49 protein-coding genes (2 of these 49 running past the window's edge) are annotated in these 57671 nt (G+C 58.6%); 15 read left to right on the top strand and 34 right to left on the bottom strand.

The window, feature by feature from the left end; translation table 11 throughout:
* A protein-coding gene (locus HKX44_RS15990) for an inorganic phosphate transporter (protein WP_276152373.1) crosses the window boundary here: on the bottom strand, nucleotides 1-516 show its 5' end (the start). 969 nt of this gene lie to the left of the window's left edge; only the first 516 of its 1485 coding nucleotides appear in the window; it begins with the start codon at nucleotides 514-516; its stop codon lies off the left edge, out of view.
* Nucleotides 517-933: 417 nt separating this feature from the next.
* Here HKX44_RS15990 and HKX44_RS15985 point away from each other — a divergent pair, with 417 nt between their 5' ends.
* Complete coding sequence (locus tag HKX44_RS15985) at nucleotides 934-2220, top strand: flavin-dependent oxidoreductase (RefSeq protein WP_276152372.1); 1287 nt, start codon at nucleotides 934-936, stop codon at nucleotides 2218-2220.
* Between the two features lie 55 nt (nucleotides 2221-2275).
* On the top strand, nucleotides 2276-2605 hold the full coding sequence (locus HKX44_RS15980) for an ArsC/Spx/MgsR family protein (RefSeq protein WP_276152371.1): 330 nt from the start codon (nucleotides 2276-2278) through the stop codon (nucleotides 2603-2605).
* A gap of 12 nt (nucleotides 2606-2617) precedes the next feature.
* Here HKX44_RS15980 and ugpC read toward each other — a convergent pair whose 3' ends face one another.
* From ugpC to ugpB, 4 genes are all read right to left on the bottom strand, one after another.
* A complete protein-coding gene (gene ugpC, locus HKX44_RS15975) occupies nucleotides 2618-3673 on the bottom strand; it encodes a sn-glycerol-3-phosphate ABC transporter ATP-binding protein UgpC (RefSeq protein WP_276152370.1) in 1056 nt (351 codons plus the stop codon).
* 2 nt (nucleotides 3674-3675) lie between these two features.
* Nucleotides 3676-4512 (bottom strand): sn-glycerol-3-phosphate ABC transporter permease UgpE, encoded by an 837-nt coding sequence (ugpE, locus tag HKX44_RS15970; protein WP_276152464.1) that lies wholly within the window; start codon nucleotides 4510-4512, stop codon nucleotides 3676-3678.
* Nucleotides 4513-4532: 20 nt separating this feature from the next.
* The gene (gene ugpA / locus HKX44_RS15965) at nucleotides 4533-5414 is read right to left on the bottom strand and encodes a sn-glycerol-3-phosphate ABC transporter permease UgpA (RefSeq protein WP_276152369.1); all 882 of its coding nucleotides are present in this window, start codon (nucleotides 5412-5414) and stop codon (nucleotides 4533-4535) included.
* A gap of 64 nt (nucleotides 5415-5478) precedes the next feature.
* A complete protein-coding gene (ugpB, locus tag HKX44_RS15960; RefSeq protein ID WP_276152368.1) occupies nucleotides 5479-6789 on the bottom strand; it encodes a sn-glycerol-3-phosphate ABC transporter substrate-binding protein UgpB in 1311 nt (436 codons plus the stop codon).
* A gap of 338 nt (nucleotides 6790-7127) precedes the next feature.
* Here ugpB and HKX44_RS15955 point away from each other — a divergent pair, with 338 nt between their 5' ends.
* The gene (locus HKX44_RS15955) at nucleotides 7128-7535 is read left to right on the top strand and encodes a DUF1801 domain-containing protein (protein WP_276152367.1); all 408 of its coding nucleotides are present in this window, start codon (nucleotides 7128-7130) and stop codon (nucleotides 7533-7535) included.
* A 2-nt stretch (nucleotides 7536-7537) separates the two neighbouring features.
* Here HKX44_RS15955 and HKX44_RS15950 read toward each other — a convergent pair whose 3' ends face one another.
* From HKX44_RS15950 to HKX44_RS15900, 11 genes are all read right to left on the bottom strand, one after another.
* A complete protein-coding gene (locus HKX44_RS15950; protein ID WP_276152366.1) occupies nucleotides 7538-8965 on the bottom strand; it encodes a DUF6880 family protein in 1428 nt (475 codons plus the stop codon).
* 41 nt (nucleotides 8966-9006) lie between these two features.
* On the bottom strand, nucleotides 9007-9987 hold the full coding sequence (gene rsgA, locus HKX44_RS15945; RefSeq protein ID WP_276152365.1) for a ribosome small subunit-dependent GTPase A: 981 nt from the start codon (nucleotides 9985-9987) through the stop codon (nucleotides 9007-9009).
* A 199-nt stretch (nucleotides 9988-10186) separates the two neighbouring features.
* Entirely contained in the window at nucleotides 10187-11746 is a 1560-nt protein-coding gene (locus tag HKX44_RS15940; RefSeq protein ID WP_276152364.1) for an acetolactate synthase large subunit, read from the bottom strand.
* 11 nt (nucleotides 11747-11757) lie between these two features.
* On the bottom strand, nucleotides 11758-13392 hold the full coding sequence (locus tag HKX44_RS15935) for a class I adenylate-forming enzyme family protein (RefSeq protein ID WP_276152363.1): 1635 nt from the start codon (nucleotides 13390-13392) through the stop codon (nucleotides 11758-11760).
* Nucleotides 13332-15326 (bottom strand): TRAP transporter fused permease subunit, encoded by a 1995-nt coding sequence (locus HKX44_RS15930; RefSeq protein WP_276152362.1) that lies wholly within the window; start codon nucleotides 15324-15326, stop codon nucleotides 13332-13334. The genes HKX44_RS15935 and HKX44_RS15930 overlap by 61 nt, the downstream gene beginning before the upstream one ends.
* 81 nt (nucleotides 15327-15407) lie before the next feature.
* A complete protein-coding gene (locus HKX44_RS15925; protein ID WP_276152361.1) occupies nucleotides 15408-16544 on the bottom strand; it encodes a TAXI family TRAP transporter solute-binding subunit in 1137 nt (378 codons plus the stop codon).
* A gap of 301 nt (nucleotides 16545-16845) precedes the next feature.
* A complete protein-coding gene (locus HKX44_RS15920) occupies nucleotides 16846-18312 on the bottom strand; it encodes an aldehyde dehydrogenase (RefSeq protein WP_276152463.1) in 1467 nt (488 codons plus the stop codon).
* Nucleotides 18313-18321: 9 nt separating this feature from the next.
* A complete protein-coding gene (locus HKX44_RS15915; RefSeq protein WP_276152360.1) occupies nucleotides 18322-19359 on the bottom strand; it encodes an LLM class flavin-dependent oxidoreductase in 1038 nt (345 codons plus the stop codon).
* A 4-nt stretch (nucleotides 19360-19363) separates the two neighbouring features.
* Nucleotides 19364-20281 carry a flavin reductase family protein gene (locus HKX44_RS15910; RefSeq protein WP_276152359.1) on the bottom strand — a complete coding sequence of 306 codons (918 nt, stop codon included), beginning with the start codon at nucleotides 20279-20281 and terminating at the stop codon, nucleotides 19364-19366.
* Complete coding sequence (locus tag HKX44_RS15905; RefSeq protein WP_276152358.1) at nucleotides 20278-21090, bottom strand: alpha/beta hydrolase; 813 nt, start codon at nucleotides 21088-21090, stop codon at nucleotides 20278-20280. The genes HKX44_RS15910 and HKX44_RS15905 overlap by 4 nt, the downstream gene beginning before the upstream one ends.
* Nucleotides 21062-21664 (bottom strand): amino acid synthesis family protein, encoded by a 603-nt coding sequence (locus HKX44_RS15900; RefSeq protein WP_276152357.1) that lies wholly within the window; start codon nucleotides 21662-21664, stop codon nucleotides 21062-21064. Before HKX44_RS15900 ends, HKX44_RS15905 begins: the two co-directional genes overlap by 29 nt.
* Before the next feature lie 106 nt (nucleotides 21665-21770).
* Here HKX44_RS15900 and HKX44_RS15895 point away from each other — a divergent pair, with 106 nt between their 5' ends.
* Both HKX44_RS15895 and HKX44_RS15890 read left to right on the top strand, forming a co-directional pair.
* Complete coding sequence (locus HKX44_RS15895; RefSeq protein ID WP_276152356.1) at nucleotides 21771-22475, top strand: GntR family transcriptional regulator; 705 nt, start codon at nucleotides 21771-21773, stop codon at nucleotides 22473-22475.
* A complete protein-coding gene (locus HKX44_RS15890) occupies nucleotides 22468-22767 on the top strand; it encodes a DUF1330 domain-containing protein (RefSeq protein WP_276152462.1) in 300 nt (99 codons plus the stop codon). The genes HKX44_RS15895 and HKX44_RS15890 overlap by 8 nt, the downstream gene beginning before the upstream one ends.
* A 15-nt stretch (nucleotides 22768-22782) precedes the next feature.
* On the opposite strand, the gene eda is transcribed toward HKX44_RS15890, so the two are convergent.
* The 5 genes from eda to gap form a co-directional block, all read right to left on the bottom strand.
* The gene (gene eda / locus HKX44_RS15885; RefSeq protein WP_276152355.1) at nucleotides 22783-23421 is read right to left on the bottom strand and encodes a bifunctional 4-hydroxy-2-oxoglutarate aldolase/2-dehydro-3-deoxy-phosphogluconate aldolase; all 639 of its coding nucleotides are present in this window, start codon (nucleotides 23419-23421) and stop codon (nucleotides 22783-22785) included.
* Between the two features lie 10 nt (nucleotides 23422-23431).
* A complete protein-coding gene (gene edd, locus HKX44_RS15880; RefSeq protein WP_276152354.1) occupies nucleotides 23432-25240 on the bottom strand; it encodes a phosphogluconate dehydratase in 1809 nt (602 codons plus the stop codon).
* A gap of 69 nt (nucleotides 25241-25309) precedes the next feature.
* Nucleotides 25310-26056, bottom strand: a complete 747-nt coding sequence (locus tag HKX44_RS15875) for an SDR family oxidoreductase (RefSeq protein WP_276152353.1) — start codon at nucleotides 26054-26056, stop codon at nucleotides 25310-25312.
* A 9-nt stretch (nucleotides 26057-26065) separates the two neighbouring features.
* A complete protein-coding gene (locus HKX44_RS15870; RefSeq protein WP_276152352.1) occupies nucleotides 26066-27520 on the bottom strand; it encodes an aldehyde dehydrogenase family protein in 1455 nt (484 codons plus the stop codon).
* Nucleotides 27521-27608: 88 nt separating this feature from the next.
* Nucleotides 27609-28610: a type I glyceraldehyde-3-phosphate dehydrogenase gene (gap, locus tag HKX44_RS15865; protein ID WP_276152351.1), complete on the bottom strand. Its 1002-nt coding sequence runs from the start codon at nucleotides 28608-28610 to the stop codon at nucleotides 27609-27611.
* 251 nt (nucleotides 28611-28861) lie between these two features.
* On the opposite strand from gap, the gene HKX44_RS15860 reads away from it, so the two are divergent.
* Nucleotides 28862-29884 carry an extracellular solute-binding protein gene (locus HKX44_RS15860; RefSeq protein WP_276152350.1) on the top strand — a complete coding sequence of 341 codons (1023 nt, stop codon included), beginning with the start codon at nucleotides 28862-28864 and terminating at the stop codon, nucleotides 29882-29884.
* A gap of 175 nt (nucleotides 29885-30059) precedes the next feature.
* On the opposite strand, the gene HKX44_RS15855 is transcribed toward HKX44_RS15860, so the two are convergent.
* Nucleotides 30060-31010, bottom strand: coding sequence for a D-glycerate dehydrogenase (locus HKX44_RS15855; RefSeq protein ID WP_276152349.1), 951 nt, complete (start codon nucleotides 31008-31010; stop codon nucleotides 30060-30062).
* Between the two features lie 225 nt (nucleotides 31011-31235).
* Here HKX44_RS15855 and HKX44_RS15850 point away from each other — a divergent pair, with 225 nt between their 5' ends.
* Nucleotides 31236-32348, top strand: a complete 1113-nt coding sequence (locus HKX44_RS15850; protein WP_276152348.1) for a cupin domain-containing protein — start codon at nucleotides 31236-31238, stop codon at nucleotides 32346-32348.
* A gap of 48 nt (nucleotides 32349-32396) precedes the next feature.
* Here HKX44_RS15850 and HKX44_RS15845 read toward each other — a convergent pair whose 3' ends face one another.
* A complete protein-coding gene (locus tag HKX44_RS15845) occupies nucleotides 32397-34037 on the bottom strand; it encodes a sulfatase-like hydrolase/transferase (protein ID WP_276152347.1) in 1641 nt (546 codons plus the stop codon).
* Between the two features lie 182 nt (nucleotides 34038-34219).
* Between HKX44_RS15845 and HKX44_RS15840 the strand changes: the two genes are divergently transcribed.
* The gene (locus HKX44_RS15840; RefSeq protein ID WP_276152346.1) at nucleotides 34220-35386 is read left to right on the top strand and encodes a nucleotide sugar dehydrogenase; all 1167 of its coding nucleotides are present in this window, start codon (nucleotides 34220-34222) and stop codon (nucleotides 35384-35386) included.
* 15 nt (nucleotides 35387-35401) lie between these two features.
* Nucleotides 35402-36664 carry a glycerate kinase gene (locus HKX44_RS15835; protein WP_276152345.1) on the top strand — a complete coding sequence of 421 codons (1263 nt, stop codon included), beginning with the start codon at nucleotides 35402-35404 and terminating at the stop codon, nucleotides 36662-36664.
* A gap of 148 nt (nucleotides 36665-36812) precedes the next feature.
* Here HKX44_RS15835 and HKX44_RS15830 read toward each other — a convergent pair whose 3' ends face one another.
* Together HKX44_RS15830 and HKX44_RS15825 are read right to left on the bottom strand one after the other, a co-directional pair.
* Nucleotides 36813-36971, bottom strand: coding sequence for a hypothetical protein (locus HKX44_RS15830; protein WP_276152344.1), 159 nt, complete (start codon nucleotides 36969-36971; stop codon nucleotides 36813-36815).
* Nucleotides 36972-37033: 62 nt separating this feature from the next.
* The gene (locus HKX44_RS15825) at nucleotides 37034-37948 is read right to left on the bottom strand and encodes an aminotransferase class IV (protein WP_276152343.1); all 915 of its coding nucleotides are present in this window, start codon (nucleotides 37946-37948) and stop codon (nucleotides 37034-37036) included.
* A 101-nt stretch (nucleotides 37949-38049) separates the two neighbouring features.
* Between HKX44_RS15825 and HKX44_RS15820 the strand changes: the two genes are divergently transcribed.
* The 3 genes from HKX44_RS15820 (at nucleotide 38050) to rpe (ending at nucleotide 43030) form a co-directional block, all read left to right on the top strand.
* Entirely contained in the window at nucleotides 38050-41253 is a 3204-nt protein-coding gene (locus HKX44_RS15820) for a 4Fe-4S double cluster binding domain-containing protein (protein ID WP_276152342.1), read from the top strand.
* Nucleotides 41250-42251: an NAD-dependent epimerase/dehydratase family protein gene (locus HKX44_RS15815; protein ID WP_276152341.1), complete on the top strand. Its 1002-nt coding sequence runs from the start codon at nucleotides 41250-41252 to the stop codon at nucleotides 42249-42251. Before HKX44_RS15820 ends, HKX44_RS15815 begins: the two co-directional genes overlap by 4 nt.
* A gap of 89 nt (nucleotides 42252-42340) precedes the next feature.
* The gene (rpe, locus tag HKX44_RS15810; RefSeq protein WP_276152340.1) at nucleotides 42341-43030 is read left to right on the top strand and encodes a ribulose-phosphate 3-epimerase; all 690 of its coding nucleotides are present in this window, start codon (nucleotides 42341-42343) and stop codon (nucleotides 43028-43030) included.
* Between the two features lie 31 nt (nucleotides 43031-43061).
* Here the strand turns inward: rpe and HKX44_RS15805 are convergent, their stop codons facing one another.
* The 9 genes from HKX44_RS15805 to HKX44_RS15765 form a co-directional block, all read right to left on the bottom strand.
* On the bottom strand, nucleotides 43062-44555 hold the full coding sequence (locus tag HKX44_RS15805) for a class I adenylate-forming enzyme family protein (RefSeq protein ID WP_276152339.1): 1494 nt from the start codon (nucleotides 44553-44555) through the stop codon (nucleotides 43062-43064).
* Between the two features lie 27 nt (nucleotides 44556-44582).
* On the bottom strand, nucleotides 44583-45350 hold the full coding sequence (locus HKX44_RS15800; RefSeq protein WP_276152338.1) for an enoyl-CoA hydratase family protein: 768 nt from the start codon (nucleotides 45348-45350) through the stop codon (nucleotides 44583-44585).
* Entirely contained in the window at nucleotides 45347-45772 is a 426-nt protein-coding gene (locus HKX44_RS15795; RefSeq protein ID WP_276153727.1) for a PaaI family thioesterase, read from the bottom strand. The genes HKX44_RS15800 and HKX44_RS15795 overlap by 4 nt, the downstream gene beginning before the upstream one ends.
* Before the next feature lie 14 nt (nucleotides 45773-45786).
* A complete protein-coding gene (locus tag HKX44_RS15790; RefSeq protein ID WP_276152336.1) occupies nucleotides 45787-46920 on the bottom strand; it encodes an acyl-CoA dehydrogenase in 1134 nt (377 codons plus the stop codon).
* A 3-nt stretch (nucleotides 46921-46923) separates the two neighbouring features.
* A complete protein-coding gene (locus HKX44_RS15785; protein ID WP_276152335.1) occupies nucleotides 46924-48129 on the bottom strand; it encodes an acyl-CoA dehydrogenase family protein in 1206 nt (401 codons plus the stop codon).
* A gap of 11 nt (nucleotides 48130-48140) precedes the next feature.
* Entirely contained in the window at nucleotides 48141-49316 is a 1176-nt protein-coding gene (locus HKX44_RS15780) for an acetyl-CoA C-acyltransferase (RefSeq protein WP_276152334.1), read from the bottom strand.
* A complete protein-coding gene (locus HKX44_RS15775; RefSeq protein ID WP_276152333.1) occupies nucleotides 49313-51409 on the bottom strand; it encodes an FAD-dependent oxidoreductase in 2097 nt (698 codons plus the stop codon). The genes HKX44_RS15780 and HKX44_RS15775 overlap by 4 nt, the downstream gene beginning before the upstream one ends.
* Nucleotides 51410-51426: 17 nt before the next feature.
* Complete coding sequence (locus tag HKX44_RS15770) at nucleotides 51427-52236, bottom strand: IclR family transcriptional regulator (RefSeq protein ID WP_276152332.1); 810 nt, start codon at nucleotides 52234-52236, stop codon at nucleotides 51427-51429.
* A 253-nt stretch (nucleotides 52237-52489) separates the two neighbouring features.
* Nucleotides 52490-52981: a class I SAM-dependent methyltransferase gene (locus HKX44_RS15765; protein WP_276152331.1), complete on the bottom strand. Its 492-nt coding sequence runs from the start codon at nucleotides 52979-52981 to the stop codon at nucleotides 52490-52492.
* A 184-nt stretch (nucleotides 52982-53165) separates the two neighbouring features.
* On the opposite strand from HKX44_RS15765, the gene HKX44_RS15760 reads away from it, so the two are divergent.
* The 3 genes in view from HKX44_RS15760 to HKX44_RS15750 are tightly spaced (each overlapping or abutting the next) and all read left to right on the top strand, a layout consistent with a single transcriptional unit that may run on beyond the window.
* A complete protein-coding gene (locus HKX44_RS15760; protein ID WP_276152330.1) occupies nucleotides 53166-54935 on the top strand; it encodes an ABC transporter ATP-binding protein in 1770 nt (589 codons plus the stop codon).
* Nucleotides 54928-56835: an ABC transporter substrate-binding protein gene (locus HKX44_RS15755; RefSeq protein ID WP_276152329.1), complete on the top strand. Its 1908-nt coding sequence runs from the start codon at nucleotides 54928-54930 to the stop codon at nucleotides 56833-56835. The genes HKX44_RS15760 and HKX44_RS15755 overlap by 8 nt, the downstream gene beginning before the upstream one ends.
* A protein-coding gene (locus HKX44_RS15750; RefSeq protein WP_276152328.1) for an ABC transporter permease crosses the window boundary here: on the top strand, nucleotides 56832-57671 show its 5' portion. The gene runs 189 nt beyond the window's last position; 840 of the gene's 1029 nt are visible here — the first part of the coding sequence; its start codon is at nucleotides 56832-56834; its stop codon lies off the right edge, out of view. Before HKX44_RS15755 ends, HKX44_RS15750 begins: the two co-directional genes overlap by 4 nt.

Raw genomic sequence — 57671 nt, 5'->3', positions numbered from 1 at the left:
CACAGAATGGGTGGTTGAAACCGGCGCGCCAACCCAAGTGGCCAAGTTGACCCACAGCGCTGCCGACAAAAGCGCGGCCATCATCGCCCAGACAAAGACCGATGCCGTGCCCATGCTTTCTGGCGCAATGATGCCTTTTGCGATGGTCGAAATAACGTCCCCCCCCGCGATCAATGCACCTGCGCTTTCAAACACCACCGCAATCGCAATGGCACCACCCATCGACAGGGCGTTTGCACCCACGGCAGGCCCCACATTATTGGCAACATCATTGGCCCCAATGTTGAGCGCCATATAGGCCCCAAGACAGGCCGCAATGACGACAATCGCCGTATTGGTATCCTGTCCAAAGAACAGCATTGCAGAGAGCCCCGCCAAGACCACAAAAACCAGCGAAATGCCCGGACCGACCAAAGGTCGGGAGGTATAGCTGCTGAGCCGGTCAAGATTGGAGTAACGCTCAAGATCACGGTCCAGTGTCTCAAGATGGCGTGGATCACCCAGGTTCTGCGTCATTCAGGTTACCTCATTGTTTCAGCGAGTCCTCTAGCGCTGAATGGGCTGCAAAAGCAACTGTGCATATGCGCCAGCACCTGGTCAGCCTGTTTCAGCGTGGGTTTCGCACCTGTCTTCAAAAGCGGCAGGCTGATCAACTTTAGCGTTTCGAGTAAAATCTGCCCCCCTTCTTTGCGGCCTCTCCCTTTGGCCTGACGAAAACGGGTTGTATGGTGTTTCAAGTTAAACTCGAAAAGCTTTAAGCGGTTGTCCTGCCCGCAGTTTCTGCAATGGTGTCCCCAAAGGTGCCGATCTTTGGAAACCTGCTGTGATTTGTCCCCGACGTATCTGATACCGTGAACCCAAGGGACAAAGGCATGCGTTCCACCATTGCGCAGCGGCACACAAATCCGACGTTAAACTTAGTGGACTCCCCTCATGACACAAAATTCACCTGTTATCATCGCGGGCGGCGGCATTGGTGGCCTGACACTGGCGCTGACCCTTCACCAGATCGGTGTACCCTGTCTGGTGTTGGAAAGCGTTGCACAAATGCGCCCTATGGGGGTTGGCATCAACCTCCAACCCAACGCTGTACGCGAATTGTTCGCCCTTGGGATCGAGGAGGAAGCACTGGACGACATCGGCGTGCCGGCACGCGAATGGGCGTTGGTTGGGTTGAATGGCAAAGAGGTTTATGCCGAACCACGCGGCCAACTGGCCGGATATAACTGGCCGCAATATGCAGTGCATCGCGGCGAATTTCACATGCTGCTTTATAAGACCGTACTGGACCGAATGGGGCCAGATGCAGTGCAACTGGGCAGCCGTATCACAAGCTATGAACATTCCAACGCCGGTGTCACGGTCCAGGTTACCCGCGAGAACGGCACCGAAGACCGGGTTGTGGGGCGTCTGCTGATTGGGGCGGATGGCATCCATTCCACCGTGCGCGCACAGATGCATCCAGACCAGCCGCCAATCCACTGGGGCGGCGCATTGATGTGGCGCGGCACGGTCCGGATGAAGCCCTTGCGGACCGGTTCCTCTTTTGTCGGGTTGGGAACACATGAAAAACGCATGGTGATCTATCCGATTTCCCCACCGGATGAGAGCGGCACCTGCCTTGTGAACTGGATCGCGGAAGTAACCGTGGACAATGCCGAGGGCTGGCAACAGGCCGGATGGTTCCGCCCTGTTGAGGTCGACCGGTTCATCCATCACTTTGACGATTTCCGCTATGACTGGCTGGATGTGCCTGACATGTTGCGCCGCGCGGACAGCGTGTTTGAAAACCCGATGATCGACCGTGATCCCATCCCTACTTGGGTGGAGGGCCCTGTTGCTCTAATGGGGGATGCGGCCCATGCAATGTACCCCACCGGGTCAAACGGCGCGAGTCAGGCGATTGTTGATGCACGTGTGATCGGGGCCCAATTGTTGGCACAAGGCGTGACGCCAGCCGCGCTTGCCGCTTATGACGCGCAAATGTGCGGCCCGATCTCGGCCTTGGTGCTGCGCAATCGGGGGGCCGGCCCCTTTGGCATGTTGAACCTGATTGATGAACGCTGTCGCGGTGTTTTTGAAGATATCGAAACCGTCCTGCCCGCAGCCGAGCGGCAAGCATTCATGGCCAATTACAAGGCCGCCGCCGGTTTCGCCATCGACAGCCTGAATGCAGCACCGCCCACATTGCCCGTTGGTGCCCAGCTGCACGGCGGTTAAACCGCCGAAAGGACATACCCGAGGAATCAAAGACAACAGCCAAAGGAACAACGACATGATGATCTATGGACTAAGCACGTGTTCGGATTGCCAAAAGGCCCGCAAAGCCTTGGAAGCGGTACGCAAGGATGTCACCTTTCGTGATGTACGCGCCGACCCGCTGAGCGAAGATGAACTGGCGATATTGATTGTCGAATTTGGTGACCGTCTGGTGGACCGCAAAACCAACGATTACCGCGCGCTGAACGAATGGTTGAAAAACTCTGAAGCAGAGGCGCAGATCGCCGCCCAGCCCAAGGTAATGGCCCGCCCTGTACTGCACGATGGCGACAACTGGTATCTGGGCTGGGATGAGGCAGTGCAAAAGGCGGTATTGCCCGCGTAACCTTGGGCACTGCTAGCCCAAGCGGCGTAGGCCGGTACCGGCATCAAACAAATGCGCCTTGCCCGGTTGAATGGCAAAGCACAATTCCCCGCTGGCCTGCTCCATCAAATGCACACCCTGCAGGCTTGCGGTGAAAGTATCCGCCACACCGTCAATGACACCGTGCAGCAGCGTGTTTGCCCCAAGGGGTTCCGCCATCCTGAGCTGCATGCGGATCGCGCCACCGTCCTGGACCAGCAAGTGTTCCGGCCGCACGCCCAGCTTGACCGGACCGTCCGGCCCGACGCCATCTGCGACCACATGTTCCCCCAGATAGATCCGGCCGCCGCGCACCACCGCATCCAGAATATTCATCGCCGGGCTGCCAATGAACTGTGCGGCGAACAGGGTACGCGGGGTTTCGTAAACCTCCAAAGGCGTGCCGATCTGTTCTGCCACACCGGCATTCATCACAATCATCCGATCCGCCATTGTCATCGCTTCAACCTGATCGTGGGTGACGTAAAGCGCCGTAATCCCAAGCTTAGACTGCAACTCCTTGATCTCAAGACGCATCTGCACCCGCAGCTTGGCGTCAAGGTTCGACAGGGGTTCGTCAAACAGGAACACCGCCGGTTCGCGCACAATCGCACGGCCCATCGCGACACGCTGGCGCTGTCCACCCGACAGTTGTTTCGGTTTACGATCCAGCAGCGGCTCAAGCTGCAACAGCTTGGCGGCGGCTGTCACCTTGGCGTCTATCTGTGCCTTGGGCAGCTTGGCAATTTTCAGCCCGTACCCCATGTTCTGGCGCACTGACATATGCGGATAAAGCGCGTAATTTTGGAACACCATTGCGATATCGCGGTCCATCGGCTCTTTCTCATTGGCGCGCTGACCGCCAATCTGAACCTCGCCCGAAGTCACGGTCTCCAGCCCCGCCACCATGCGCAGCAAGGTGGATTTGCCACAGCCCGAGGGGCCGACGATGACGATAAACTCGCCATCCGCAATTTGCGCATCAATGCCGTGGATCACATCCGTGGGGCCAAAGCTTTTCTTGATGTCTTTCAGGGTAACGGTTGCCATTACTATTTCTCGCTATCGACGAGGCCGCGGATAAACAGCCGTTGCATGCTAACGACGACAATCACCGGAGGGATCATCGCAAGGATTGAGGTTGCCATAATTACCGGCCAGTCGGCCACATCATCACCCGAGGGGAACATCTGCTTGATCCCCATAACGATGGTGTTCATTTCTGGGTCAGTGGTGATCAGCAGCGGCCAAAGGTATTGATTCCAGCCGTAAATAAACAGGATGACAAACAGTGCTGCGACGTTTGTCCGGCTCATCGGCACCACAATATCCCAAAAGAACCGCATGGGGCGTGCCCCGTCCACGCGTGCCGCCTCGGCCAGTTCATCCGGGATTGTCAGAAAGAATTGGCGGAACAGGAAGGTCGCCGTAGCCGAGGCGATCAGCGGGAATATCAACCCGCCGTAGCTGTTGAGCATACCAAATCCAGCGACAACTTCGTAAGTCGGCACGATGCGCACTTCGACGGGCAGCATCAGTGTCAAAAAGATCATCCAAAAGAATGCGGTGCGGAACGGAAACCGGAAATAAACGATCGCAAATGCCGACAAAAGCGAGATCACGATTTTGCCGACGGCGATGCCGATCGCCATTACCAGAGAATTAAACAGCATCGTCGCCACCGGCACATTCACACCGGAAAACAATGCCTTGGTATAGTTTTCCACAAACTGGTCGCCGGGCCAGAGCGGCATCGGCGGCTTAACGATCTCGGGCTGCGTCACGGTGGACGCGACAAAGGCCAACCAGATCGGAAAGAAGATCACCAGCACGCCAAAGATCATCACAACATGGGTCAGCCACAGGCCGGTCCCGCGTTTCTCGACCATACCATGCACGTCCTTTGCCATCAGTAATGCACCCGCTTTTCAACAAATTTGAACTGGATGATGGTCAGCAATCCAACCACGAACAGTAAGATCACTGATTGCGCAGAAGACGCACCAAGGTCCTGCCCGACAAACCCGTCGGCAAAGACCTTATAGACCAGAATGGTGGTCGATTGCTGCGGCCCGCCGGAAGTAATGGTGTGGATCACACCGAAGGTCTCGAAGAAGGAATAGACCACGTTCACAACCAACAGGAAGAATGTGGTGGGCGACAGCAGGGGCAGCACAATCGTCCAGAACCGTTTCCAAAATCTTGCGCCATCAATCGCCGCCGCTTCGATCACCGAACGCGGCACCGCCTGCAATGCCGCGAAGAAAAACAAGAAATTGTAGCTTATCCGCCCCCATGCGGAGGCGACAACAACAAGGCCCATCGCCTCGCCGCCATTCAACACATGGTTCCAGTCATAGCCAAGATTGCCGAGATACCATGACACCACGCCAACGCGGGTGTTGAACATGAACAACCACAACACGCCAGCAATGGCCGGGGCAACCGCATAGGGCCAGATCAGCATGGTGCGGTAAACGCCGGATCCCTTGATCAACCGATCTGCCATCACGGCCAGAAACAGCGCCGGTATCATTGAACACAGCGTGACAAGAACCGAAAACACGGCGGTGGTCACAAAGGACGCGCGATAGAACCTGTCACCGAACAGATATTCGAAATTGCCCAAGCCGACAAATTGCGAAGACAGGCCAAAAGGGTCGGGAATGAACAGCGATTGATAGACCGCCTGACCCGCCGGATAGAAAAAGAAAATCGCGGAGATCAGCACCTGTGGCGCGATCAGCAACAGGGGCAGTACCCAGCCACGAAATGTGACGCGCTTTTCCATCTCTTTGCCCCCTGTTCAAAAAGAAAGGCGGGCCCGCAAATACACGAGCCCGCCTTGTTAGTGTTTAGCGGTTGGCCGCTTCGAACCGGCGCAGCAAGGCATCGCCGCGCTCTTTCGCGCTGTCCATGGCTTCTTGCGCGGTCTTGTCACCAGACCAGATGCCCTCAAGCTCTTCGTCGATGATGCCACGGATTTGGTCAAATGATCCCAGACGCAGACCTTTGGAATTGGCTGTTGGCTGGTTTGTGGTCATCTGGATCACGGCCACATCGGTGCCGGGGTTTTCGTCATAAAAGCCCGCTGCGCGTGTCGCTTGGCCTGCCTCGGCTGTGATCGGCAGGTAACCGGTATCCTGGTGCCACTTGGCCTGAACATCAGAGGATGACAGATAGCTCAGGAAAGTGCCCGCGCCTTTATATTCTTCTGCCTCGTGACCTTCCATAACCCACAGGGACGCGCCACCAATGATCGTGTTTTGCGGCGCATTGCCGACACCTTCCCAATAAGGCAGCGGGCGCACATCAAAATCGAATTCGGCCTCGGCCTTGATCCCCGCATAGCCGGCAGAGCTTTCGGTGAACAATGCACATTCACCAGCGCGGAAGTTTGCCCCGCCTTCGTTGCGACGACCGGTATAGATGAATTTGCCATCCTTGGCCCATTGGCCCATCGCGCTCAAGTGGGCGACCTGTGCTTCACCGTTCAACATCAACTCGGTATCGACACCACCGAAGCCATTGTCTTTGCTGGCAAACGGCACGTCGTGATAAGCGGACATGTTTTCAAGATGAATCCAGCTTTGCCATGCTGTCACCAACGGGCAATCCTCGCCGCCCGCCTTGAGCGCGTCCAGCGTGGTGCCAACATTCTGCCAAGTAGAAAGGTCAGTGTCAGGGTCCACACCGGCGGCCGTCATGGCATCGCGGTTGACCCAAAGAACAGGCGTGGAAGAGTTAAACGGCAGGGACAACATGTCACCCTCCGTTGAGGTGTAATAACCCTTTACTGCGCCGATATAGGCATCGGGATCAAAGGTTGCGCCGCTTTGCCCCATGACCTCGTGCACGGGACGCACCGCACCTTTGGCGGCCATCATCGTGGCGGTGCCAACCTCGAATACCATCAGAATGTGCGGCTGCTCGCCGGCCCGAAATGCGGCGATGCCAGCGTTCAGTGTTTCGGAATAATTGCCCTTGTGGGTCTGAACAACGGTATAGTCGTCCTGACTTGCATTAAACTCTTCCACCTGTGCGGCGACCAGCTCTCCCAGACGCCCGGTGAAGGCATGCCAGAACTGAATTTCGGTTTGGGCCATTGCAGCAACTGGCGACAGCATCGTCGAAACGGCGAGTGCGCCGATAATTGATTTTTTCATGATTTCTCCCCTGCACCATATTGGTGCCTTGTCACTTTGGCACCTCTGATCTCATCCGGCACCGGTTTTCAGACACGTGAACGATACACGCATCGCGATATACTGCAAGCGCCGGGGGGATCGACCACGCGCGACGCTCGCCGGGTTCGTGACCGGGGTTCGCAAAGGTTTTATGATAAAAACGCGTCTTGTTGCGGCAAGTCGCCGGCAGGGTCCGAGGGCAGAAGAGAACCCAGTTTCACCTAAGCCAAGGGTGTTTTATACTATGGTAGACGGTCACAACTCTTCGCCGCCTCCTGCACGCGCCGCACCGGCTTAGGCATTGAAAAGGAAAATAAATGCCCGATATCCCACCCGCCGTTCTGCCGGTCTTTGAGAAATTCGCGCCCCCTCACCGCGCGACATTGCAGACCCTGCGCGACCTGATTTTTGAGACCGCGAAATTGGATGCCCGCGTCGGTGACGTTGAGGAAGCTTTGCGTTGGGGCGAACCCGCCTATTTGACCAGCCGCACCAAATCCGGAACCACGATCCGCCTTGGTGTGGAAAAGGTTTCCGGTCTGCCCGCGATGTTCTTCAACTGTAACACCACTCTTATAGAGGAATTTCGCCAGCAGTTTGGCGCGGCCTTGCAATACTCCAAGAACCGGGCCGTTCTTGTGCAGGAAACCGAAGGAGAAACCGGCAACGCCCTGCGCATCTGCATTGCTTCTGCCCTCACCTATCATCTGCGCAAAAAGCGCTAGGTTCAGGGGAGCCGCGCCCAGAACGACGATTTGTGTTTGTGCGTCTCGCGCAGATACCGCTCGAATGCATCATGCGAGGGAAAGCGCCCGTAATCCGCCAACTCTTGATCTGCCGCAGCGCAATCCATCAAATGGTCGGCCGCATGGCCATAGCGGCTTGTGCGCCCTTCCGCCAAAGCATGGTCAATCATTGACCGCCACAACAGGACCGCCGCCCGCGGATGCCGGTCGCGCAGGGCCTCGGCAGCAGGCGTCAACAACTGATAGTGGTTTCCATCCAGCTCTTCGGCGCGGGTCTCGATCAACCGCGCGGCAGACAACAAATCGGGCCATTCCAGACAAAAGCGCAGCGCCCGGTTCATATCCGCAAACTGAAGCACATGGGCCTTGGCCTGATCTTCAACTTCGATGTCATCAAAATCCGGCAGAACCTTGAGATAGTCACGTAACACATCCGCATCCAGCGTCGCGCAGAACACCGCCCATCTGTGGGCCTGCGCCTCTTCCAACCGGTCGAGCGCCAGCAGGCAAGCCACATACGCGGCGTCCCAACGTCGATCCCCACGCCGCCGCTGCGCCGCCTCGGCGCCGCCCAGACCCTCCAGCGCAGCTTCGGCGCGCCCTGCGGCAAGCTGTAACTCTGCGACCTCAGCCGCGATATGCGGGCGGGCCAATTCCGCCGCCGAATATTGCGCAACATAAGCGTCTGCGTCACCCTGCGCGGTGGCAATGTCCTGAAGCGTTTTCCTAATCAGACGTGATTTTTGCTCGGCTGCGTAATTTCCACTGTCGCTGCGCAAATCTCTGAGAAACTGAATGGCGGCGTGATTGTCCGGTTCTTCCATCGGGGTTTGCGCGTGGTCTTGCACCAATGTCTTGAGATGCTCCAACCCCGCCTCTCCCAGTGTCGGGGCCAAAAGGGCGATGATCCCGTCATAGATACCATAGGCGTCATCGCGCAGCGCCTCCCAGATCCGCCCCGCCAATGGGTTTGGCTCAAGACCTGCGCGCGGGGCAATCCCTTCCAGGCGCACCAGGGCATCGCGAAAGACCTCACCAACATCGCCGCGGCAGTCATCGACCCGATCAAACACCGACGGGGCGAGATCAACAAATTCCCACAGCAGCGAAAAACCGTCATCGGGCGCGTCTGGGGCGATTTTGTTAGTGATCATATCGGATTGGGTTCGCAGATCCTTGATCAAGGCCTTGCGCCTGCGCCAACCGACAAAACTGGTCGACCTACGGATCGAAGCCAGACGTTTGCGCACATCGCGGGCCAGTTCGGCAGGGCCAAGGTTATGGCTCAACTCCAGCCGCAGCCGTCGTTTGATCTCGGCGCTGCCGGTGCTGACCTCAATCAACAGGTTGGCCAGAGTCTCGGCTCCCAGCGCCGCCAGATTTTCCGCATTCAGGGTTTTCTTTGACATGACGACATCTTCGCATCGGTGCAGGGATATAAAAAGGGCGTTCAGCGCTTCTTGCGCCGACCTTGCGGTTTCTTATTGCCACGTGGCCCTGAAACACTGGGAGTATTTTCGCGATTCTCCTCGGCCAGTTTGCGCCAGCGCGCCAGACGTTCAGGCGCGACAACACCTGCGGCAACCCCTGCCTGCACGGCGCAGCCCGGTTCATGGGCGTGGGTGCAATCACGGAATTTGCAGTTGGGGGCCAGTTCGGTGATTTCGGCAAACAGCATATCCAGACCGGAAGACACATCACTGATGTGCAGGGTGCGAATGCCCGGCGTGTCGATCACACAGCCGCCGGCCTGTGTCGTGTGCAACGACCGCGCGGTGGTGGTGTGGCGCCCCTTCGCGTCGTCCTCGCGAATGCCGCCAGTGGCTTGCGCGTCTTTGCCTGTCTTATTGGCCAGTGTGTTCAACAGTGTCGATTTCCCAACCCCTGACGATCCAACCAGCGCCACTGTCTGACCGGGGCCGCACCATGGGGCCAATACGGCTGCCGCCTGCGGTGCCTTGGCGTTCAAGGTGACCACCGGTAAATCCCGCTGCAAAGTCGCGGCTTGCTCCAGAAATGGCGCTGTGTCCCCTGTCTGATCCGCTTTGGTCAGGACAATTACCGGATCGGTGCCGGCCTCGTTCGCAAGTGCCAGATAACGCTCCAGACGTGCGGCGTTGAAATCCTCATTGCACGAGGTCACGACAAACAGCGTATCCACATTGGCCGCGATCAACTGCGGCACATGGGTGCCTTCGGTCTTGCGTTGCAGCAATGCGCGACGCTCAAGACGGCGCACAAACATATCCGTTTCCGGCTCAGCCAGAATCCAGTCTCCAACCGCAAAATCCGTGGTTTTTGATGCCGCAGGCAGGTTCACCTTGACCGACCCCGCCGCGCCCTCGGCGGTCAGGCGGGCGCGATGCACAGTCGCAATCCGCAAACAGGTAAGCTGGGCCTCGTCAACGCCCAGCTGATCGTCAAAAAACATAGACCACCCAAGGGCGGCCAATAGATGGCGGGTATGATCAGACGGCGATATCACAGGCCCCTGAATGCGCAGGAACCAACACTGATGCAAGCCCCCACCGTCAGGGGCGTGCGGTTTGATGCCGCTCTGCTGCGTTCAGGCCACCCGTACCTTGCGGTTTCTTCGATATCTTTTGCGTTCAGGTGAACCTCGAAACGCTCTAAAGCACGACTTCAATCAGGTTAGGCCCGCCGCTGGCAAGACCATCCTCAAGCGCGGATTCCAGTGCGTCGCACTCTGTCACCCGCACCGCTTCGACGCCCATGGAGCGCGACATCTGCACCCAGTCCAACGCAGGCCGGTCAAGGCTTAGCATGTCGATGGCGCGCGGTCCGGGGTTGCCAACGCCAACGTTTGTCAGCTCGCCGCGCAAAATCTGGTAGCTGCGGTTGGCAAAAATCAGCACCGTCACATCAAGGTTTTCCCGCGCCATCGTCCATAGGGATTGCACTGTGTACATCGCCGAACCATCGCCGGTCAGGCACATCACTTTGCGCTCTGGACAGGCCACAGCTGCGCCGATGGCCGCAGGCAGCCCGTATCCGATGGACCCGCCGCAATTGTTCAACCATGTATGTTTGCGCGCGCCCTTGGTCGCGGGGGCAAAGGCACGGCCCGTAGTCACGGATTCATCCACCACAATTGCCTGTTCGGGGATCGCACGGGCAATCAGCGCCGCCAGACTTTCGGGGTCAATCCGGCCTTGCGGCCGATCAGGCAGCATTGGATCACTGACATGGGCGGGTGGTGTTTCACGGGCCCCCGTCGCCCCGGCAAGGGCTGAAAGCGCCGCAGCATGATCCGCCCCGGCATCAGCCAAGGTCAGGATGTCCGCCCCCACACGGGTCAGGATCGCGGGTTTTTCAGGATAGGCAAAGAACCCGATTGGCGCACGGGCCCCCAGCAGAACAATCCGTTTGAAAGGTTTCAACACCTCAAGCGCGATGTCGATGGGATAGGGCACACGGTCCACAAAGACACGGCCAGCCCCACGTTCCAGACGGGCATTGGACCACTCAGACAAAATCTTGCAGCCGGTTTTCGCGGCAATGCGTCCGGCGGTTTCCAGATTGTTCTCGGTCAGGGCCCCGCCCCCCAAGAGCAGTAGTGTTTCGGGCCCATCCAACGCCTGCGCCGCCTGCGACAACTGGCTTTCGTCAAAGGGGGCGGGTGTCGGCAATTCAATTGCGTCCTGCGCAACCCCACCGGGGTTCCATGCTGTGTCACTTGGCAGGATCAACGTGGCAATCTGGCCCGGAGCGACCATTGCCGCCTGTACCGACTGCGCGGCATCACGCCCCACAGCTGCTGCAGAGTCCGACGTTCGCACCCAATGCGAAACAGGGCGCGCAATACCTTCGATGTCGGAGGTCAATGGCGCGTCGAGTGCAATGTGGGTCGAGGCATGTTCGCCAACAATATTCACCACACCCGACCCGGCTTTCTTGGCATTGTGCAGATTGGACAGACCATTCGCCAGACCGGGACCAAGGTGCAGCAAGGTTGAGGCCGGTTTGCCTGCCATTCGGTAATACCCATCCGCCGCCCCCGTTGCGACACCCTCTTGCAAGGCCAGCACGGAGCGCATACCCGGAATATGATCAAGAGCCGCAACAAAGTGCATTTCCGAGGTGCCCGGATTGGTAAAACAAACCTCTACACCATTTGCCAAAAGCGTATGCACAAGGCTTTCAGCACCGTTCATTTCAGTATCAGGCATGACCGTTTCCTTTATGCTGATCGCTTGTCCCAATAGGGCGCGCGCAGGTCTTTCTTGAGAATTTTGCCGATGGTGCTGCGGGGCAGCCTGTCGCGGATTTCGACATCAGACAAGCGCTGGCTCTTGCCCAGACGGGCATTGGCCGTTTGCAAAATATCCGCCGCATTTCGCGTCGCATCTGGCCGGCAGACCACCAGCCCCAGCGGGGTCTCTCCCCAAGCCTCGGAGGGGATACCGATCACTGCCGCGTCGGTGACATCCTCGTCATGCAACAACACCAGTTCCAGATCATTGGCATAGATATTCAGACCGCCAGAGATGATCATGTCTTTCTTGCGGTCCGACAGCACCAGAAACCCGTCTTGGTCAAAGTACCCCATATCGCCAGAGCGGAAATAGACCTGCCCTTCCGGGCCCCGCCAGATGTATTCCGCAGTCAGATCATCGCGGCCGAAATAGCCCGACATCATGGTCGGCCCTCGTCCACAAATTTCACCAACCTCACCTTGCGGCACTTCGCGGCCCTCTGTGTCGATCAGGCGAATATCGTTGCCCGGGGTCGGCTTGCCCACCGTGTGCAGCTTGTCCGGATATTCGTCCGCAGCCAGCACCGTCACGCCGCCGCCTTCGGTCAATCCGTAATATTCCAGCAGGCGACCGGGGAAACGGGCCAGCACGTCCTGTTTCACGTCCACGCGCAAAGGTGCCGATGTAGAGAATTTGATCCGCATGGACGACAGGTCGAAACTGTCGAAATCAGGCACATCCATGATGCGCTTATATTGCACCGGCACCAGCATGGTGTGGGTGATCTTTTCACGCTGGGCGATTTGCAAATAGGTTCGCGCGTCGAATTTCGGCATCAGGTAAACCGTCGATCCACCGAACAAAGTCGGCAAAAACGCCACAATCGTTGTGTTGGAATAAAGCGGAGTGGAGATCAGCGTGCGGGCGTTGTCGTCATAGCCGTTAGGGGAAACCCGCTCCATCTGGGCCGCACGCATCCAGTGATTGTGCAATATCCCCTTGGGCGTGCCGGTGGTGCCGGAGGAATAGATCAGGTTAAACGCATCAGACATTTCGATCGGGATCATCGGATCGTGATCGGCGGCACCGGCCAGCGCGGTTTCATAGCTGTCAAAATCCGCGTGTTCAAAATCAATCGCAAAGCGTTGCAGCCCCAGATCACAGACGAAACCCGCCACCAGATCATGGTATTGTGCCGCCACAAAAATCGCCTTGGCCCCGCAGTCCGTCAGCATCTTTTTCAATGCGTCAGGGGATGCCATTGAGGACAGCGGTGTGACACAGGCACCGGCCCGCAGAATGCCCATAAACAGCTCGGCATAGGCAACAGAATTGGCCGAAATCACGGCCACATTATCGCCCTTGCCCACGCCACGTTCCAGCAGCAGGTTCGCAACCCGGTTGATCCGTTTGTCAAATGCGCCCCAGCTCACCGAGGCATCGCCGCAGACCAGCGCTAACCGATCAGGGTGGGTCGCGGCATTTTCACGAACCCGTGCAACGATGGTTTGCGTAGGGGGTATCTCGGGCAAGACGGGTGTAATTGCGATCATATCGTTCAGGCCGGACTTGGGCCTGCGGCGTTGCTGCGCCAGGCGGTAAACATCGGCAAGGCGCATAGTGCCGCCCCGATAAGGAAGGACGTGCCATAACCCAGATCAACCAAAACGGTTTCAGGCATGGCGATCAGCACCCCACCGCAGAATAACAAGATCCGCAGTGGCAGGCCCGCCGCTCCTTCAAGCGGGCCGACAAGACTGATGTACCCTTGCAGCGCGGAGGAAATCATCGCCACCCCAATCACCGCACTGGTCAGCGCTACCACCACTTCCCATGCAGGGGCCTGACCGATCAACGCCGGATTCAACACAAAGAAGAAGGGCGCGATATAGATCACACCGCCAAGACGCATCGCCTCGAAACCGGTCGCAATAGGGTTCGACCCCGCCATAGTCGAGGCCGCGAAAGCCCCCAGAGCAACGGGCGGCGTGATATAGCTGACCATGCCCCAATACAGGATGAAAAGATGCACCGCGAGGGTGTTCAGCCCGCCCGCTTCCAACGCCGGAGCCAGAACCACAGCAAGGAAAATGTAACAGGCCGTCACGGTCATCCCCATGCCGAAGATGAACGCAGTCAACGCCCCCATCGCCAGCAGAACCAACGTATTATCGCCGGCCATAAAGACCAACTCGTTCACAAGCGTGCCGGCAAGACCCGTGGCCGAGAACGACCCGACAATCAGGCCAACCCCCAACAGGATAGCGGTCAGCTCTGCCAGCCCCATGCCAACGCCAACAATCATATTGCCCAGACGTTGCTTGTTCAGACGAAAACGCGCGCGGAACTGGTTCACCACCAGCAAAAGGGCCGTGGCATAAAAGGGGGCCGAGGATTCCTGTCGCAAGCCGATCATCATATAAAGCAGCAGGGCAAAGACAAAGATATAAGGCCAGCCCTCTTTCATCACTTCCCGCAGCCGCGGCAGATCTGGTTTGGGCAATCCACGCAGGCCGCGTTTGGCGGCATAAGCATCGATGCCAGTAAACAGCCCCCAATAGAACAGGATGCTGGGGATGGCCGCAGCAAGGGCAATCTCTACATAGGGACGCGACAGAAAGGACGCCATGATAAAGGCCGTGGCCCCCATAATCGGCGGCATCAACACGCCACCGGTCGAGGCGCAGGCCTCTGTTGCAGCGGCGGTTTTCGGGCTGAAACCGGTCTTGCGCATGGCTGGAATAGACACCGCACCTGTGGTCAGAACGTTAGAGATAACAGAGCCGGACATCGACCCCATAAAGCCGCTGGCAAAGATCGACACTTTGGCCGCGCCGCCGCGATACCCGCCCACCAGGCCAAGCGCGAGATCGTTAAAGAACTGCCCACCGCCGGTGCGTTGCAGCACGGCACCAAACAGAATGAAGCCCATTACCACACCGCCAAAGGCTTTCATCGGGATGCCAAACGAACTTTCGGCGGAATAGATGTGGTAAGGCACGGTTTGCATGAATGTGCTTTGAAAGCCGGAAAACGGATCGGGCACATGTCCCGCGAACGTCGGGTAGAAACCAAAGAAACACACGATCAGGAACAGCACCAGACCACCAGCCCGCCGAGTGGCTTCTAGAATCAGGAAGAAGAAAACAACCGAAACATATTGCGCGACCGGCGGGGCGGCATATTCCCATCCTTGCGACAGGTTCATCTGCGCACTTTGCGCCAGATACCCCGAACAGGCCAGCGCCAGTGCAAATAACACCCAGTCCAGTATCGACGGCACACCACCCTTGCCGCCACGAATCTGGAAAATCAGAAAACTCAGCGCCAGAAACACCCCGCCAAGGATGTAGAGATAGCGCCCTTCGATCAGGACCACCCCCATGATTTGCAGATTGAAAAGTTGGTTGATCACCAGTGTCAGGGCAAACACCGTACCAATGACAACAACCCAACGTGCGGGCCCTGCCAGACGTTCGGCGGGGGTCTCCCCGTCAATGGCAACCTGTTCAACACCTGCTGGCAGGGGCGTTGGCGAATTGGAATCTGACATGGACAGCACTCTTGTCTGGAACGGGAATAAGGGCAAACCGGCCGGCGCAAGCGCCGGCCGGTCTCAACTCATGAAGTTGGCTCAGAATACGACTTTGAAACCGCCGTCAGCCAGCGCCTTGCGCCGGGCTTCGCCCCAGGCCGCCTCCCAGTCTTCGGGTGCCGCCGCCTTGGTCGCTTCCCATGCTGCCGCAAGCGCGTCCTGACGTGCAATCAGATTGTCGTTATGCGCCTGTGCTGCATCTGTCCAAACGCCAGCTTCCTTATAATAACGGATCGCGCCCGCGTGGTAAGGAACCACCCATTCCAGATTCTGCTTGTTTAATGCCCAACCGTCGATGCCGGATGAATTACCGTCATATTCCGGGAACAACACAACCATCGCCTTGGTCATGTTATAGACCAAATCATCCTCGGTTGCGGCCATGGCAGCCAACACGGGATAGGCATAGCCCGCCCCCTGATACCCGTCCGTACCATCAATTGTTGCCCCCACTCTGGCCTTGTTCAACTGAAAAAACGGCGCGATGCTTTTCAGGGCTGCGACGCCTTCGGTGTTGGCCGGATTAACCGGTGGCCAGTACAGGCCGCGCGGACCGGCTTCGGCTTCATAGGCCTTGCCCGAATTGGTAGAGGCAAAAGCCGCATCGACCTGCCCTTCGATCAGCCCGTTCCAGCTGGCGCTATAGCCACCGAAATCGACCCGCTCGACATCATCCCAAGTCAGACCGCCATAGGCCAGATAGGCTTCGGTATTCACGTTCAACGCGGGCGCACCCACGATATAGGCCACGCGCTTGCCCTTGAGGTCAGCATAGGTTTCGACACCCAGATCACCGGCAACCCCAACCGAAAGATTGATTGCGCCGCCGTTGTTCGCCATCAACACGCGGATCGCCTGCGGGCCCCAGTTCTGCGCGCCAAAGTCAAACACGCCCTCTTGCGCCATAAAGGTCCCGCCGACACCAGTTGCGGAAAACTGGACACGGCCCTGACGCAGCGGTTCGGTCCGCGACACGTCGTTCTTACCCGGCAAGACCCGCAGGTTTACGCCCGCCGCGTCCTGCAATGCTGCGCCGATAGCCACCGCTTGGTTGTATCCAGATGACCCGGTGCCATAGGCGGTCCAGCTCATTTGTTTGGGCAGCTCAAAATCTGCCGCCATTGCCATCGAGCCGGACAGGCCCAAAACAGCAATCGCTGAAGTAAAATAGTTCATGTTCATCCTCCCAAAGAATTCCCGGCCAATCCTGTAAGGGAACTGGCATAACGATGTCGCCATTTTTGAAACGGCGTTCCGCTCTGTGGATAACGATAGTGAAGTTAACTTTGAGGTGTCAACACAACTTCGGGTGTGACGCTGGGCAATTTCCGGCCATAGCCAAGCCCTGCTGGCTGTGCTGCCAAACCGGCATAACGGCACCACTCAACCCAAACTGGTATTCGCGCCAATCAATCCCCGCTCAGGTGGGTGAACCGGTCGCTGTCACAACGTATTACCGCAGAAAACCCTGTCCCGATTATCGCATCACAAACGGGTCAGGAATGGGGTCATCGCTGGTGCGCAGCCAGACCGCTTTGGTCCGGGTATAGTCCAACGCAGCTTGCATCCCGCCCTCACGGCCATGACCGCTAAGACCATGGCCCCCGAACGGCGCGATCGGGCTGACCGCGCGGTAGGTATTCACCCAGACAATCCCTGCCCGCAAACTGCGGATCATGCGATGGGCACGGGTCAGATCACGGGTGAACACGCCCGACGCAAGGCCATAGTCGGTGTTATTTGCAAGGGCCAGCGCCTCTTCTTCCGTGTCGAACCCCAACACAGATAGGACCGGACCAAAGAACTCATGCGTCAGACTTGGGGCCTCGGGCGCACCGGTACAGTCCAGAATTGTTGGTGGGAAAAAATTGCCCGCACGCGCCAACGGCTGGCCACCGGTGACGATCCGCGCGCCCATGGCAACAGAGCGTTTGATCAGATCAACCGCGACGTCGCGTTGCCCTGTCGTACACAACGGGCCAACCTCTGTGTCCATGTCATCAGGCGCGCCGATCACAATCCTTTCGGCCTTTTCCGTCAAACGACCCAGAAAATCCTCCCTAATCTTGTTAGAGACAATCAACCGAGACCCCGCGACACAGCTTTGCCCAGTGGCGGCAAAAACACCCGAAATCTGCGCGTTCACAGCACTTTCGATATCGGCGTCCTCGAATACGATAAACGGAGATTTTCCGCCCAGTTCCAACGAGGTTGATGCCAGATTTTCTGCCGAGTTGCGCACAATATTGCGCGCCGTTTCCGGCCCTCCGGTAAAGGCCACATGATCAATATCGCGGTGACGGGTCAGCACCGCACCGCACTCCGGACCAAAGCCGGTGATCACATTTAGTACACCGGCGGGAAACCCCGCCTGATCAAAGATGCGCGCAAATTCCAGCGTGGGTGCCGGACCTTCCTCCGATGCTTTCAACACCACAGTACAGCCCGCCGCCAAAGCCGGTCCGATCTTGACCGCAGACAGAAACAATTGCGAATTCCACGGCACAATCGCAGCGACCACCCCCAAGGGTTCACGGCGCAGCCAGACCTCCATATCGGGCTTGTCGATGGGCAGATGGGCCCCTTCGATCTTATCCGCCAACCCCGCATAGTAGCGATAGTATTCAGCGACATAAGCAATCTGCGCCGAGGTTTCGCGGATGATTTTGCCAGTATCGCGGGTTTCAAGCTCTGCCAGTCGTCCCGCATTTTCAGCAATCAGATCGGCCAGTCGCATCAAAAGTTTCCCGCGCGCGGATGCCGTCAATCCGGCCCATTCAGGACCATGAAACGCACTACGGGCTGCCGCCACGGCGCGCTCCACATCTGCGGTGCGCGCTTCCGGCATCATCGCCCAAGCGGCCCCTGTGGCGGGATCCAGACTTTCGAACCGTGCCGATCCTTCAGAAAATTCACCACTAATATATTGCTGAAACTGCTGCATCATTTTCCCTCAGGCAAAGGCCGGCATTACGTCCTTGATAAACCGCTCAAGCGAGGCCTGCTTGCGCGCAAAGCTCATCCCGCTGTCGATCCAGAACGCATATTCATCATACCCCATATCGGCATAGGTCTGAATGCGGGCAATCGCATCCTGCGGCGTTGCAATCACGTTGTCACGCAGCATTGCCTGCGGCGAATAAAACGGATGGGCCGCGATTTCATCGGCGTTCAATTCCTTGATCAGCCCCTGCGACACCGGACGTTCGTTTTTGAACCACGCCCCGAAGTAACAGTAAAACCGGTTGATTTCCTCTGCTGCTTGCTGGGCGTCCTCTGCATTTTCCGCGATATAGGTGTGGTTCAAAAGCATGATCTGCGGGCGCGGTTGATCGGCGAATTTGGCGCAGGCCGCGTTGAAGGTATCCATCAGCTTGGCAATCTCTTCGTCGCCTTGCCACAATGGTGTCACCTGTACATGACACCCATTGGCGACAGCGAACTCATGGCTGTTGGGATCACGCGCGGCAACCCAGATCGGCGGGCCGTTTTCCTGTACAGGTTTGGGCGAAGAGGTGGTTTGGGGAAAGGAATAATATTCCCCCTCCTGCGCATAATCGCCTTGCCATAACTTTTGAACCGCCGGCACCAATTCACGCATCCGCAGCCCCGCATCCCAGGCATCCATCCCCGGCACCATGCGTTCGTATTCATAGCTGTAAGCGCCCCGGGCCACCCCAAGGTCAAGCCGCCCGCCGATGATCATGTCGGTCATCGCCGCTTCACCGGCCAACCGGATAGGATGCCAGAATGGCGCGATGATCGTGCCCGTGCCCAGCCGGATATTGTGGGTCTGATGCGCCAGATCAATCAGGTTCAAAAACGGGTTTGGGGCGATGGTGAAATCCATCCCGTGATGCTCACCCGTCCAAACCGCATGCATACCGCCTGCATCCGCCATTTTGGCCAAGGCGATAAAATCATCATAAAGCTGACGCTGGTCCTGATCAGGCGTCACGCGTTCCATATGAACGAATAATGAAAACCGCATCTGCTTACTCCCTTGTGCGCATGGCGCGGACTTCGCCGCGGATCTGGTTGCCGACGTAAATGCCAAAATTGCCCAGCGCGCTTTCGTTTCGAAAACGTTCCAGCAAAGTCAGGATGGCCGGATCGGAAACATCATCCAACGCCGATCCTTCGAACCCCACAAATGCCCCCTGCGCTGGCACGCCTTCGGCGGTCTGACACAGGAACGAAATATGCTGGCGCTTGCGTTGCGCATCTTCGAAGACAGAATACACAAAACCGGCGTGCCCGCGCAGCCCGGTCTGCGCGATCAGTTTTTGCACGGTGGCGGACACGCTGTCGTCTTCAACCTGCATTTCGGGCAGCATCAAGCCGCCCTGCCCGTCATCGACCAAAAGCACCTTGCCGGCGCGCTCGATCAATGCGGAAACAACCAGCCCGGTGCGCGGCGTCAGCGCCTTGGCCTCGGTTGCCGGCCGCACATAGGCCCCGCGTGCATAACCCAAACCGGGCTTGGCATTGGCATCAAAGGCCTTGACCTCGCCCATCAGGATCATGTGGTCACCAGCATCCACCGTTTTATGCATCGCACAATCGAACCACGCCGACACCCCTTCGAGCAGGGGTGCGCCTTGCGGGCCTTTGCGCCATGTCACGCCTGCAAACCGATCCTCGACGGGCCGGGCGAATGTGTTGGATATCCCGACCTGAGTTTCGGCCAGAATGTTCACACCAAATCCGCGTGCTGCACAGAATGCGGCATAGTTGCTTGAGGTTTTCGCAAGGCAAACCAGCAGCAGAGGCGGATCAAGCGACACCGACGTAAAGGAGTTTGCGGTGAACCCGATCGGGCTGCCGTGAGGCGCATGGGCCGTCACCACCGTCACGCCGGTCATGAAACTGCCAAAGGCGTGGCGCAGCGCGCGCGGGTCAAGATCGGTCATGGCTTATCCTCTGTGACTGCAGGCAGAGCCAGCCAGTCAAGCAAATGCGCGTTCACCAGTTCAGGAGCCGTCAGGTTAACCATATGCCGCTGCCCGTCGATGATCACCGCCTTGCCATTGCGTGCAGCAGCGGCCATTTCCCGCGCCATGGCCGGGGTTGAATTCGGATCATCACCGCCGGTCAATGCCAACAAGGGACAGGCGACTGCGGCAAGCCCGTCGGCAAAGGTTGCGTCACCACCGGCAAACGCAGCATAGGCGGTCGCGTATCCTTCGACTGTGATCTCCGACAGCCAGCCCGCCGTGAGGGCGCGCACATTTTGCTCCCCGGCGTCGTCGGAAAACCAGCGGGCCAGCGGGCTCTCGACATCAATAACGCCCTGCCCGATCTGCGCGGCACGCGCCTCAACGGCCAGACGCGCCTGCGGATCGCGCCGGAACACACTGTTCAGCAAGGCAACCCGTTCAACCAATGCCGGTTTGCGCACAGCCAGGCCGCCAGCAATTAATGCCCCCATCGAATGGCCCGCGACACGGACCGGTGCAGACACCAGCGCCCTGATCGCCCGTTCACCCCAGACCACAAAATCCTCCAGAGTGGCCCCCGAGTGCAGCGGATCACTGCCTCCGTGGCCAGGCATATCCAGCGCAAAAACCTGGTAGTTTTGCGCCAGTGCCGTAATTTGGGGCTGCCATGCTGCCGATTGCAACCCGACACCATGGATCAGGACAACCGGTGCGCCGGCCCCGCTTTCGCGGTAGGAAAAGCAGCCGTCGCCGTCAGACAGCTGCCGGGTTTTCAACGTCATGCCCAAGCTCCTTAAGGTCCTGATACCGGTCACCGATCCGGTGGTGCGGGCGTCCGCCAATTGACGCGCCAAGTGCAATCACGATTTCATCCGCCCCCGGCGCATCGGCGACAGAGGTCTGAATTGTCAGGTAATGCGACCGCCTGCCGCCATCATTCTTGTCCATCAACGGGATCATCAGCGGCGCATTGGCCGGCCCGCGTGTATTGCAAAACGACAGGTAGGATTTTGCCCCAACCGCATTGCGGTAGTGGTTGCCAAAGTGCAGCGTGTGGATCAACGCCGAGGCATGTTCGACCTCGCCGTTCATTCCGACGATCCCTGATTTGCCGTATGCCTCAACCTTGTCGCCCCCCCCAGCCGCATCCAGAACCATCTGGGTCAAGATCTCCCCAAGCCCAGAAGCGCAGTCACGGATAGCCGGTGACAGGTCTTCGACAAAGCCCTGACCGGCCCATGGGTTTCGGATCACCGCAATCGCAGCAATCATCCTAAGCGGCACCGGAGCCGCCTTGCCCCCTTCGATAAGGGTGTTTTCAACATGCAGCAGGGTTTTTCTGATTTCGGCGGGCACGGTCTGGGAATCCTTTTGAGCGAATGTTTCGGTAGAATGGTATACCAATATACCATATGTCAATCATACTTGAAGCGACACTCCCCCGCTGTTAAGATTTGTAGCTATGGAAATAGCAACGCCTCCCCTCCCCCGGATCGACAAAGCCCCGCAAACATTGCGCGATATCGTGCAGGACAGGATGCGAACCGCGATTATTAGCGGGCATTTTGCACCCGGCGAACGGCTGGTTGAGCGCCCGCTGTGTGACCAGCTGGGTGTCAGCCGCACCGTTGTGCGTGAAACCATCCGCTTTCTGGAGGCGGAAGGGCTGGTCGAAATTCTGCCAAATCGTGGCCCTATCGTTGCAAGGCTGGACTGGGCGCAGGCCAAACAGATCTACGACATCCGCAAACAGCTTGAAGCCGCTGCCGCCGCCGCATGTGCTGCTGGATATGGTGCTGATTTTCCCCAGAAACTGGGCCGTGCCCTGTCGGGTTTACGGATTTCTCTGGCGGCCTCGGAACCGGCTCTGATGTTTAAGGCTTCAACCGACTTTTATCAGTTGATTTTCGAAGAGGCCCGCCACGAGGTCGCTTGGGAAATTGTACAGCGGCTGAATGGTCGGATCAGCCGGCTGCGGGCCGTAACCCTTTCTGCCAAGGATCGCCCGACCTCTGGTCTGAGCCATATGGCGGCCATTCATGATGCAATCCTGAGCCGTGACACACAGGCCGCCCGTCGTGCGGTTGAAACCCATATCACCGACGCGGCCGCCCTTGCCCAGGGGCTGCTGGCGCATGAAACTTCGTTGGGTGGTTCCGATGCCTAAAGGATACTGGATCGCACTGGTCACGGTGACCGACCCGCAAACCTATTACGGATATCAACAGGTTGCACCGGCAGCATTTGCCAAATACGGGGCGCGCTTTCTGGCGCGGGGCGGTGCGGCAACAACGCTTGAAGGGGCGGTCTGGCAACGCCATGTGGTGATCGAATTCGACAGCAAGGAGCGCGCCTTGGCCTGCTATGATTCACCTGAATACCGCGCCGCCCGTGAAAAGCGCGCCGCAGCCTGTCAGGCCAGCATCGTCATTGTAGAAGGCCTGCCGGACATCGCGTGACCGATATTGATACAACTAACGTCCTAAGCGACTGGCAGTGCGTGCAAGGGTTTCGATCTCGTCCCATTTGCCTGCCGCAACCAAGTCATTTGGCGCAACCCAGCTGCCGCCGGCGCAGATCACATTGGGCAGCGACAGATAGCTTTCCGCATTGCCCGGGTTGATCCCGCCGGTAGGGCAGAATGTGATCTGCGGCAATGGGGCACCGATGCCCGTTAACGCGGCCACGCCACCGGAAGCTTCGGCAGGGAAAAACTTTTGCACGTCATAGCCACGCGCCAGCAAGTTCATGGCCTCGGATGCGGTCGCGGCACCGGGCAACATCGGCAATCCCGCAGCCTCGGTTGCATCCAAAAGCGCATTCGTGGCCCCCGGCGACACGCCAAAACGCGCACCCGCACTGACGGCTGCGACCACATCATCAGGTGTGACCAATGTGCCCGCACCAACATAGCCGCCGTCCACCTTTGCCATTTCCGCAATCACCGCAAGGGCGGCAGGCGTGCGCAGCGTCACCTCAAGAACCGGAAGGCCACCCCGCACCAAAGCCTCGGCCAGTGGGCGGGCGTGGGCGACATCATGTACCACCAGTACGGGTATGATCGGAGCCAGCGCGCAAAGCTTGCGGGCCTGTGTCGAGCGGGTATTTTCCATGTTCAATTCCTTACCATCCAAAGACACTTGCGCCGGTTTCTGCCGCGCCCACCGATGCCCGGAACGGGGCAAACAATTCACGCCCCATGCCTGTGTGCCCCGCTGTCAAATCCGCTGACGCCATAGGACGCAGCGCGGCGTCGGCGTTCAGGTTTTCCAATGTCCCGCTGACCGCATCCAGCCGCAGCATATCCCCGTCTTGCACCTGCGCGATTGGCCCGCCCTCTACCGCTTCGGGGCAGACGTGGATCGCCGCCGGCACCTTGCCGGATGCACCGGACATGCGCCCGTCCGTCACCAGTGCCACCTTTTGACCGCGCGCTTGCAAGATGCCCAACATCGGCGTCAGGCTGTGTAACTCGGGCATCCCGTTCGCCTTGGGTCCTTGAAACCGCACAACAACGATGACGTCCCCTGTGAAGGCACCAGCCTTGAACGCGGCTTTCGCATCTTCCTGTGAATGGAACACGCGAGCGGGGGCTTCGATGATGTGAAACTCCGGCTTGACCGCCGACACTTTGATCACACCGGTGCCCAGCGACCCCTTTAACCGTTTCAACCCTCCGGTTTCGGCGAAAGGCGCATTGATGGTACCGATGATCTTGTGGTTCAAGCTGGTGTCGGTGCCGGCCCGCCAGACCAGCTTGTCGTCTTGCAAAAAGGGTTCGTGCGTATATTGCGCAAGCCCCCTGCCCGCAACGGTCATCGTGTCTGGGTGCAGCAACCCACCCCTGAGCAATTCACTAATTACCAGCCCCAGACCACCTGCCGCGTGAAAATGGTTCACGTCCGCCAGACCATTGGGATAGACCCGCGCAAGCAGAGGTACGATTTCGGAAATCTGGGAAAAGTCATCCGGGGTCAACACGATGCCACCGGCCCGTGCCATCGCGACCAGATGGATCAAAAGGTTCGTCGAACCACCCGTCGCCATCAGCCCGACAATGCCATTCACAAACGCCTTTTCGTCTAGGATGTCACAAACAGGCGTGTAATTTTCACCCAACGCCGATAGCGACAAGGCCCGGCAGGCACCTTCGGCGGTCAGGGCCTCACGCATGGCTGTATTGGGCGATACAAAGCTTGAGCCCGGCAGGTGCAGCCCCATAAACTCCATAAGCATCTGGTTGGTGTTGGCCGTGCCGTAAAACGTGCAGGTTCCCGGCCCGTGATAGGCGGCCATCTCTGCCGCCATCAGCGCGGCCCGATCACATTCACCCGCCGCAAACTTCTGGCGCACCATCGCCTTGTCATCATTTGCCAAACCGCTGGTCATCGGCCCCGCAGGCAAGAACACCGCGGGCAAATGGCCGAACGCCTGCGCCCCGATAACAAGGCCCGGCACAATCTTGTCACAGACACCAAGGAATACCGCAGCATCAAACACATTGTGGCTGAGTGCGACACCTGTTGCCATGGCAATCACATCACGCGAAAACAGGCTCAGTTCCATGCCCGCCTCGCCTTGGGTCACCCCATCACACATTGCCGGCACACCGCCAGCAACCTGTGCGGTGGCACCAACACTGCGAGCTGCGGCCCGTACCACATCGGGATAGCCCTCAAAGGGCTGATGCGCCGACAACATGTCGTTATAGGCGGTGACAATCCCGAGGTTGCCGCCGATGCCCACGGCCAATGCTTCTTGATCGGTGCCAGCCGCGGCAAAGGCATGGGCCTGACCGCTGCAGGACAGATGTGCGCGTGACGGCCCTTTACCCGCAGCTGTCCGCATCCGCGCCAGATACGCATCCCGCGACGCAGAACTGCGCCGCACAATGCGATCGGTTATCTCTTGGATTTTTGCATGAATAGCCATTTCTCACCCATTGTTATCGCTAACATGAGCGTTCTTACGGCAAATCCCACCGCTAGGCAACTGTTTCCGCTAGATGCAGCGACCGCCGTCGACCTCCATGCAGACACCGGTAACCATGCTTGCCTCGTCGGAACACAGATAGCAGGCGGCGTTGCCCATATCTTCCGGTGTTGAAAACCGACCCAGCGGTATTGTGGACAGGAATTTCGCGCGCATCTCAGGCGTATCCTCTCCCATAAAGCTTTTTAACAGCGGGGTTTCACCAGCAACGGGGTTTAATGCGTTGACCCGCACCCCTGCTGGTGCCAGCTCGACGGCCATGCCCCTGGTCGCATTGTTCATCCAACCTTTGGACGCATTGTACCAACTGAGGTTCGGGCGCGGGCTGACCCCGGCTGTCGAGGCCACGTTCAGGATCGCACCGGAGCCGCGCGCTTTCATTAATGGCACAACAGACCGGGCGGTCAGGTAGACTGATTTCACATTCACCGCGATGACCTTGTCAAAATCCTCTTCGCTGATGTCCTCCATCGGAGCCGGCAAATGGGTAACACCGGCGTTGTTAATCAGGATGTCGATCTGCCCCCAAAGGTCGACAGCACGATCCGCCATCGCCTGAACGCTTGGCCCGTCGGCCACGTTGGTCGCACTCACCTCTACCCCCGCGCCAAGGTCGGAGGCGAGATCCTGCCCCATCTCTGCGTTCAAATCCGCGATCAGCACCCGCGCGCCTTCGGCGTGAAACTTGCGTACGATGCCGGCGCCGAACCCGGACGCCCCGCCTGTGACGATGGCCGTTTTACCGTTCAATCTCATGTGTAACTCCTATCCATGCAATGCTGCGACTGTCTTCAGAGTGGAAAACCCGTAGAGCGCCTCGAAACCTTTTTCTCGGCCATGCCCCGAAAGCCCTGATCCACCGAAAGGCAGCTCAACCCCGCCCCCTGCGCCGTAATTGTTCAAAAAGACCTGCCCAGCGCGCAGCTGTTTGGCCAGCCGCATCTGTCGCGCGCCATTCGCTGACCAGACCGAGGCCACCAGACCATAGGCCGTGCCATTCGCAATCTGCACGGCTTCCTCTTCGGTTTCAAAAGGGATCACAACCTGCACAGGGCCAAAGATTTCATCCTGCGCCAATTTGTGATCAGCCCCCACACCGGTGAAAAGCGTCGGGGCCACATAGGCACCACCTCCGGGAGCATCTGCCACAACTTCGCCCCGCGCCGCCACGTCAAGGTCACTGCCCAGCGCCAGAAACCCGTTTACAATTTCTTTTTGTCGCGCAGAGACCAGCGGACCGACGTCCAGATCATCCATCGCCGGCCCCGCCTTCAACGCGGCATAGCGTGCGGCCATGCCGGCGACGACCTCGTCGTAACGGCTGGCATGTACCAGAATACGCGAGGATGCAGAGCAGGTTTGACCGGCGTTCTGAATTCCTGCGTTGGTCAGGAACGGCAAAGCGGCTTCAATATCCGCATCCTCGAACACCAGTTGCGGCGACTTGCCCCCCAGCTCAAGGGTGACCGGCACAACATTCGCCGCCGCGCCGCTCTGGATCAGTTTCCCCACGCCCACCGATCCGGTGAAAGAAATGTGGCGCACCCCGGCATGGGCCGTCAGGGCGGCCCCCGCTTCGGCTCCTAACCCCGGCACCACATTCAGGGCACCATCAGGCAGGCCCGCATCCTGCGCGATCTGCGCAAATGCAAGTGCCGTCAGACAAGCCTCCTCGGCGGGCTTCAAAACAGCCGCATTGCCCATCGCCAGTGCCGCCCCGACAGACCGACCGATGATCTGCATCGGATAGTTCCACGGAATAATATGCCCCGTCACCCCATGCGGTTCGCGCAAAGAATAGACCGTATAGCCATCTAAATAGGGGATCGTTGTGCCATGTATCTTATCCGCTGCGCCGCCGTAGAACTCCATATAGCGGGCCAACGCAATCACATCCGCGCGGGCCTGCTTTAAGGGCTTACCGACATCTTGGGCTTCAAGTTCCGCCAGCAACTCAACGTGTTTAAGCACCTCTTGACCGATCCGCGACAGAACCCGGCCGCGTTCGAAATTCGCCAACCTGCCCCAATCAGAGGCCAAGGCCGCCTCTGCCGCCTGCACCGCGTTGTCGATGTCAGCGGCACCACCTTTGGCAATGGCGCACAGGGTGCTGCCATCAGACGGGTTGCGCAATTCAAGGGCTTCACCGCTTTCACCGGGGATCCACCGCCCCCCAATAAAGCAATGTGACGGGTCAATCCCAAGGGGGCGAAGGGGCATGGTTAATCCTTTAGATACGAAAGACGTATCGGCAGACTAGGCCCGAATTACCCGGTGTCAAACGCGATCGGTCAGGACGCCTGCCCGACTATATCAAGCTGCCAATATGTACCGCCGTATCCAGCATCCGGTTCGAGAAACCCCATTCGTTATCGTACCAGCTGACCACACGCACCATCCCTGCCGATGTCACGCTGGTTTGCGCCGGCGCAAAGATTGATGACAGCGGGTTGTGGTTGAAATCGGAGGAGACCAGCGGGGCCTCTTCATACCCGAGAACGCCCTTCAACACCCCTTTCGACGCCACTTCGATGACGGCATTCACAGTTTCGACGGTCGCGCCGCGTTCCGGCATAAAGCTGAGGTCAACCAGTGAAACATTGGCCGTTGGTACACGAATGGCCGATCCTTCAAGGCGGCCCTCAAGATGCGGCAACACCAGTGAAATCGCCCGCGCAGCGCCGGTTGACGTGGGCACCATCGACAACGCACAGGCGCGCGCGCGGTAAAGATCGGAATGGTCCCGATCATGAGAAGGCTGGTCGCCGGTATAGGCGTGGATTGTGGTCATGTAGCCTGTCGTTAACCCAAAGGCATCATCCAACACCTTCGCCATTGGCGCGAGGCAGTTTGTCGTACAGGAGGCGTTTGACACAACCAGATCGGCGGGTGTCAGATCATCATGGTTCACACCAAAGACCACCGTGCGGTCCGCATTGGACGCGGGTGCCGAGACCAATACGCGCTTTGATCCGTTTTCCAGATGCGCCGCAGCCTTGTCGCGGCTGTTAAAACGGCCTGTGCATTCAAGGGCGACATCAACATCCGTCCATGGCAGATCAGCAGGGTTCGCCGTGGCCGTCAGGCGAATTTCGCGGCCATCCACCACAAGTGTTTCCCCTTTTACCGACACCTCGCGCTGGAATGTCCCATGGACCGAGTCGTATTTAAACAAATGCGCCAGATGATCCGCCGGCGCCAAATCGTTGATCGCGACAATCTCGATGTCGTCACGCCCGCTCTCGAACACCGCCCGTAGCGTGCATCGACCAATACGTCCAAATCCGTTGATTGCAATCCTGGTGACCATGACAAACGCTCCTCTGGGGGTCCTGCACTGATTTGCGGCATAGTTAGCGCTAACAATGGCAATTATCAAGCCCTGTCCGCACAACCCCAAATTCGCGTTCCTAGCCGGTAGGTTACCCGTCGGTCCAAGGGGCACGGCAGCCAGCCGCCTGCCCCCACTTCATTTCTGACAATTTTTATAAAGATTGTTGCGCGCGCCAGGCATCTCCGTTATCTGACTAAATCAGTAAATTACTTACACCAAGGATTCACATGTCGTTCTTCAAACATACCGCCACCGCCGTTCTGGCCACATCTACCCTGCTGGCCAATGCCGCATTTGCTGAAGGTGAGCTGAACCTTTATTCCTCACGTCACTATGACACAGACGAACGGCTCTATTCCGATTTCACCGAAGCCACCGGCATCACCATCAACCGGATTGAAGGCAAAGCCGACGAACTGCTGGCGCGTATGCAAGCCGAAGGTGCGAATTCTCCGGCGGATGTTTTGCTGACTGTCGACACCTCACGTCTGTCACGCGCCAAAGACATGGGCGTGCTGCAATCCATCGACAACGCCGTTCTGGAAGAGCGTATTCCCGCAAACCTGCAAGACAACGACAACCAATGGTTCGCCTTCTCGCAGCGCGCGCGCATCATCTTTTACGATAAAGCCGACGTACAAGACCCGCCAATGGACTACGTTTCCTTGGCAGACCCGAAATACAAAGGCATGGTTTGCCACCGCTCCTCTTCCAACGTCTACAGCCAGACCTTGTTGGCCTCGATCATCGAAAACCACGGCGTAGAAGCCGCAACCGAGTGGGCAACTGGCATGGTTGCGAACTTTGCCCGTGACCCAGAAGGTGGCGACACCGACCAACTGCGTGGCATCGTGTCTGGCCAATGCGACATTTCGGTTGCGAACACCTATTACTTTGCCCGCGCCCTGCGCAAAGACGTCAAAGGCCTGAGCGCTGATATTGATCAGATCGGCTGGATCTTCCCGGCACAGGACGCCGAGGGTGCGCATATGAACCTGTCCGGTGGCGGCGTTGCAGCACATGCACCGAACAAGGCAAACGCCATTGCCTTCCTTGAATACCTGGCCTCCGATCAGGCACAGCAGTATTTCTCAGCCGGCAACGATGAGTTCCCTGCCGTGCCAAGCGTAGAACGCAGCGAAAGCGTTGCAGAGCTGGGTGAATTCAAAGCGGACGACGTGAACCTGTCAGACGTTGCGAAAAACCTGCCCGAAGCGCAGAAAATCTTTAACGCAGTTGGCTGGAAATAATCCTGCCAACATATGCGAACACGAGGGCGTGCCAGATGGCGCGCCCTTTTTTGTGGTTCTGAAGGTGCCCCAGCCCGTAACGCACGACCTGAAGGGGGAACGCCAATACCCTACCACGCTTCGCGTTCTTGCGACACTGGCGGCACCAAATGCCTCCGGCTAAAGGCCGGATGCCCTAAACCGGATTTGGCACCGGCTTGCCGGCAAAGAATGCCACAAGGTTATCTACCGCCATCAGCCCCATCTGTTCGCGCACCTCTTGCGCCGAAGTGCCAAGATGCGGCAGCAAGGTCACGTTTTCCAACGCGATCAGCGCGGCGGGGACTTTGGGTTCGAACTCATAAACATCCAACCCTGCCCCCGCGATCCGTTCGTCTTGCAAGGCGGCAATCAGCGCAGCCTCGTCAATCACGTCACCGCGCGAAATGTTGATCAGATAGCTGTCCGATGTCATCGCAGCCAAGGCGGCGGCATCAATCATGTGATGCGTTTGCGGCGTGGCCGGCACGGCCAACACCACAACATCCGCGGCTTGCATCACCTCTTGCAGCGTTTCCAACTGCCTTGCCTCGAATGGCAGGCCCGTCACGGGTGAGCGGTTGTAAAACACCACCTGCATCCCGAAGCCAGCAGCGGCGCGTTTGGCAATCGCCTTGCCGATCCGCCCCATCCCAATCACGCCCAGCGTTTTGCCGCTAACATGCATCCCCAACAATTGGGTCGGATGCCAGCCGGGCCAATCGCCAGCCCGCACCATCCGTTCGCCCTCACCTGCACGACGGCAGGTCATCAACATCAATGTCATGGCAATATCAGCAGTGGCATCGGTGACGGCACCTGGGGTGTTCGTAACCTCTAGCCCCGCCGCGCGGGCAGCAACCGCATCAATGTGGTTAAACCCCACACCAAAATTCGCCAAAATCCGCGCCCGTGGTTGGCCGTCAAAGGCATCCGCCGGAAACTGATCCCCCAGGGTCGGCAGAACCGCATCAAAATCCGCAAGCGCGCTGGCGCGTTCCGGCACGCTCAGCGGTGAGTTGTCAGCCCGAACCGTGACATCAAACGAGGCTTTGGCCGCCTCCAGCACCCGATGTGGCAAGGGGCGGGTAATCAACAATTTGTGCATGGTGTTATCTCACTTTCGGGCGTTTTATCATAGGGCGTGATGCCTCAAGCTAAACTCGAAAAACTCTAGGGGCCGATCGCAGAAAGGTCGACCCGTCACATCACGCTTGTCCGCCGGCAAGGCACATCCAGTCCGACAGCCCCCATTGACGCCTCAATTCGAATAGGTGAAGGATTGGGGGTTACATTCACATGCATACAATATTTCAATCTCAGGAGCGGCCCCGTGACCAACCCAACCGAGCGCATTCAAACGGCCGAACTGGTCTTGCCTGTCACCGATCTGAAAACCGAGATGCCGTTCTTTTTGAACACGCTCGGGTTTCGCCTTGATCTGATCTTTCCTGCGGATGACCCCTCCGTCGCGGTGGTTTCCGGCCATGGGCTGCGCTTGCGATTGGAACGGGACGCGGATGTCGCCCCGGCGTTGTTGCGGCTTTACGCGGATGATCCTGCTGCCTTTGCCGATAATGAAACAACCCTGACCAGCCCGAACGGGAACCGGATTGAAATCCACGATGCCAACCCGCCGCTGGTAATTCCCGAAACCCGCCATTCCTTTATGGTGCGGCGTCTGGCGGACAGTGATTCATGGGTGATTGGCCGGGCTGGTATGCGGTATCGCGATTTGATCACCGACCGGTTGGGCGGGTCGATCATCGCCTCTCACATCCGCATCCCCGACGGCGGACCGGTGCCGGATATGGTGCATTACCACACCGTCGGTTTTCAGCTGATCTTTTGTTATCGAGGATGGGTGCGGCTGGTTTATGAGGATCAGGGCGATCCGTTCATCCTGAACGCAGGCGATTGCGTAATCCAACCGCCACAAATCCGCCATCGCGTACTGGAGGCCTCTGAAAATGTGGAGGTTCTGGAGCTGGGCGTGCCGGCGGAACATGTCACTACCATTGACCACGAGATGGAATTGCCCAATGGCACCGTGAACCCGGATCGGGACTGGAGCGGCAGTAAGTTCGTCCATCACAAAGTAGCCGAGGCCGTCTGGACCCCGTGGCGCATTCCCGGCTGGGACGCACGCGATACCGGCATTGGCACAGGGACCGCCGGCGTGGCGGGGGTGACCGTTGCCCGGCCAGACGGGTCTGGGCAAACCCCGTGGAGCAGTCACGACACGGACATCCTGTTCACCTTCGTCAAAGAGGGCAGTCTTACGCTGGAGGTCGACGCAGAGGGGCAAAAGACCCACGATATGGTTGCCGGCGACGCCTTTGTGCTGCCGCCCTTTCTCAAGACCCGCTATGTGAATGCCTCAAAGGACTGTGAGCTGATCGAGGCGACCTTACCGTCAAATTTCAACACACAGGTTCACACCTAGCAGGCGCATTTGTCAGGGTCTTATGGGGCCGGCGCGGGGGCCCTGCCCCTAGTCCGACGTATAGGTCTGCCGCACGGGACCGCGATAGGTCTCGGTCAGCTCTTCAGGCACTTCGCTGCCGTCATATAGGAACGGCAGGATACCTTTGCGACCAGAGGCACCGCGCATGGCAATGATGTCTTGCTCCGAGCGCGTCACCCGTTGTGACATCCGCCGGCCCCATTGCGCCAACATGCCATACATCCGGTCCAGCACCTCGCCGTGGGCATCACCCTTGGCCAGATCCTCAAATTCATCCGGATCGTTCTGCAGATCGAACAGCATCGGGCGGAAGCCGCCTTCGGCGTGCATCATCTTGTATCGCCCGTCAAAGACCATAAACAGCCGCGCATCGCGCGGCGACACCCCCAGTTTGACCGCCTGTGGCGTTGCAGAATAATCGTATTCGCTGATCGCAAACGCCCGCCACTCCGGCGTTTCGCCCCGCAACCACGGCAGCAGCGAACGCCCTTCGATGATGTGATCAGGCACCACGCCGCCCGCAGCTTCGACAAATGTTGCGGCCAGATCGATACTTTCGACCAAAGCGTCACAGGTGGTGCCACGGGTGCTGTCCGCCGTGTCACGCGGATCGAAAATGATCATCGGCACCTTCACGGATTGTTCGTGAAACAGGTCCTTTTCCCCCAGCCAGTGATCCCCCAGATAATCGCCGTGATCCGCGGTCAGCACAATCATCGTGTCCTTAAGTTTGTCGGTCTGTTCAAGATGGGACAACAGCCGGCCCAATTGGTCGTCACATTGTTTGATCAATCCCATATAGGCGGGGATCACCTTTTCGCGCACCTCGTCCCGCTGGAAGGCTTGGGCAATCTTGTTCTCCATATAGGCCCCGAACACCGGATGCGGGGTGTCACGTTCGACGTTGTGGCGTTTGGCCTCTGGCACGTGATCTTTGCCAAACATATCGTGATAAGGAGCGGGTACGATATAGGGCCAATGCGGTTTGATATAGCTGACATGGGCGCACCATGGCCCCTTGGCCTGATCCATGAACGCAATGGTTTCAGAGGTGAGCCAAGGCGTTTCGCTGTCTTCCTCGCGGATATTGGCAGGCTTGTCCGCGTTGCGAAACATCCACCCCGAAGCAATCTGATCATCGCTGATGCCGGCGTTGGCATAGTCTGCCCACGGGTTTTCCCCGTCATACCCTTTGGATTTCAGGTACTCATTATAAGGCGAGCGTTTCTCGTCATAATAACCGTCCGGCCCATAGCCCCACAGCCCGTCGTCCCTGATCCAGCTGTCAAACCCGCATTCCGCCTGTCGCGCACCAATTAAGCTGTCCGGGGCCAAGCCCAACCGCGCCATGCCGGCGGCGTCCGCCTTCATGTGGGTCTTCCCAATCAACCAGCAATCCATGCCGGTGCTGCGCAGGTGGTCGCCCAGCGTCTGCTCTCCGACCCGCAAGGGAAACCCGTTCCACTGCGCCCCGTGGCTTGAGGCATATCGGCCAGTGTAAAAGCACATACGGCTGGCCCCGCAGATCGGCGATTGCACATAGGCATTGGTAAAGCGCACCCCCATGTCTGCCACGCGGTCGAAATGCGGTGTCTTGAGGTGGGGATGGCCGGCACAGCTTAGATAATCGAACCGCAACTGATCATACATGATAAATAAAATGTTCATAACGGCCTCCCCGACCTCTCACATTCACCGGCAATGCAGGCGGCATCCCTTACAGGAGTTCCCACCCGCAACACCCCGCCATGGCAGCATGGCACCACCTCTTATGATGCGCATGGCACGGATATTGCCAGCCTGCCGTGAATATGACAGATAATGCGGCTAACAACAGGGCTGAGCAGCACATGAAAATTGCAGTATTTGGTATCGGATACGTCGGGCTTTCCAATGCGGTTCTGCTGGCACAGCACAACACCGTAGTCGCGGTAGATGTATCGGCAGAACGCGTCGCGATACTCAATGCGCGCACCTCACCGATCGAGGAAAAAGAACTCTCCGAATGGCTGGCCGAGCGCACTTTGCACCTGAGCGCCACAACAGATGCCGAAGCAGCCTGCGCTGACGCGGATTATGTGCTGGTCGCAACACCGACAGACTACGACCCAAAGACCGATTTTTTTGACACTTCTTCGGTGGAACAGGTGCTGGCAATGGCACATCGCGCCAACCCCGATGCCACCTTGATCGTAAAATCCACTGTGCCCGTCGGGTTTGTCCGTCGCATTCGCGCGGCCATCGGCACCGAGAATATCTTTTTCTGCCCCGAATTCCTGCGCGAAGGTCAGGCCCTTTATGACAACCTTAACCCCTCGCGGATTGTTGTCGGGGCCGACACCCCTGCCGCACACGGGTTTGCCCAGCTGATGGCAGACGGCGCGCAGGCCACCAATATTCCGATGTTGTTCACCGGGCCGGAAGAAGCCGAATCCATCAAACTTTTTGCCAATACCTATCTCGCCCTGCGGGTGGCGTTTTTCAACGAGCTGGACAGTTACGCGCTGAGTGCGGATATGAATGCCCGCCAGATCATCGAAGGCATCGGCCTCGATCCGCGCATCGGCACGCATTACAACAACCCGTCTTTTGGCTATGGCGGGTACTGTCTGCCCAAAGATACAAAACAACTGCTGGCCAATTTTTCGGATGTGCCGCAAAACCTGATGCGGGCCGTGGTTCAGGCCAATAAGACCCGCAAGGAATACATCGCATCCAAAGTGATCGAAATGGGCCCGCAGACCGTTGGCATTCACCGGCTGGTGATGAAAGCGGGTTCTGACAATTTCCGTCAGACATCGGTGAAAGGGGTCATTCGGGACATCCGTGACGCCGGCATCAAGGTGGTGATCTACGAGCCGTCATTGGGTAAGAAAAAGTTCATGGGCTGCGAAGTGGTTACCGATCTTGAGGCCTTTAAGGCGGCCTGTGATGTCATTGTAGCCAACCGCGCCTCACATGACCTGAGCGACGTCGAGGACAAAGTTTTCACCCGCGATATTTTCGGGGTCAGCTAAACCACAGGAAAACCGATGAACAACAGCAATCGCGCCTTTCTAACCCATCTGTTTGACTGCGCGGTTGCAGCGGCTGATCCGGTCAAAGCATTGCAAGGCCGGTTGCCGGAGCAGCCCAAGGGGCGAACGGTTGTGATCGGGGCCGGCAAAGGGGCCGCACAACTGGCACAAGCGTTTGAAACGCTTTGGAACGGGCCGTTCTCTGGGGTGGTTGTGACCCGCTACGGCTATGGTGCGCGTTGCGAGACAATAGAGGTATTAGAGGCCGCCCATCCGGTGCCTGACGCGGCGGGCCTCGCGGCGGCAAAGGCATTAAAATCAGCTGTGAGCGGGCTTGGCGCGGATGATCTGGTGGTGGCGCTGATCTGCGGTGGTGGCTCGTCACTGCTGCCTGATCCGCCGGCGGGGCTGAGCCTGTCTGATCTACAAGACTTGAATCAGGCGCTGCTGGCCTCCGGTGCGCCGATCTCGGTGATGAACGACATCCGCAAGTGCTTCAGCGGGATTAATGGCGGGCGTCTGGCCGAACTTGCAGCGCCCGCGCGGGTCTGCACCCTGATTGTGTCTGACGTGCCCGGTGACACACCGGGCGAGGTTGCCTCGGGACCGACCGTCTCGAATCGCCCCCGGCCAAGTGACGTGGCAGCAATGATTGACGCCCGCGGCATCGCCCTGTCTGATCGGTTAACGCGCCATCTGAAAGCACAGCCCGACAGTGGTTTACCCCCCGTAGATAAACGTAATGAAACACAGATCATCGCCTCCGCGGCGATTTCGCTAGAGGCTGCGGCATCCGCCGCCCGGGCACGTGGCGTTAACGCTTGGGTTCTGTCGGACCGTATTGAGGGCGAGGCACGCGATGTGGCACAGGTTCATGCTGCCCTCGCTCGTCAGGTCGCAGCAAGCGGGTTTCCCCACCCGGCACCTGTTGTCCTTTTGTCCGGTGGCGAGACCACTGTAACCCTACGTCACAAGGGACGCGGCGGACGCAACAGCGAATTCCAGCTGGCGCTTGCGCTGGCCCTTGAGGAGGTCGAGGACATAAGCGCATTGGCGGCGGATACGGACGGGATCGACGGATCGGAAGACAATGCCGGCGCTTTTGTCGATGGCACAACAGCCGCACGGATGCGGGCCGCGGGCACCGATCCGCAAACCCAGTTACAGAAAAACAACGCCTACGGAGCCTTTTTCGCCACGCGCGATCTGTTTGTCACAGGCCCCACCGGCACCAATGTCAACGATTTTCGCGCCATCCTGATTGGCGATTTACCTTAAGCTGGTGATGCCAGGGGCCTGCCCCTAGGGTCAGGACCCATTAATCCTGTGCTGTCAGCGGCAATTCCACGAAATTTCAATGGTTTGGGCCGCGCGGTCAATAGTGGTTCTATTTGCAAGCGGTCCAAGACGCTGAAATGAAGTGAAATTACCGCCCTGCGGGTTTGCCAGATTCTGCCGCTTCCCATTGCCCGGCAGGGTCATCCAAAGGATGATCCCGAGAGGGGGCGTTACATCTATTTGAAATAGAACCACCACTGCCCGACAGGGCATTGCGCAGCAATGTCCCGAGAGGGGATTCCTGCACAGATGTTCCTTGTTAGCGAAAAATCGGGCAAACTGACGATACAGGATTAATGGGTCCTGACCCTAAGACCGCGCCGCCACATGGTCGCGGATCAGTTCTTTGTACAAGGCCTGAATACGCGCAGTGACAGGGCGCTCGCCGGTGCCGATCAGCTTGCCGTCGATCTCGGCCACCGGCGTCTGTGCGCCGAAGGTTCCCGTCAGAAACGCTTCGTCTGCGCCGTAGGTTTCATAGAGCGAAAAGTTCTTTTCAAACACTGGAATGCCGTTGGCGCGGCACAGATCAATCACCTTTTGCCGCGTGACCCCATTCATGCAGTAATCCCCTGTCGAGGTCCAAACCTCACCCCGGCGCACGATGAAAAAATTGCAGGCGTTGGTGGTGTTCACAAATCCATGCGGGTCCAGCATCAGGCCCTCATCCGCCCCCGCCGCTTCTGCTTGCAGGCAGGCGATGATGCAGTTCAGTTTTGAATGCGAGTTCAGCTTTGGGTCTTGCGCCATTGGCAGGCCACGCACCTGTGGTACCGTCGCCAGCCTGATGCCTGCCGATTGCAACCGGTAGACGGGCTTTGAATGCTCCATAATGATCACCAAGGTGGGCCCCGAGGTGCTAAGTTGTGGATGCTGGAACGGTTTGTCCTTCAGACCCCGGGTCAACATCAGACGACAATGCACATCATTGGTCATCCCGTTCGCCTCCGCCGTTCGGCGCATTGCCTCTGCGATTCCTGCCTTGTCCATCCCAACATCCAGAGAAATCGTCTTGCAGGAGTTAAAGAACCTGTCCATGTGTTCGTCGAAAAACGCCCATACGCCATCGTACAGTCGCATGCCTTCCCAAATACCATCCCCCAGCATGAAACCGCTGTCATAAACCGAAACCTTGGCCGCATCGCGATGGACGATGTCACCGTTTACGTAAATCTTGATATCGCGGTTGCGGGTATCTTCGTCTGCCTCGTGGGTGGTTGTCATTCTGGGGCCTTTCATTGTTGGCATCTTGATAACAGGTTTGCCTGCCCAGACCAGCACCCGCCACTCTGGTTTTTCCGCCCGCAATATGGCAGGCCGTTGGGATGAAGTTTTTCTCCTCCAAAAACCGCCCTTTACATCTGGGCGGCTACCCGCTTGAGCAGTTGCACAGACTTGATAGCTTGCGCACGCCGTTTCCCGATATTCCATTTGCCGATCTGCGTTTCGAGCGCCCTGAAATGCCGCAAAGTATCGCCAATGCGATGGCCCCCTATCAAGCAATGATGGACGTGCTGCGCGCCGGAAAACCCAATCCTGTGCGGGCGGAGATACCCGAGGATGCCACCGAACGCGCCGCTCATATCAAGGCCTTTGGATATTACAACGACGCCACAATGATGGGCATCTGCACCCTGCCCGATGCTGCCCGTCTGGCTAAGCCACGCCAAAGCGCGGGCACCGATGCTCTGGCCGAGGACCTACGCAACCGCCAGACCAAAACCCTTGCGGCGGGTGTGGATGTGATCATGGCGAACCTGCGCGAGGCGGCGAATACGCCGGTCCCGCCCTTGCCCGATCACAGCCACGCCGTTGTGATCCTGTTCGCCTATGGCCGCGATCCGCGGCCCGACGAACCCGGGACAGACTGGATCATGGATGTGCAGGCCGAACGTGCCGCGCTGCGGGCCACGGAAAACGCAACGGTGCTTGCCGATTATATCCGCCAGCTGGGCTTTGACGCCCGGGTGCATTCTGCCACCACTTCAGATGTAAACCTTGGCACCTGCGCGCTGGCCTGCGGCCTTGCGGTTTGGGAAGGTGGCGCGCTCAGCAACCCGTGGCTTGGCACCCGTTTCGGTTTGGCTGTCGTTACCACCGATATGGCATTAACGCCTGACCGGCCCTTGGCCCCTCTGGCCGAGCAGCCGAACGGTATCCTGAACGGATTGCCGTGGAAGCTTGGCACCCATGGCGGGCTGCGGGCAGGCACCAGCGACCCTTATGCCAAACGGAATTACGTTGACGGCGCACATCCTTTCGAAACGCTCAAGCGGGTCAGTGACCCGACCACATATATCGACGCGCCCAATGTGCCCCGCGTGCCCAAACGCAGCGATTTGTTTGCCCGTGGCCAGTTTGGCGATATGGGACCAAAGGTCCAAGACGCCATGAAGGGCGGGCATCACGTGGTCAAAACCGCCCCTGCTGCTGCGCAACGGCGTTTGTTGGGGGCGTTGATCCTGTTGCAGGATGGAGCGGTTTCACCTGAAAAATCGGGAAATGATCCAGCCCGCAACGCGACCAACCTCAAGGCTGCGAGTTATTTCCTTGGCAGTGATGCGGCGGGGTTGTCGGCCTGCCCGGATTGGACATGGTACAGCCATGACGCCACTGGCACCCCGATCACCCCACCCCATGATCAAGCCCTGTCGCTGATTGTCGATCAGGGGTTCGAAACCACCGACGGCTCCTCCGGCGATGACTGGATCAGCGTGTCACAAAGTATGCGCGCCTATCTGCGGTTTTCCATTATCGGCGGGATCATCGCACAACATATGCGCAACCTCGGTTTTGCCTCCAAATCCCATACGGTGATGGATGGTGACGTTTTGCAACCGCCGCTTTTACTGCTGTCTGGTCTGGGCGAGGTCAGCCGCATCGGCGAGGTGATCCTGAACCCTTTCCTTGGCCCGCGCCTGAAATCCGGTGTTGTCACAACGACCATGCCCGTCGCGCATGATTTGCCGGTCGATTTTGGCCTGCAAAAGTTCTGCGAAAGCTGCAACAAATGTGCCCGCGAATGCCCCTCTGGGGCAATCACAGCCGGACCGAAAAAGATGTTTAACGGCTATGAAATCTGGAAATCCGACAGCCAGAAATGCGCCACCTATCGGATCACAAATCAGGGTGGTGGCATGTGTGGCCGCTGCATGAAGACCTGTCCTTGGAACCTTGAAGGGCTGTTCGCCGAAGCGCCGTTTCGCTGGGCGGCGATGCATATCCCCAAAGCCGCACCGGCCTTGGCCAAACTGGACGACGTGCTGGGCAACGGCGGGCTGAACCCGGTCAAGAAATGGTGGTGGGACATCGAAGTAAAACCCAATGGAGGTTTTGCTGCGCCCGCCGCGCCGGTCAATGCCCGTGACTTGCAAAGGGATCTGGACCTGAAGTTCGAAGACCAGACGCTGGCCGTCTATCCTGCCCCCTTGGCACCGCACCCCTGGCCCTATCCTGATCCGATGAACCGCGAGGCGGGTATCAAAGCCCATGCTGCATTGTTAACCGCTGACGAACACCGCGCTAAAAACGCCGCCGGTGCGACAGACCACCTGCATCTTTATACCGGTTCTGGCGATGCGCCAGTGCTTGATCTGCGGGTGTCTGGCATCGAAAAGCTAAGCGACGGGGTCACTCTTTATACCTTCACCGATCCGCAAGGCGGGGCCTTGCCGGAATGGACCGCAGGCGGACATATCGATTTGGTTGTCGCCCCGGAATTCCTGCGGCCCTATTCGCTGCTGGGCGATCCCGCAGACCGCTCCAGATACCAGATTGCGGTGCTGCGCGAGGACAAGGGGCGCGGCGGCTCTGCGCTTTTGCACCGGGTCTTTACCGCCAACCGGCGGGTCTTTGTCTCAAAGCCTGTAAATCATTTCGAACTGCTCGAGGAGGCCCCCCATTCGTTGTTGATGGGCGGCGGCATCGGGATTACGCCGATGATGGCCTTTGCCCACCGGTTGCACGCACTTGGCAAGCCTTTTGACCTGCATTATTCGGCAAGCACCCGCGCCTCTGCCGCCTTTTGCGACATCTTGACTGGGATGCCTTGGGCGGATCACGTCCACCTGCACCTGTCTGACGAAGGAAGCCGCGCGGACCTGCTGGCGATCATGTCTGCGTTACCAAAGGGCAGCCATGTTTACACCTGCGGTCCCGATACCTACATGCAGTCCGTCATGGACAGTGCAATCGCCTCAAACATCCCCGACGCGCAACGGCATCTGGAGTATTTTTCAACCCCTGATCTGCCAGAATATGTGAACCATCCCTTCACGCTGCGCCTGAAATCGGGACGCGACATTGATGTATCCGCGGATCAATCCGCCGCGGATGCGCTGATTGCGGCCGGCCTGCCCGTGGACCTCAAATGCAGCGACGGCATCTGTGGTGTCTGCAAATGTGGCGTCATCAAGGGGGCGGTCGAACACCGCGACTTTGTGCTGTCCGCGGCGCAACGCGAGGACACGATGATCCTGTGCCAATCCCGCGCCGCGACGCCAAACACAATTCTGGAGATTGATCTGTGAAAACCGCTCTTGTGACAGGCTCTTCCGGCTTTGTCGGCTACTTCACATCGCTTGCCCTGCTGGACGCCGGCTGGCGTGTGATCGGCATTGACAGCCTGTCGGATTACTATGACGTCACACTAAAAATCCGGCGGCAGGAAATGCTGTTGGAAAGACCGAATTTTCAAGTCGTCAACGACAAGATTGAATCCTCCGGTGTGCTGCTGACCCTGTTTGAAAAACACCGCCCCGACATTGTGATCCATCTTGCCGCGCAAGCGGGGGTGCGCCATTCCATCCAGATGCCCCGCGCCTATGTCGAGGCCAACCTGATCGGCACCTTCGAACTGCTTGAGGCCGCGCGCACTTTCCCGCCCAAACATATGCTGCTGGCTTCCAGCTCTTCGGTTTATGGGGCAAATACCAAACTGCCCTATGCCGAAACCGACAAAGTCGACACACAGATGTCCTTTTATGCGGCGACCAAGAAAGCCACGGAAAACCTCGCCCACAGCTATGCCCATCTCTATAATCTGCCGACCACAATGTACCGTTTCTTTACGGTCTATGGCCCTTGGGGCCGTCCGGACATGGCACATTTCAAATTCACCCGTGCGATCCTGAACGGCGATCCCATCGACGTGTATAACCACGGCAATATGCAACGTGACTTCACCTATGTGGACGATCTGGTCGCCTCGATTCTCGCGCTTGCGGAGACCGCGCCAGACCCCGAGAGCCCCGTTGAGGGTGACAGTATTTCACCCAACGCCCCGTTCCGCGTGGTAAACATTGGCAATGACAGCCCTGTAAAACTGCTTGATTTCATTGCCGCAATCGAAACCGCCTGCGGACGCGAGGCGATCAAGACCTATCATGACATCCAGCCGGGTGATGTGCCGTCGACATGGGCAGATGCAACCCTCCTGCACCGGCTCACCGGACAGCGCCCGGTCACCCCCATCGCCACAGGTATCCAGCAATTCGTTGACTGGTACCGCGCCTATTACAAGGTGTGACATCACGGGCTTCATCTTGCCCTTAAACTCTGCTGCACTTCCCTCGCGCGCCAAGCCCCGCTAAGAAGCGCAAAACAGGAGCCTTCCCTATGACCTTCGATCGCAGCATCAAAATCGCCCCTTCCATTCTTGCCGCCGACTTTGCCAACTTCGGGGCTGAATGCGCCGCCGTCGAAGCACAGGGGGCCGATTGGGTCCATGTCGATGTGATGGACGGCCACTTTGTCCCCAACATCAGCTTTGGCCCCGCCACCTGCGCTGCAATCCGCCCGCATATAAAAGGTGTGATGGACGTGCATCTGATGATTGCACCAGTTGACCCCTATATCGAGGCTTTTGCCCAGGCCGGTGCTGATGTGATCACCGCCCATATCGAAGCAGGACCGCATATTCACCGCACCTTGCAGGCCATTCGCGCCACTGGCGCAAAAGCCGGGCTTGCCCTGAACCCCGGCACCCCGGCGGAAAGTGTTGCGCATCTGCTGGACCTGACCGATCTGATCTGTGTGATGACCGTGAACCCCGGGTTCGGCGGCCAAAAATTCATCGACATGAGTGACAAGATCAAAACCCTGCGCCAGATGATCGGTGACCGCCCGGTCCACATCGAGATCGACGGCGGTGTTGATGTGAACACCGCCCCTATCGTGGCACAAGCCGGCGCTGATGTTCTGGTCGCCGGCTCTGCCGTATTCAAAGGCGGATCAGTCAGTGATCCCGCCCCCTATGGTGCCAACATCAAGGCCATTCGCGAAGCGGCCAACGGGGTCTACGCCTAAACCGCCCCGCCAATCGCCGGCAGACCAGCTGCTACGTCAGCTGGTCCGCAAAGGCCTCAAGCAGTTTATGTTTGAGGATTTTTCCCGTCGGGGCGGCCGGCAAAACCGTGCCGATGATAATCTGACTGGGGCGTTTATATCCGGTCAGACGCTCTGCCACGAACCTGCGCAGATCTTCAACTTCGACGTGATCGCCATCGGCAATCTGGACAAAGGCCAACACCTGCTCGTCGCCGTCCTTCATCCGCCCGATCACAGCAGACTGGATCACCTGCGGGTGATCGTTGAACGCCGCCTCAACTTCGGGGGGATAGACGTTGAACCCGCCGTGAATGATCAATTCCTTGGACCGGCCCAGAATGTGGATATGACCGATTTCGTCAATTTTGCCCAAATCTCCGGTGCGTAACCAACCCTCTGCATCAAGCGCCTTGGCGGTCTCTGCCGGATTGCGGTAATACCCCTTCATCACATGGGGCCCGCGGACCAAAATTTCGCCGATGCCCGCGCCATCGCCGCCAGCGGCCTGATCATCAACCCTGACCTCGGTGCCCGGTGTTTTTGGTCCGACCGATATATCCGGCGACCCCAGTTCGTTATCCGTGGCCGACGCGCCCGAGGAGGTCTCGGTCATGCCAAAACCGTTTTGCAAAGGCAGTCCGTAAAAGGCTTCTGCCTTGCGTTTCCATGCCGGATCGAGCGGCGCACCGCCTGAAGAGACATAGCGCAGACTGGGCGAGGCAAGTTTGCTCAAGCCCTGCTCTTTGCTGTATTGCATAACCAATGCGTGCATCTGCGGCACGGCAGGCAGAACGGTTACCCCGTTCATCACAGCTTCGTACAGGCCCTTCGCCGAAAACCGTGCTTCCTGCTGGACCGTTGCACCAGCGTAACACGCCGCCGTAATGACCGAGACCAACCCAAACACATGGGTCAGCGGTAACACCCCGTAAACCACGTCAGCTGACGTCATATTGCGCAGGTTCGACGAGGCCATCCCGCCAAAACGCATATTGTCATGGGTCAACATCACCCCCTTGGGGTCGCCAGTAGTCCCAGTGGTGTAAAGCAGCGTCGCGACATCATGCAGGTCTGCATCCGGGTTAGTCGGCAGCGCAGCCAGGTGCATCGTGCCAAATGCCCCCGTCTGCTTCTCTGCGCCCATCCGGTCGGCATGGGCCTGCGCATCTTTGGAAACGGCAGTTGTCATCAAGATTGCGGCGGGGGTGGCATGATCGACAATACGCGCAACTTCGGCTGCGGTCTGGCGGGCATTCACAGGGATCACCACCGCGTCCAGCTTCCAACAGGCAAACAGGGTTGCGATGGCAGAGGCGCAATTCTCGGACAGCATCAAGACACGGTCGTTGGCCGCAACCCCGGCCCCGCGCAACACCTCGGCCAGCGCATCACTGGCACGGTCCAGATCGGCAAAACGCCAGGCGGTGCCAATACTGTCGGTCAACGCCATCGCATCCGGTCGCGCGGCAACTTGCCCTGCCAGAAATGCCTCTACCCTTGCCATCGATGTCTCTCCCTTTCCATGCGGGTGTCAGTAAACCGCTGGTCGTTTTTCAAGAAATGCAGCGATGCCTTCGGCGGCTTCGTCCCTGCCGGCAGCAGCCGCCATGGCATCCCGCTCCGCGTCCAGTTGTTCTCCTTCGGTGGCCTCATAGGCTTGTGACACCAGCCCTCTGATCACGCCCTGCGCCTCGCGCGGGCCAGCGGCCAGATGATCGACCAGGGCCATGGCCTCTTCCATCGCTTTACCCTTTGTGACCAGTCGGTTGACTGCCCCCAATTCAGCAAACCGTGTCGCCATCACAGGACGGCCCATCAGGCACATTTCCATGGCCAGCGGACGCGGCAAGAGACGCGCCATTGCAGAGGTTAATCCACCGTCAGGCACAAGGCCCGCCTTGACATAAGCCGCTGTGAATTTTGCGTCTTTCGCCGCCACAATCAGATCACAGGCCAAGGCAATGCTAAGCCCGGCCCCGGCGGCACCGCCTTCGACTGCGGCAATTACCGGCACCGGACAGGCCCTGATACTGCGCAGCACATCATGCAATTCGTCAACTTTCACGCGGCGTTCCGCTTCGGAAATCTGACGGCGTTCTATCAGCACATTCAAGTTGCCGCCGGCGCAGAAGAATTCGCCTTCGGAGGTCAGGATCACAGCACGGATGCGCGGTTCCTGTGCCTGTTTCACTGCCGTTTGAATACAGTCATACAATTCGGGCGACAGCGCCCCGCGTTTGGCGGCATTGCCGTTCCAGATAATCAGGCGGTCGCCTGCGTCCTCGATCCTTGCGCTCATGTCAGTTTCTCCTGCGGGACCCGTTTGAACACCCCTGTCGAGGTGGCGATGACCGTGCCGTCCACATGGGTCAGCACAGCGTTGATATACAGCAGACTACGCCCGCCGCCGGTAACCGTACCGGTGGCCTTAACCCAGCCGGGACGGCCCGGCGCGATGTATTGCGTGGTCATGGATATGGTCAGGAACGGCGCGGTGCCAGACGGATCAACCGTCAAAGAACCTGCCGTGCCACTGGCATTGTCCAGCAGGCAAGCTGTAATGCCGCCGTGCAGGACATTGTGCCGGTTGGTGTGTTGCGGCCCGACATCAAGCCAGCACTTCGCATAAGGCGGATCGGATATGTCAACGACATACCCGATCAGCGTTTGCGTGCCTGTCTCGTCGCGGATCAGATAGGCTTCATCCGGCAGTGGGTTCACGTCAGACTGCCCGCTCACGCAGCAGCAAGGGCGATGAACCGCTCAAGGTGGTGATCGGTATCCCCGAAACGGTGATCACTCATGATGATACGTTTGGCGATATGGGCCAGTTCATATTCCTGCGTCATCGCGATACCGCCATGCATCTGAATGCTGTCCTCGGCTACCAGACGGCCGGCACGGCCCATCAGGTTCTTCGTGGCCGACACATTTACCTCGCGGGTCTTGCGGTCACCTTCCAGATGGCCCGCTGCATTGATCACTGCGGAACGCGCCTGTTCCATTTCGATCAGCAAATCGGACATCCGGTGTGCGAGGGCCTGAAACGTGCCAATCGGACGACCAAACTGTTTGCGTGTCATCAGATAGTCTTTGGTCAACGCCGTTGCCGTTTCCATCGCACCCAAAGTTTCAGCACATTGGGCAACCGAAGCCGCAGCGGTACGCGCCTCAATAGCCCCGAAAACGCCACCGGCTTTGCCAAGCCGCGCAGAAGCCGGAACCGTGACGTCATCCAGCATCACCTCAGCAGCGCGGCCACCGGCAAGCAAGGCATAACCCTGAACCGTGATGCCCTTGGTGTCCGCCGGAACCAGAAACAGAGAAATGCCCGCCTCATCGCCGGGTTCACCGCTTTCCCGCGCTGAAATGACAAGGTGGTCCGCCGCCTCCGCGTTGATCACCACGGCCTTGTGACCGTTCAGCACGATGTTGTCGCCGTCAGCCTTGGCGCTGGTTTGCACGAGGTTCAGGTCATAGCGGCTTCTCGGTTCACCGTGGGCAAAGGCCATTTGACAACCACCCGCGATGATCTCCTCGACCAGCGCGGCCTGTGTTTCATTGCCCAAATCGGCAACCAGACCACCGGCCAGAACAGCCGTGTCCAGTACCGGCTCGACCACGCCTGCGCGGCCCAGCTCCTCAAAGACCACGGCCAGATCAAAGCCTTTGCCACCGAAGCCGCCCTGCTCTTCGGTGAACAGCGCACCAATCACACCCAATTCGGCCAGTTCGTTCCAGATTTCACCGGACATGCCGGTTTCACTGTCCAAAATCGTATTGCGCGTTGCAGTGTCATAGCGATCCCGCAGGAAACGGCGCAGCGTGTCTTGCAGCATTTGCCGCTCTTCTGTCAGCTCGAAATTCATGGCTCAGCCCCCCATGCTTACTTTGGCGATGATACCGCGCTGGATTTCGTTCGATCCGCCAAAGATCGACAGTTTGCGGTTGTTGAAATACTTCGCGGCAACCGGACCGGCGCCCAGTGGATCAGGCAGCCCCGCGTTGGACCCGTCCACCGCCTCGGATGCGAATGGCATCGCATATACACCGGCAGCACGGCGGGCCAAATCATTGATTTCCTGACGGATAATCGTGCCTTTTACCTTCAGCATGGATGCTTCGATGCCCGGTGTTCCGCCCCCGGCAGCCTTTGAAATGATGCGCATATTGGTGGTTGCCATGGCCTTTAAATCAATCTCGACCTGCGCCACACGCGCTGCATAATGCGGATTCTGGATCAACGGTTTGCCATTGGCGATTTCAGATTTCGCCAGGCGTTTGACCGTGTTCAGACCTGCCTGCGAAAACCCGACACCGGCGATATTCGTGCGCTCGTGAGTCAGCAGGTATTTGGCATAGGTCCAGCCCTTGTTCTCTTCGCCAACAAGGTTCTCGACCGGCACTTCAACGTCGGTAAACCAAACCTCGTTCACCTCGTGAACACCATCCAACAGGATGATCGGGCGCACTTCGATACCCGGCGTGTTCATGTCGATCAACAGGAAGGAAATGCCTTCTTGTTGTTTCACGTCCTTGTTCGTACGCACCAGACAGAAAATCATATTGGCGTGCTGACCCAGTGTCGTCCAAGTTTTCTGACCGTTCACGACGTAATGTGTGCCCGCCTCGTTCTTAACCGCTGTGGTTTTCAGCGAGGCCAGATCGGAACCGGCACCCGGTTCGGAATAGCCCTGACACCACCAATCGTCGCCGTTCAGCATCCGCGGCAGCCAATAGTCATTCTGTTCCTGCGAACCGAATTTATGCAACACAGGGGCCAGCATCGAGAAACCGAAGGGCACGATGCGGGGCGCATCTGCGGCGGCGGCCTCTTCTTCAAAGATGTGTTTTTGCACCGCGTTCCATTCGGCACCGCCAAATTTCTTGGGCCAGTTCGGAACCAGCCACCCCTGCGCATTCAGGATGCCGTGCCAGCGCTCCATGTCCGCTTTGGTCAGCGTGTCACCATCGCTTCCGGCAACCTTGTCCCGCAGTTCTTTCGGCAGTTTCTCGGCCAGAAAGCGACGGACTTCTTCGCGGAATGCCTTTTCTTCGTCGGTATAATTCAGGTCCATTTTCGCATTCCTTATGAATAGATTTCGAACAGGCCGGCAGCACCCATGCCACCGCCGATGCACATCGTCACAACACCCAGTTTTGCACCGCGCCGCTTGCCTTCAAGCAACAGATGACCGGTGCAGCGTGCGCCTGTCATGCCGAACGGGTGGCCAATCGCGATAGAGCCGCCGTTGACGTTGTATTTTTCGGGGTCGATGCCCAGCGTATCACGGGAATAGAGGCATTGCGATGCGAAGGCCTCGTTCAATTCCCACAGGTCAATGTCATCCACCGTAAGACCATGACGTTCCAACAAACGCGGCACGGCATAGATCGGGCCAATCCCCATCTCATCGGGTTCACAGCCCGCAACCGCAAAGCCCTTGAACGCGCCGAGCGGCTCAAGCCCTTGTTTTTCAGCCTCTCTACTGTCCATCACAACCACTGCGGCGGCACCATCCGACAACTGGCTTGCGTTTCCGGCTGTGACAAAACCACCTTCACGCACAGGCGCAAGACCCGCCAAACCGTCCAGGGTTGTGCCCGGGCGGTTACATTCATCCCGGTCCACGGTGACCTCGTGATAGGAGATTTCCTTGGTCTCTTTATCCTGCACACCCATGGTGGTTTTCATCGGCACGATTTCGTGATCAAACTTGCCCGCTTCCTGCGCGGCAGCAATCAGCTGCTGGCTGCGCAGGCCGAATTCGTCCTGATATTCACGGCTCAGGCCATAGCGTTGGGCGACAATATCTGCGGTTTCGATCATCGTCATGTAAACGGCGGGTTTGTGCTCTTTCAGCCATGCATCCTTGACGCTGATGGAATGCTGACCCGTCATCGAAATGCTTTCGACACCGCCGGCAACCATAGGCCCTGCGCCTTCTTGCGTGATCGCATTTGCCGCCATCGCGATGCTTTGTAAACCAGACGAACAAAAGCGGTTGACCGTGACACCTGCCGCCGTGACCGGCAATCCGGCGCGCAGGGCAATCTGTCGGGCGATATTGCCACCGGTCGCCCCTTCGGGTGTGGCGCACCCCATAACAACGTCTTCGATCTGGGACGGATCAAGGCCCGCGCGTGCGACCGCGTGTTCCACCACGTGCCCCCCCATCGTGGCCCCATGGGTCATATTCAACGAGCCGCGAAAAGACTTCGCGAGGCCTGTGCGGGCGGTTGAGACGATAACTGCTTGTTTCATTTGGCGGCGTCCTTGTTCATGTCATCGAAAGTGCGCCCTTCGGCGACCAGTGTTTTCAAGAGCGGGGCGGGTTGCCAGAACCAGGCATCTTCAGCAGCATAGCTTTCGATATCCGCCAGAACCTCCGGCAGACCCTGAATATCGGCCCATTTCATGGGTCCCCCCCAATAGCGCGGAAAGCCGTAGCCAAAGAGCAGCGTCATATCGACGTCCAGCGGACGGCGCGCGATGCCTTCACCAACGACTTTCGCGGCTTCATTAACCATGGCACACATGTAGCGACGCACAATCTCTTCATCGGTGAAAGGACGCGGCGTAATTCCCAGGCTTGCCTGTTCCGCTGCGACCAGTTCGGCAATTTTGGGGTTCGGCACACCTGCACGTTTACCGGCCGCATAGATATAATACCCCTCTCCGGTTTTCTGGCCAAAGTGACCATCCTCGCACAGGTGATCAATATAGGTCGGCACCCGCTCTGCCGGGTGGCGGTGCGGCGCTTTGCGCTTGCGGGTCATCCAACCGATGTCGAGCCCGGCAAGGTCGGCCACGGCAAATGGCCCCATGGCAAAACCGAAGTTCACCAATGCCTTGTCGATCTGATAGGGCGATGCGCCGTCCAGCACCATGTGATCCGCGGCGGTCCGGTAGGTGGCAAGGATGCGGTTCCCGATAAACCCGTCACACACACCCGCACGCACCGAAATTTTGCCCAGCGCCTTGCCCAACGCAAAACCGGTCGCGACAACATCAGAGGCGGTTTCCTTTGCGACAACCACTTCAAGCAGCTTCATGATATGCGCCGGCGAGAAGAAATGAAGCCCGATCACATCCGCAGGGCGCGCAGTAGAAGCCGCAATTTCATCAACATCCAGATACGAGGTGTTAGAAGCAAGGATACAGCCCGGTTTGCAAACGGCATCCAGTTTGCCAAAGACCTCTTTCTTGACGTCCATGTTTTCAAAAACCGCTTCGACCACCAAATCAACGTTGTTCAGGCTGTCATAGGACGTTGACACAACCAGCGCCTTTTGGGTCAGCGTGTCGAATTTTTCCTGACTGATCTTGCCGCGCTTTAAGGCACCCGACAGGTTACCGCTGATCCGGCCATGGGCGGCCTCGGCAGCTTCGGCGGTCATTTCAATCAGGACAACTTCAAACCCGGACAACAGCGCCGCCGTGGCAATCCCCGCCCCCATGGTGCCGCCCCCGATCACGCCAACGGCCTTCAATTCACGTGGTGCAACCCCCTTTAGCTCAGGCAGATTGCCCACCGCACGCTCTGAAAAGAACGCGTGGATCATGCCCTGACGCTGATCTGTTCCCATCAGCTCCATGAACAATTCACGTTCCTTGGCCATGCCATCAGCAAAAGACATTTCGCTGGCGGCCTGAACAGCGCGCACGGCGGTTGCCGGGCTGATCTGGCCACGGCCCTTTTTCAGCACCGCCTCATAGGTCGCATCCCAGTCGATGGCTGGTGCTGCAGGCAAGGCGCTGACCGGGCGCGGCTGCGCACCCTCGGCCAGCAAATCACGTGTATAGGCAAGGCCAACCGCTTCGGGATCGCCTTCGTTGACGCGATCCACCACACCCAGTTCCAGCGCCTCAGCAGCTTTGACCTGACGACCGCTTGTGATCATGTCCAGCGCCGGCTCTGCCCCCGTCAAACGCGGCAGACGCTGGGTGCCACCGGCACCGGGGATCAGCCCCAGATGTACTTCAGGCAGGCCGACACGGGCAGATGGTTGCGCGACGCGGTAATGCGCACAAAGTGCGACCTCCAGTCCGCCGCCCAGCGACACCCCATGCATCGACGCAACCACCAACAGCGGCGATGCTTCGATCCGGGCACAGAGAACCGGCAGATGTGGCTCCATCGGCGGTTTGCCAAATTCGGTGATATCCGCTCCGGCGATAAAGGCACGTCCCGCGCCCACAATCAGCACCGCGCGCACACCGTCATCCGCTTCGGCGCGGTCCATGGCATCCCACAATCCCTGACGTACGGCTTGGGACAAGGCATTCACCGGCGGGTTCTGGATGCGCAGCACGGCGATATCGTCATGGCGGGTATAGGCGATTTTATCTGTCATTTCGTTCTCCTGGGGGTTCAACCACGACGGGCCAGCGCAGGCGCATGTCCGGTCCGGTGTTCAAGGCGGCGCACCGCGTCTCTAAGGGCGGGCCCGACTTCAGCCACGATCCGCGCATCTGGCAGATCGCGCGGCAGAGCTCCGCAGGTAAAGGCGACGCTTTCGCCAAATTCGGTTGCAAAATATGGCACGCTGACCGCGCTCACTGTGCTGGCATACCGGGTGGGTGCCGGGGCCACGGCAAAACCTTGACCGATCAATTGGTCAAAACCCTCCTGCCGGAACTGTGCCATCTCGGTGCTTTCATCGAGGGCCGCGAACTTCTCAGCGTCCATAGTGGCCAACACCGCCAGTCCGGAAGATGAGCCGAAAACCGGAATGCGCTGGCCCGGGTCCAGCCAGATCGTCGATGCGCCAGTCGGACGCCAGGTTTTCACCAGCAGCATCCGCGTGCCGTCACGCACGGCAATCAAGGCCAGCGTGCCGGTTGCATCCGCCAGCCGCTGCATTGTGTCGGACGCCAGATCAACAAAACTGTTGGACAGAGACGCCACCGACCCCAGCGCTACCGCCGCCGGCCCCAGCCGGAACCGTTCGTTCCGCCCGCCATGGGCCAGATAGCCAAGCTCGCACAGGGTATAAGTAAGTCGGGAAATGGTGGGTTTGGGCAGCCCCGTCCGGGCGGCGATTTCAGCATGGGTCAAACCGTTATCGCTTGCATGAAACGCGCGCAAAATACCAAGGCCCCGCCCCAGCGTATTGGCAAACTTGCGGTCTGTGGTTTCGGCGTTCATCGCGCCGGCCCCGTCGCCCGAGATGATCCGCATGTTCTGCTCTTTTGCAAGCTTGCGCCCCACTTGTTTCACATAGCGAAACTTTATTTCGCTTCTATCGACAAGACGTAAAGACCCCTTGTGATTCATGCAAGGGGGCTCTGGGAACAGGAAACTGTGCCGTCACGTTTCAAGGGCGCGGGACTAAACATACCTTGGGCATCACGCCAGTCGCACAGCAGACAGAAAGGCCGGTGCCAATTGGCACCGGCTGACACGAAACCAAAAAAACGTTCGGGTCCTGACCCTACGTCGCGTGGCCGTAGATAAAACAGGCACCAGGAACGGCCCCCTCGGGCAGCGCCAGTTCCGTCAGCGCCTCGAAATACATCCGGTCGCTGGCCACCATCAGGCCGCCGGAAGCCAGTAACGGCTCGACGAGCGGGGACACCACCCGCGCAAAGGCGTCGTTCTTGGCCCGGTCATGCCCGCCCAGATCAGCATGGATCAACGATGCCGATGCCCCGAACCGCGCGCGGGCCTGCACCAGCGTGTCATTCACATCCCCAAGGATCAGCATGTCATCCGGCGGTGTGCTTTGCGGATGCGAGGCCACTGCACGCTCAAAGACATAGACCGGCCTGTCGGGCATATTCTCGATCATGTGATGATAGGTGCGCCCATTGCCAAGCCCCAGTTCGAACGCCGGCCCGCCCAGCGACGCGGTCTGATTGATGGCGTAGTCCAGGCAGGCCCGCTGCGACACCATTCTGTTAATAAAGTGGTCAAGACGACTCATGGAAGTTCCTTTTTGCTGAGCGAAGCAAGTAATGCCCCATCTGGGTGCCTGTGTAACCTGAATGCCCCGACAGCGGCCAGTGGCCGCAAGGGCACATCGCTGTGATCCGTTTCCTTGCTGGACGGGTCGGCGCAAATCGGCTTCACTCCGAATCTGGACACCGGCCCCTATTGTAAGGACCTGAATGACCTCTTTGCTGGACGTAGACGGATTGACGATCGGTTTTGGCGATGCCCCCCCTGTGGTGCGCGACGTCAGCTTTTCCGTGTCCGCAGGAGAGACACTGGCGCTGGTCGGTGAAAGCGGATCGGGCAAAACCCTGACCTGCCGCAGCGCATTGCGGATTTTGCCCGAAGCCGCACAGATCAGGGGCGGGTCAGTGACATTTGCCGGCCAAGAGGGGCCAGTGGACATACTGGGCTGCGCCGAACCTCAGATGCGCGCCATTCGCGGCAACCGGATTGCGATGATCTTTCAAGAGCCGATGCGGTCCTTATCGCCGCTGCACAGGCTGGGGGATCAGGTCAGCGAAGTGCTGCGCATTCACCGTGACATGGGCGCGCGCGAGGCAAAAACACGGGTATTGGCGCAATTCGACAAGGTTGGCTTTGTCGATCCAGAACGGGCTTTTTCCAGCTATCCCTTTGAAATGTCAGGCGGTATGCGCCAACGGGCAATGATTGCGATGGCCATGGTGGCGCAGCCCGAATTACTAATCGCAGATGAACCGACAACCGCGTTGGATGTCACGACGCAGGCGCAAGTGCTGGGGCTGATAAACACCCTGCAACAAGACACCGGCATGGCGGTAATACTGGTTACCCATGATCTGGGTGTGGTCGCCAATATGGCACAGCAGGTGGTGGTGATGAACAAAGGCCGCGTCATGGAAGCGGGCCGCGCCGAACATGTACTGACCACCCCTGCCCATGGGTATACGGCCAAGCTTTTTGCCGCCGCGCCGATGATCCCGACCGTCGCCACTCCGGCCCCAGAACTGGCCTATGACGATGTGATCCTCGATCTTAAAAGCGTAACCAAAACCTATACCATGCGGGCCAGCGGCTGGCGGGCCCCTGTTGCGATCACCGCCTGTCGCGATGTGAACCTGCAAGTGCCACGTGGCAAAACGCTGGCGGTGGTGGGCGAAAGCGGATCGGGTAAAACAACCTGTGCGCGGGTCGCCTTGGGGGCAGAGCGCCCTGATGCCGGTGGCGAAGTGCTGTTTCGGCCTGTCGCCGGCGAACCTGCCCTGCCCGTCCATGACATGGACCGCACCCAGCGCACCGCCTTTCAACGGCAGGCGCAGATGGTGTTTCAGGATCCCTATTCCTCGCTCAGCCCGCGCATGCGTGTGCTTGAGGCATTGGTGGAACCGATGGAAATTCACGCCATGGGCAACCGGCGCGACCGCAAGGAAAAAGCCGCAGAGATGTTGCGTCTGGTCGGATTAAACCCTGACATGCTGCACCGGTATCCTCATGCGTTTTCCGGCGGACAGCGACAGCGGCTTTCGGTTGCGCGCGCCCTGACCTTGGACCCGAAACTGTTGATCTGTGACGAGCCGACCAGCGCTTTGGACGTCTCTGTTCAGGATCAAATCCTGACCCTGCTAGAAGACATCCGGGATCGCGCAAAGTTAAGCTATCTGTTCATCAGTCACGATCTGGCGGTGGTGGCACGTATTGCGGATGAGGTGGCGGTGATGCGGGCCGGTGTGATCGTTGAGCAGGCCCCGCCCGACACCCTGTTCTACAATCCGCAACACCCCTATACCAAAGCCCTGATTGCCGCCCAGCCCGAACCGGATGTAACCCGCCCGATCAACCTTGATCTGGTTGCCAAAGGGGCCGGAGCCTCGACCAGCTGGCCGGACAAATACCGGTTTGACGGCACAAGCGCACCGGCCTTGCGCGAACTGGAGCCGGGCCATAAGGTGCGCTGCCATGCGTAAGCTTCTTATTCTTCTTGCGGTTCTTGCCGCACCGGCCTTTGCGCAACCCCCATTGCAGGAAGCCACATTCTGGGCGCAGGAAGTTGCCGCCGGGAACCTGCCGCCCGTCGGTGAACGCGTGCCGGATACGCCGCTGGTGGTTGATCTTGAGGCAAAGGGGCGCAGCTTTGGCACACCGGGCGGCACCCTGCGCACCCTGGTTACCCGTTCCAAGGACGTGCGCCAGATGGTGGTATACGGGTATGCGCGGCTGGTCGGTTACGGCCCTGACTACGTGCTTTACCCCGACATCCTGCGCGATGTTGAGGTGATCAAGGACCGCAAGTTCATACTGCATCTTCGGCCGGGCCACCGCTGGTCCGATGGGATGCCTTTCACCTCTGCGGATTTCCGCTATTGGTGGGAAAAGGTGGTGAACAACGCTGAAATCACACCTTCGGGACCGCCTGAATTTATGGTGGTTGATGGGCAATTGGGCCGCGTCACCTTTCCCGATGATCACACCGTGATCTTTGAATGGGACACACCAAACTCAAACTTCCTGCCCTTGTTGGCGCAGGCTGCCCCGCCCTTCATCTATCGACCGGCGCATTATCTGAAACAGTTTCACGTTGATTTTGCCGAAACCGAGGCGCTGGCAGAAGAAGTGCGCCGCGCACGGGTGAAAAGCTGGGCTGCGCTGCACAACAAGCGCGACAACATGTACAAATACGACAATCCCGACCAGCCAACATTACAGCCATGGATCAATGCCAGCGGACGCAGCTCGCGCCAGCTGTTCGTGCGCAATCCCTATTACCACCGGATCGACGCGCGCGGCGTGCAACTTCCCTATATCGACGTGGTGAACATGACGATTGTGGGCGGCGGGCTGGTCGCGGCCAAGGCCAATGCCGGCGAGGTCGATTTGCAGGCACGCGGCCTTGATTTTCCGGATGTGTCCATCCTCAAGAAAGGCGAAGCCGATGGCGGCAATTACCGCACGCTGATCTGGGCCAGTGGCGTTGCAAGCCAGATTGCAATCTATCCGAACCTGAATTTCAATGACCCGGTCTGGCGCCAAGTGATGCGCGATGTGCGGTTCCGCCGCGCTCTGAGCCTTGGCATCGACCGGCGCATGATCAACCGCGCCTTGTATTTCGGCCTTGGCAAGGAGGGGGGCATGACCGCCCTGTCGTCCAGCCCGCTGCATGAAGACGGCGATTTACTGGCATGGTCGCAAATGGATATCCCCGCGGCCAATGCCCTACTCGATGACATGGGATTGAAGGACCGCAACCATGCCGGCCTCCGGCTTTTGCCAGATGGCCGCCCGATGGAATTTGTCATTGAAACCGCCGGCGAACGACAAGAAGTTGAAAACGCATTGGCGATTGTCACTGACACTTGGCGCGAGATCGGCATCAAGCTGGTGATGCGCCCGCTGGACCGTGATATTCTGCGCAACCGGGTCTATGCCGGGGTCAGCATGGCCGCGATCTGGTTTGGCTGGGACAACGGGCTGCCCACGGCGGCAACCTCGCCCAAATATCTGGCTCCGACCAATCAGGAGTTTTTTGCATGGCCAAAATGGGGGCAATATTACGCCACCGCCGGCAGTGCCGGCATGCCGCCCGATATGGAGCCCGCGAAACGGCTGATGCAGCTGGCGGACGACTGGGCGCATACAACCGATCCGGCAAACCGCAAGGCAATCTGGCGCGAGATGCTGGCCATCCATGCAGACCAGCAATTCGCCATTGGCATCCTGTCGGAAGCACCGCAACCGGTTGTGGTGTCAAAACATCTGCGCAACGTGCCGGAAAAGGCCGTCTGGGCCTATGATCCGGGGGCACATTTCGGGGTCCATAGAGTGGATGAATTCTATTTCGACGATGCATTCATGCAGGTGACGCAATGATGCTTTTGCGCTACGCGGCCAACCGGCTGTTGACGATGCTGCTGACCCTTTGGATCGTATCGATCATGGTCTGGATCATCATCAACCTGCCCCCCGGTGATTATCTTTCCAACCAAATTGCTGAATTGCGTGCCACCGGTCAGGCCGAAGGTGTCGCCAAGGCCGAATTCCTGCGGACCGAATATGCGTTGGACCGCCCCCTTTGGGAACAATATTTCATCTGGGTCGGGATGATGCCCGGGCCAAACGGGTTTTCAGGGTTGCTTCAGGGGGACTTTGGCTGGTCCTTTGAATTTGACCGCCCCGTCGGTGACATCGTTGGGGATGCTTTATGGCTGACCGTGCTGGTCAACCTTGCCGCGGTGCTGTTTGTCTATGCCGTCGCCTTGCCGCTGGGCGTTCTGGCCGCCGCAAAATCTGAAACATGGGTGGATTACACCGCCGGTTTTGTCGGCTATCTGGGGCTGGCCACGCCGAACTTTCTGCTGGCCTTGATCCTGTTCTACTACGGCAACAAATACTTCGACCTGCCGATTGGCGGGCTGATGCATCCCGCCTTCGAAGGCGAGCCTATGACATGGGGAAAGGTCAAATCCATCCTGCTGCATATGATTGTTCCCACCTTTGTGATCGGCACTTCGGGGGCGGCGGCCATGATGCAACGGCTGCGGGCCAATATGCTGGACGAGTTGAGCAAACCCTATGTTGAAACCGCCAAGGCCAAAGGATTGGGCCCGGCCAAGATGCTCACAAAGTATCCTCTGCGTATGGCCTTTAACCCTTTCGTCGCAGACATCGGCAACCTGCTGCCGGCGATGGTATCGGGGTCGGTTCTG

The sequence above is a fragment of the Sulfitobacter sp. M05 genome (genome assembly GCF_029285175.1).
Lineage (GTDB): Bacteria > Pseudomonadota > Alphaproteobacteria > Rhodobacterales > Rhodobacteraceae > Sulfitobacter.
This window is presented reverse-complemented; position numbering and strand designations above follow the sequence as displayed.

What these genes read in the sequence shown, in the direction of transcription:
- HKX44_RS15985 (WP_276152372.1), top strand. Translation starts at nt 934, where the DNA reads ATGACACAAAATTCACCTGTTATCATCGCGGGCGGCGGCATTGGTGGC.
- HKX44_RS15980 (WP_276152371.1), top strand. Translation starts at nt 2,276, where the DNA reads ATGATGATCTATGGACTAAGCACGTGTTCGGATTGCCAAAAGGCCCGC.
- ugpC (WP_276152370.1), bottom strand. Translation starts at nt 3,673, where the DNA reads ATGGCAACCGTTACCCTGAAAGACATCAAGAAAAGCTTTGGCCCCACG.
- ugpE (WP_276152464.1), bottom strand. Translation starts at nt 4,512, where the DNA reads ATGGTCGAGAAACGCGGGACCGGCCTGTGGCTGACCCATGTTGTGATG.
- ugpA (WP_276152369.1), bottom strand. Translation starts at nt 5,414, where the DNA reads ATGGAAAAGCGCGTCACATTTCGTGGCTGGGTACTGCCCCTGTTGCTG.
- ugpB (WP_276152368.1), bottom strand. Translation starts at nt 6,789, where the DNA reads ATGAAAAAATCAATTATCGGCGCACTCGCCGTTTCGACGATGCTGTCG.
- HKX44_RS15955 (WP_276152367.1), top strand. Translation starts at nt 7,128, where the DNA reads ATGCCCGATATCCCACCCGCCGTTCTGCCGGTCTTTGAGAAATTCGCG.
- HKX44_RS15950 (WP_276152366.1), bottom strand. Translation starts at nt 8,965, where the DNA reads ATGTCAAAGAAAACCCTGAATGCGGAAAATCTGGCGGCGCTGGGAGCC.
- rsgA (WP_276152365.1), bottom strand. Translation starts at nt 9,987, where the DNA reads ATGTTTTTTGACGATCAGCTGGGCGTTGACGAGGCCCAGCTTACCTGT.
- HKX44_RS15940 (WP_276152364.1), bottom strand. Translation starts at nt 11,746, where the DNA reads ATGCCTGATACTGAAATGAACGGTGCTGAAAGCCTTGTGCATACGCTT.
- HKX44_RS15935 (WP_276152363.1), bottom strand. Translation starts at nt 13,392, where the DNA reads ATGCGCCTTGCCGATGTTTACCGCCTGGCGCAGCAACGCCGCAGGCCC.
- HKX44_RS15930 (WP_276152362.1), bottom strand. Translation starts at nt 15,326, where the DNA reads ATGTCAGATTCCAATTCGCCAACGCCCCTGCCAGCAGGTGTTGAACAG.
- HKX44_RS15925 (WP_276152361.1), bottom strand. Translation starts at nt 16,544, where the DNA reads ATGAACTATTTTACTTCAGCGATTGCTGTTTTGGGCCTGTCCGGCTCG.
- HKX44_RS15920 (WP_276152463.1), bottom strand. Translation starts at nt 18,312, where the DNA reads ATGCAGCAGTTTCAGCAATATATTAGTGGTGAATTTTCTGAAGGATCG.
- HKX44_RS15915 (WP_276152360.1), bottom strand. Translation starts at nt 19,359, where the DNA reads ATGCGGTTTTCATTATTCGTTCATATGGAACGCGTGACGCCTGATCAG.
- HKX44_RS15910 (WP_276152359.1), bottom strand. Translation starts at nt 20,281, where the DNA reads ATGACCGATCTTGACCCGCGCGCGCTGCGCCACGCCTTTGGCAGTTTC.
- HKX44_RS15905 (WP_276152358.1), bottom strand. Translation starts at nt 21,090, where the DNA reads ATGACGTTGAAAACCCGGCAGCTGTCTGACGGCGACGGCTGCTTTTCC.
- HKX44_RS15895 (WP_276152356.1), top strand. Translation starts at nt 21,771, where the DNA reads ATGGAAATAGCAACGCCTCCCCTCCCCCGGATCGACAAAGCCCCGCAA.
- HKX44_RS15890 (WP_276152462.1), top strand. Translation starts at nt 22,468, where the DNA reads ATGCCTAAAGGATACTGGATCGCACTGGTCACGGTGACCGACCCGCAA.
- eda (WP_276152355.1), bottom strand. Translation starts at nt 23,421, where the DNA reads ATGGAAAATACCCGCTCGACACAGGCCCGCAAGCTTTGCGCGCTGGCT.
- edd (WP_276152354.1), bottom strand. Translation starts at nt 25,240, where the DNA reads ATGGCTATTCATGCAAAAATCCAAGAGATAACCGATCGCATTGTGCGG.
- HKX44_RS15875 (WP_276152353.1), bottom strand. Translation starts at nt 26,056, where the DNA reads ATGAGATTGAACGGTAAAACGGCCATCGTCACAGGCGGGGCGTCCGGG.
- HKX44_RS15870 (WP_276152352.1), bottom strand. Translation starts at nt 27,520, where the DNA reads ATGCCCCTTCGCCCCCTTGGGATTGACCCGTCACATTGCTTTATTGGG.
- gap (WP_276152351.1), bottom strand. Translation starts at nt 28,610, where the DNA reads ATGGTCACCAGGATTGCAATCAACGGATTTGGACGTATTGGTCGATGC.
- HKX44_RS15860 (WP_276152350.1), top strand. Translation starts at nt 28,862, where the DNA reads ATGTCGTTCTTCAAACATACCGCCACCGCCGTTCTGGCCACATCTACC.
- HKX44_RS15855 (WP_276152349.1), bottom strand. Translation starts at nt 31,010, where the DNA reads ATGCACAAATTGTTGATTACCCGCCCCTTGCCACATCGGGTGCTGGAG.
- HKX44_RS15845 (WP_276152347.1), bottom strand. Translation starts at nt 34,037, where the DNA reads ATGAACATTTTATTTATCATGTATGATCAGTTGCGGTTCGATTATCTA.
- HKX44_RS15840 (WP_276152346.1), top strand. Translation starts at nt 34,220, where the DNA reads ATGAAAATTGCAGTATTTGGTATCGGATACGTCGGGCTTTCCAATGCG.
- HKX44_RS15835 (WP_276152345.1), top strand. Translation starts at nt 35,402, where the DNA reads ATGAACAACAGCAATCGCGCCTTTCTAACCCATCTGTTTGACTGCGCG.
- HKX44_RS15825 (WP_276152343.1), bottom strand. Translation starts at nt 37,948, where the DNA reads ATGACAACCACCCACGAGGCAGACGAAGATACCCGCAACCGCGATATC.
- HKX44_RS15820 (WP_276152342.1), top strand. Translation starts at nt 38,050, where the DNA reads ATGAAGTTTTTCTCCTCCAAAAACCGCCCTTTACATCTGGGCGGCTAC.
- rpe (WP_276152340.1), top strand. Translation starts at nt 42,341, where the DNA reads ATGACCTTCGATCGCAGCATCAAAATCGCCCCTTCCATTCTTGCCGCC.
- HKX44_RS15805 (WP_276152339.1), bottom strand. Translation starts at nt 44,555, where the DNA reads ATGGCAAGGGTAGAGGCATTTCTGGCAGGGCAAGTTGCCGCGCGACCG.
- HKX44_RS15800 (WP_276152338.1), bottom strand. Translation starts at nt 45,350, where the DNA reads ATGAGCGCAAGGATCGAGGACGCAGGCGACCGCCTGATTATCTGGAAC.
- HKX44_RS15790 (WP_276152336.1), bottom strand. Translation starts at nt 46,920, where the DNA reads ATGAATTTCGAGCTGACAGAAGAGCGGCAAATGCTGCAAGACACGCTG.
- HKX44_RS15785 (WP_276152335.1), bottom strand. Translation starts at nt 48,129, where the DNA reads ATGGACCTGAATTATACCGACGAAGAAAAGGCATTCCGCGAAGAAGTC.
- HKX44_RS15780 (WP_276152334.1), bottom strand. Translation starts at nt 49,316, where the DNA reads ATGAAACAAGCAGTTATCGTCTCAACCGCCCGCACAGGCCTCGCGAAG.
- HKX44_RS15775 (WP_276152333.1), bottom strand. Translation starts at nt 51,409, where the DNA reads ATGACAGATAAAATCGCCTATACCCGCCATGACGATATCGCCGTGCTG.
- HKX44_RS15770 (WP_276152332.1), bottom strand. Translation starts at nt 52,236, where the DNA reads ATGCGGATCATCTCGGGCGACGGGGCCGGCGCGATGAACGCCGAAACC.
- HKX44_RS15765 (WP_276152331.1), bottom strand. Translation starts at nt 52,981, where the DNA reads ATGAGTCGTCTTGACCACTTTATTAACAGAATGGTGTCGCAGCGGGCC.
- HKX44_RS15760 (WP_276152330.1), top strand. Translation starts at nt 53,166, where the DNA reads ATGACCTCTTTGCTGGACGTAGACGGATTGACGATCGGTTTTGGCGAT.
- HKX44_RS15755 (WP_276152329.1), top strand. Translation starts at nt 54,928, where the DNA reads ATGCGTAAGCTTCTTATTCTTCTTGCGGTTCTTGCCGCACCGGCCTTT.